Genomic DNA, 44932 nt, shown 5'->3' with positions numbered 1-44932 from the left:
GCTCTCGGTGAAGGTGTCGGCTCCGCGCATGGATGGCTTGTCTTGTGGTCGGGGGCCTTGATTGTCGTGGCTGTGTCTCAGCGGCGGAGGGACTGCGAGAGGTATTTCAGCAGCCTGCTAGTGAAAAAATGGCCTACTTCATAGAGGTCTCACGCAAGGGGGCACGGCTGATCTACAGTCCGATTAGCAAAATCTATGGTCGCACCCTCGTTTTGTTTGGTCTAACATTTCCGAGACATCTTCAAGAACGCCCCCAGGACGCCCAAGTTGCAATGGGAAGACTTCTTCGCACCATAGAAGATGCGTTGCAAGAAAATCTGGAAGCACATTCTCGTTGGCTAGAACTTTGCACCACACCTCATGAGGAGGCTGTGTTGGTTGATGTTATTAGCTCATCAGAAAGAGTGGCGACTACTGCATCAGCGTTGCATGGCGGCGCAGGCGGAGATGGATCTTGGCCTGCTGGCGGTGGAGGTGGAGGCGGAAACGGATTGCTAGGCAGCAGCGGCGGAAATGGCGCAGATGGTGCGGCAGTCTTTTTTCAATACGACGCGGAAGGCCAGCTGATTGATGTGGATGCATTTGTCTTGCCTGGCACCTCTACCTGGACGCCTCCTCCTAGAGTAGCTTCAATAAAAATCATCGCATGTGGTGGCGGTGGCGGCGGTGGCGGCTGCATTCCTTCAGAGATTTTGGCGGGCTAACCCGACCTATCGATACAACAACGCGGGTGTTGTCTCACCCTTGCAAGTTGATCAGTTAGCGATCAATTTGCAATGAAAAAACCAGGAGAAGGAACGCATCAGTCCTTACGGCGTGCCCGAAGCCGTCAACCCCAGCATCCCCCGCGCCTCCTGCGGCGAAGCCACCTCCCGCCCCGCATTGCGCGCGTACTCCGCCAGCTTCTCAATCAAGGGCCCGTTCGAATCCGCCTTCATCCCGTCCGGCAGATAGAACGTGTCCTCCAGCCCCGTGCGCAAATGCCCGCCCAGCTCGGCCACGCGCTGGTGCACGGGCCAGATCTCGCTGCGGCCGATGACGGTAGCTAGCCAGGGGGCGTCCTTGATCTTGAGTTTGAGCAGGATGGGTAGCAGGTCCGGGTCCGCAGGCATGCCGGATTCGACGCCCATCACAAAGTTGCATTCGCGGCGTACACGCCCCCATCCGAGGCCTTTTATCCACGCTCCCCACGCACCAACAACTCCACCAACGGCGCATTGATGAAATACAAGTGTTTGCCTTGGCTGTGCTCCTGCACCAGCCCCGCTTGGGCCAGTTGTCGTAAGTAGCGCGCTGCCGTTTGGCGCGTGATGCCCAGGTCGTTCTGCACGAATTCGATGCGCGTGTAGGGGTGGCGAAACAGGTTGTTGAGCAGGTCCTGCGAATACAGCTTGGGGGTGTCGGTTCGCATGCGGCGCTTGGTTTCGGCCATCAGGTCGCGCATGCCACCCACCAGTTGGACGGCTTGGCGCGCCGTCTGCGCCACGGCATTGAGCATGAAGACCACCCAAGCCTGCCAGCTTGCTGCACTGGCAGCCGGGTCGCCTTCCGCATCGCGCACCTCCTGCAGCAAACGGTAGTAGTCACCCTTGTACTGATTGATGTAGCGAGATAGGTACAGCACGGGCGTGTCCAGCAAGCCGGTGCGCACCAGATACAGCACACACAGAATCCGCCCGATGCGACCGTTGCCATCACTGAAAGGGTGGATGCTTTCGAACTGGTGGTGAATCAGCGCCATCTTGATGATCGGGTCCAGGTCGCTGGCCAGGTCATCGTTGATGAATTGTTCCAGCGCCTGCATGTGAGTTTGCACCTGCGAGCTGTCTTGCGGTGGCACAAAGACGGTTGCGCCGGTTTTCTCATTTTTGAGCACCGTGCCCCCACCGGTACGGAATGTCTCGCTGCTGTTCTTCAGCAACTGGAACAGCGCAATCAGCGTGCCATTGCCCAGGATGCCTTGTTGCTCTCGCATGCGGTCGAATCCGTGCCTCAGCGCCTCCCGGTAGCGCGACACCTCCTTGGCGGCGGGCGACACCCATTCGGCGATGTGCAAATCCGCCTGAAACAACTCGTCCTGCGTGGTGACATAGCTTTCCACTTCCGAACTTGCCTTGGCCTCCTGCAATGCCAAGGTGTTGATCAGAATGGCTTGGTTGGGAATGCTGGCGGCGCAACCCTTGAGTTCCGCCAGGTGGCGATGGGCCGCGACCAATGCCTTGAGCAGTTCTGGCGTCTGAAAATCGACACCCAGCGGCGGAAGCTTGGGGATGGAGTAGCTGGGTTGCAATGTCATGGAGTCATTCTGTTCGTGTCTGGAATCACGCAAAAACCGCACATGAGTGCAATGATGCGTTAAAAAAACACGATTTTCTTAACATGATTGGGTCGTCATGTTAAATAAATGATGTGCCCATGCGCGGTGTTGATCCTTCCAAGAGATGAACGACCGAAGTGAGCGATTGCCCACCAGCCGCAAGCTAGAGCACCTGTAACCCCAACATCCCCCGCGCCTCTTGTGGCGAAGCCACCTCCCGCCCCACGTTGCGCGCGTACTCCGCCAGTTTCTCAATCAGCGGCCCGTTCGAATCTGCCTTCGTCCCATCCGGCAGATAGAACGTGTCCTCCAGCCCCGTGCGCAAATGCCCGCCCAGCTCGGCCACGCGCTGGTGCACGGGCCAGATCTCGCTGCGGCCGATGACGGTGGCCTGCCAGGGGGCGTCCTTGATCTTGAGCTTGAGCAAGATGGGCAGCAGGTCCGGGTCGGCGGGCATGCCAGACTCCACGCCCATCACAAAGTTGTATTCGGGCAGACCCTGGGTGTACATGCCGGTCTGCACGTACATCTCCACGCAGCGCACGATGCCCACGTCAAAGCATTCGAACTCTGGCAGCGTGCCGGTCTCCAGCATCACGTCGATGAAGTCCTTGACCTTGGCGGGCTGGTTGTCGAACAGCATGGGCGGCCAGGCCCAGGTGCCGTTGCTGCGCACCTTCAGGTAGTTGAGCGAGCCGGCGTTGCACGCGGCCATCTCGGGGCGGGTGGCGCGCAGGCAATCCAGCGGGCCTTGGTAATTGGGGCCGACCACGCCGGTGGTCTGGTTGATGATCAAACCCGGGCAGGCCTCGCGCATGGCTTGCACGCAGTCGCGCGCGACCTGCGGGTCCCAGCTGGGCAGGTGGCCCTTGTCGGGCTCTTGGTTACGAAAGTGCACGTGGACGACGGCGGCGCCTGCGTCGTAGGCGCGGCGGGCTTCTTTGGCCAGTTGCTCGGGCGTGACGGGCACGTGGTGCTGGCCGGGGTCCGTCAGCACGCCGGTGATGGCGCAGGTGATGATGGCTTTGTTGCCGTGGTCGGTGCTGTGCATGGTGGCTGTCTCCTTCAAATGCCGAGCTGCTTGGCAGCCAGGTCTTTCATGATTTCTTCCGCACCGCCGCCAATCATCATGACCTTGACCTCGCGGTAGATGCGCTCGCTGACGGTGCCGCGCATGAAGCCCATGCCACCCAGGATCTGCACGGCCTGATCGGCGCAGAACTGCATGGTTTGGGTGGCGTGGTTCTTGAGCAGGCACACCTGCGCGACCCAATCGGGGCCAGTGCGCCCCGCATCGGCCTGCGCGGCCACGGACTCGCACCACGCAGCGGTGGACTGGATGCGCATCTGCATGTCCACCAGCTTGTGGCGGATGACTTGGTGCTCGACCAGCGCGGCGCCAAAGGTTTTACGCTGGCGGGCCCAGGCCAGGGCTTCGTCGTAGCAGGCCTCGGCAAAGCCCAGGGCCGATGCGGCCAGGCCAAAGCGCTCGCCGTTGAAGTTGGCCATGATGATGCGAAAGCCCGCGCCCTCTTCGCCCAGCAGGTAGCGGGCGGGCACGCGCACGTTGTCAAAGCGCAGATGGGCGGTGTCGGAGCAGAGCCAGCCCATCTTGTCGAGCTTGCTGCGCGACAGGCCTGCGCTGTGGCCCGGGATGAGCAGCATGGAGATGCCTGCGCTGCCCTTGCTGCCCGCTTCTCCTGTTCTGACCGCCACGGTGATCCAGTCCGCGCGCATGCCGGAAGTGATGAACACCTTTTCGCCGTTGACGATGTACTCGTCGCCCTCGCGCCGCGCCGTGGTCTTGAGCTGGGCCACGTCGGACCCGCCCCCGGGTTCGGTAATCGCCAGCGCAGCGATTTGCTCGCCCGCCAACACGGGCGGAATGACCTCAGCGCGCACAGCGTCGCTGCCATGCGCCAGCACGGGCGGCAGACCGATGTTGTGCGACAGCAGGCTGGCCAGCACACCGCCGCTGGCACCGTGGCGACTGAGCGCGCGCCACAGCGGCATGCGCAAGGCGTAGCTGGCAGGCGTGCCGCCGTACTGCTCTGGGTAGCCCAGCCCCAGCAGGCCCAGGTCGGCCGCGCGGCGGTACAGGCTGCGGGGGAATTCACCGGCCGCGTCCCACGCGTCCACATGCGGCGCGATCTCGGTGCGGGCAAAGCGGGTGACGATGTCGGTGAGGGCGGTACGGTCTTCGTCGCTCCCAGAACTTGCATCGGACGTGGCGGTCATGCGGGCGCTCCTTGCATGGCGGGTGCAAAGCGGGCCAGCACCTGGCCGGGCGACACCTGCTGGCCGGGCGCTACCAGCAGCTCGGCCACCGTGGCGGCTGCGGGGCTGGCCAGGCTGTGTTCGAGCTTCATGGATTCGATGACCACCACCGTGTCGCCCGCCGCCAGCGCCTGGCCTGCGGCCACAGGCAGTGCGACCACTTTGCCGTTGAAGGGGGCGCGCAGCTCTGCCGCACCGCCCGCCGCACCCGCGCGCGCAGCGGGTTCCCACGATGCGTCTTCCACCCAGCCGTCCACGCCGCCGGTTTGCCAGTGCCAGCGCCGAGGGCCCACCGCCACGCAGTGCACACCGCGCTGGGGCAGTTCCAAAGTCACAGGTTCTGCCCCGGCCTGCTCAATCTGCAGCCGCCCACCGCCCAACTCCCGCACGGCCACTGCATGCACTTGGCCCTCGTGGCGCAGGCGCATCGGGCGGGCGAGCGCACAGGGCAGATCGGACGACATTTTTGAAGAAAAAATGGCCCCTACCGCGCATTGGATAAGCGCTTTAAGCTCTTTTTTTAATAGCAATTCTTGCAAATCTGCGGCATGTGCGGCCAGGAACGGCACCAGCGCCTGCCCGCTGGCAAACACCGGATGCTGCAGGCAGGCCGCCAGAAACGCGCGGTTGGTGGGCAGGCCCAGCACTCGGGTGCCCTGCAGCGCGCGCACCAGGGCGGCAACAGCCTCGGCCCGCGTGGGCGCGTGCACGATGAGCTTGCCCAGCATGGCGTCGTAGTGGGGCGAGACCTCGGCGCCCTCTTCCAGCGCATGGTCAAAGCGCAGCGCGCCCATGGCCGAGCGCTCAAACGCGGTGGCTGGAGGTGCGCTGAACTGCAGCACGCGGCCGGAGTGGGGGCGGAAGTGCGCGTCTTCGGCACACAGGCGCACTTCGATGGCGTGGCCTTTCAGATGCGCCTGATCTTGCGTGAGCGGCAGCGGCTCACCCCGAGCCACTCGGATCTGCCATTCCACCAGGTCCAGCCCCGTGAGCGCTTCGGTCACCGGATGCTCCACCTGCAGGCGGGTGTTCATCTCCATCAAGAAGAATTCAGCCCCATCCAGAAGGAATTCCACCGTGCCCGCACCCACATAGCCAGCGGCCTCTGCCAGCGCCACGGCGCAGGCGCCCATGCGCTCGCGCAGTGCGGCGTCCACGGCGGGGCTGGGCGCCTCTTCAATGATCTTCTGGTGGCGGCGCTGTACGGAGCAATCGCGCTCGCCCAGGTGGATGCACTCACCGTGGGCGTCGGCAAAGACTTGCACCTCCACATGGCGCGGCTGCAGCAGTGCGCGTTCGATGAGCAGGTCGCTACAGCCAAAACCCGCCAGCGCCTCCGACCGTGCGCTGGCCAGTGCGGCGGGCAACTGCGCCAGGTCGGTGACGAGGCGCATACCGCGCCCTCCCCCGCCCGCCACGGCTTTGACCATAAGGGGCGAGCCGATGCGTGCAGCCTCGGCGGCAAAGCGCTCGTCGCTCTGGTCGTCGCCCGCATAGCCGGGCAGGCAGGGCACGCCCTGCGTCTGGGCCAACGCCTTGGCGCCAGCCTTGCTGCCCAGCGCGCGGATGGCGCCGGGCGGCGGGCCGATCCAGGTCAGGCCCGCATCGACCACGGCCTGGGCAAAGTCCGCGTTCTCGCTGAGGAAGCCATAGCCAGGGTGCACGGCATCTGCGCCGGTGGCTCGGGCGGCGGCCAGCAGCTTGTCGGTGCTCAGGTAGGTGTCGGCGCTGGCCGCTCCGCCCAACGCCACCGCCTGGGTGGCTTCGCGCACGTGCAGTGCGTTGGCGTCGGGGTCGGAGTAGACCGCGACTGTTTCGATGCCCATGCGGTGGGCGGTGTGAATCACCCGGCGGGCGATTTCGCCGCGATTGGCGATCAGTATCTTTTTCACAAGCTGTGCCCTCGCGGCTCCATCGCCCGCCTGCACGCTTCGCGTGCGCGGGCAATTTGCTTCGCCATGCCTGCGGCATGAACGCCGCGATTGGCGATCAGTATCTTTTTCATGGCTTCGCACTCCAGGGCGGCGCCTTGCGCGCAGCAAACGCCGCCAGCCCTTGCGGCGCCTCGGGGCCACGCAGCGCCTGCGAAAAGGCAATTGCCGCTTCGTCCAGCAGTGCGGGCAACGGCGTTTCGGCTTGGGCCAGCAACAAACGTTTGGTGGCGGTTACAGCTTGGGGTGCGGCGGCGGCGTGGCGTGCGATGGCAGCCCGTACAGCCGCATCCATGTCGCCCTCCACCACGTCATCGACCAGGCCCAAGCGCTGGGCGACAGCAGCATCCCAGCGCTCCCCTGTCAGCAAACACCGCCGCGCAGCAGACGGGCCAAGGCGCCGCACCACAAACGGTGCGATCTGCGCAGGCACGATGCCCAGCGTTACCTCGGGCGTGGCGAACTGCGCGCTTGTGTGGGCCAGCACATGGTCGGCACAGCACACGAGCCCAAAGCCGCCGCCCATGGCCGCACCCTCCACCGCCACGATGAGCCACTGCGGCAGCGCACACAGGGCCTGCAGCAGCGCGCCAAAGCGGCGGTTCAGTGGCACCAGCGGGTCAGCCTCGCCCACAGCCAGGGGCTGGCCAATGGTCTTGGCAAAGCCGCCCAGGCTGCCACCCGCGCAGAAGTGGCCACCCGCGCCACGCAGCACCACGCCGCGCAGGTCGGCATCAGCCACAGCGCGCTCACACGCAGTCAGCAGGGCATCCACCATGGCCTCCGACAGCGCGTTGCGGCTGGCCGGGTCGTTGAGCGTCCAGGTTTCCACGCAGCCGCTGGCCAGCGGCGCGCGGGTTATCTGTAAAGGCATGTCAGGACTCCACCGTGCTGCGCGCTACGCACGACATACGAAACTGGCGCGGCCCGGTGCCAGGGCAGCCGAGCAAGGGCCGCCCCGCAGCGAGGGCTGCGTCCCCCTGCCCGCATTGCGCAGCAATGCGAGAGCGGGGGGAAGCGACGAAGTCGCTCAGGGGGGTGTTGCTCATCTCTTGGCGATGCCCATGAGCTTGGACAGGATGCCCAGCATCACTTCATCCGCGCCCCCGCCGATGGACGCCAGCCGCCCGTCGCGGTACATGCGCGAGACCTTGTTCTCCAGCGTAAAGCCCATGCCGCCCCAGAACTGCAGACAGGTGTCGGGCACCTCGCGGTTCAGGCGGCCGGCCTTGAGCTTGGCCATGCTGGCCAGCTCCAGCACGTCCTGCCCGTTCACATACAGGTCGCAGGCGCGGTAGGTGAGTGCACGCAGCGCTTCCACCTCGGTCTTGAGCTCGGCCAGCTTGAACTGCACCCACTGCTGGTCGGCCAGCGTGCTGCCAAACAGCTTGCGCTCCTGTGCGTAGTCGATGGTCCACTGGATGCAGTGGTTCAACGATTCGAGCGTGCTGGCGGCGCACCACAGGCGCTCTTCCTGGAACTGCTGCATCTGGTAGATGAAGCCCTGCCCCTCGGCACCGATACGGTAACGCTGCGGCACGCGCACCTCGTCAAAGTAGATCAGCCCGGTGTCGCTGCTGTGCATGCCGATCTTGCGGATCTTCTGCGCCACCTCGATGCCCTTGGTGAGCTTGCCGCCCGGGCCATCCCGCATGGGCACCATCACCAGGCTCTTGTTCTTGTGCACAGGGCCTTCGCCCGTGTTGACCAGCATGCACATCCAGTCGGCCTGCAGGCTGTTGGTGATCCACATCTTCTGGCCGGTGATCACATAGTCGTCGCCGTCCTTGCGCGCCACGCTCTTGATGCCCGACACATCGCTGCCCGCCGCAGGCTCGCTCACGCCGATGCAGCCCACCATGTCGCCCGCAATCGCAGGGGCCAGAAAGTTGCGCTTGAGTTCTTCGCTGCCGTAGCGCGCCAGCGCCGGGGTGCACATGTCGGTCTGCACGCCGATGGCCATGGGGACGCCGCCGCAGTGGATGTGGCCCAGCGCCTCGGCCATGGCCAGGCTGTACGAGTAGTCCAGCCCCTGGCCGCCGTATTCCTCGGGCTTGCACAGGCCCAGCAGGCCCAGGTTGCCCATCTTCTTGAAGACCTCGTGCGCGGGGAAGATCTCGGCCGCTTCCCACTCGTCCACGTGGGGGTTGATCTCCTCGTCGATGAAGCGCTTGAGGGTCTTCTGGATCTCGCGGTGCTCGTGCGTGAACTGCATGGTGCTTGTCTCCTGCTGTTGCGTTTGTGTGTTGGTGTGCCTGCAAACCTCGATCACGAAAGCTGAAACCGCCCCAGCGGCTGGGGCCGCCCGTTGAGCACCAGCTCCACCTGGTGCACGCCGGGGTAGTGGGTGCGTGTGGTCATCTGCTGCAGCGACAGCGTCTTGCCCACCGCTACGGTGGCGCCGGGGGCGATGTCCAGCGTCTGCAGCTTGAACACCTTGGGCGCCGCACCGCCGTGGGCCTTGACGTAGTGCACCTTCAGGTCCGCCAGCACGCGCTGGGGCTGCGGCGTGGGGTTGTGCAGCTCGGCCTCGATGCGCACCTTGTCGCCAATGCGTGCGCGGGCGGGCAGCACGCGCGCGGCCCGCACATCCAGCGCCACGGCATGGCCCACGCCCAGGGCATCGAGCGCGCCAGCGTCACCGCGTTTGATGAGAAAACGCAGGCCGTAGCGCACCAGGGCTTCGCGCGGGGCGGGCGCGCCCTGCAGCCAGGCGCGCGCGGTGCCCACGGCCAGGTCGGGGTGGTCCTTGGCGATGTCGCCCAGGTGGTTGGCCACGGAGCGGCGCACGTAAGACGATGGGTCGTCCTTGAGCGCATCGAGCAGCGGCAGGGCCAGCTGCGGGTTGTTCTGGAATGCAGGCAAACGCGGCGCCCAGGGCAGGCGGGGCCGCGTGCCTTCGCTCACCAGACGGCGCACATGGGCGTTGCCGTCATGCGCCCAGTCGCGCAGCCGCGCGAGCGTGGCGCCCTGGTGGTGCAGCAGGTAGGGGCGGATGCTGAACTCGGCGGTAAAGCGCTGGGTGAGCGCGTGCTGCGCGGCCATGGCCGCCTCGAAATGTGGCAGGCCGTGTGTGCCGATGTAGATGCTGTGGGGCAGGTACAGGAAGGCGCTGTAGGGGCGGTCACCCGCATCGGGCTCACCGGCGGCATCGAGGCCCATGGGTGGGTCCATCGATTCGACCAGCACACCCAGCGCGCGCGGCACGTCTTGCGGCAGGTGTGTCTGCAGGGCCTGCGCAACGCGCTGGCCGCGCGCCATCAGCTCCAGCGATTCGTAGCCAGGCTCTACCTGCTGTAGAAACGCGGTGGTGTCGAACTTGCGCCACGCACGGCGCACCATGGCCGCGATGCGCGGCGGTACGGTGTCGTTCAGCAGGTATTTGAGAGGCTCGGCCATCGGGGAGATTGCGTGCGAAGCGCTTACATCCGTGCCACGCCAAAGCTCAGGGGCCGCAGCATGCGGGCCTGTGCCTCGGCGCAGGTGTCCAGGCAAAACGCCAGCACGGCCCGTGTGTCGCGCGGGTCGATCACGCCGTCGTCCAGCAGCAGACCGCTGGTGTAGAACGCATCGGCCTGGGCCTCGAACATGGCGACGATCTTGTCGAACTGGGCCTGCGATTCGGCCGGGTCGGGCGTGATGCCTTTGCGCGCCAGCGCCGCCTCGGTCACGATCTGCATGGTGCGTGCGGCCTGCTCGCCGCCCATCACCGCCGTCTTGGCACCGGGCCAGCTGAACAGGAAGCGCGGCCCATAACCCCGCCCGCACATGCCGTAGTTGCCCGCGCCAAAGCTGGCGCCGCACTGGATGGTGATCTGCGGCACGGTGGCGTTGGTCACGGCCTGGATCATCTTGCTGCCGTGCTTGATCATGCCGCCCTGCTCGCTGTCTTTGCCCACCATGTAGCCCGTGGTGTTCTGCAGATAGATGATGGGGTGGCCCAGCTGGCACATCCACTGGATGAAGTGCGTGGCCTTGTTGGCGCCCGCCACATCGATGGGGCCGTTGTTGCTGATGAAGCCCACGGCATGCCCGCCGATGTGGCCCTGCGCGCACAGAGTGGCCATGCCGTAGCGGGCCTTGAACTCCAGCAGCTCGGAGCCGTCCACCAGCCGCGCCATCACCTCGCGCATGTCCACGGGCTGGCGCAGGTCGGCGGACATCAGGGCCAGCAGGTCGTCACCAAGCAAGGCGGGCCCGGGTGCGCTGGGCCGCGGCGCTGCGTCCCACCCCAGCTGCGCCACCACATCACGCGCCATGCCAATGGCCTCGCGGTCGTCCTGGGCCAGGTATTCACCCAAGCCGGAGACGGCGGTGTGCATCTCGGCACCGCCCAGCTCTTCCTCCGTCGCAATCTCGCCCGTCGCGGCCCTGAGCAGCGGCGGCCCGGCCAGAAAGGCGCGCGAGCGGCCCTGCACCATGATCACCACATCCGACAAGCCGGGCATGTAAGCGCCGCCTGCGGTGCCCGAGCCGTGCTGTACGGTGATCACCGGAATGCCCGCCGCCGACAGCCGCGCGAGGTTGCGGAACAGCGAGCCGCCGTGCACGAAGGCCTCTACCCGGTAACGCATCAGGTTGGCGCCTGCGCTCTCCACCAGGTGGATGAACGGCAAGCGGTTTTGCAGCGCGATCTCCTGCACGCGCAGGATTTTTTCAAGGCCCATGGGCTGGATGGCGCCCGCCTCGATGCCCGAGTCACTGGCCACCACCATGCAGCGCACGTCGCTGACAAAGCCGATGCCCGCGACCATGCCACCACCGGGCACGGACTTCTCGGGGTCCTTCACATCCTGCAGGTAGCCCGCCAGGGTGCACAGCGGCAGCCAGGGCGCACCCGCATCCAGCAACAGCGCCACCCGCTGGCGCGGCAGCAGCTGGCCGCGTTTTTCAAACTGGGGCAGCGACCGGGCCGAGGCGGCGGCGGCACGCTCTTCCAGCGCACGCAGGGCATGAAGGCGGGCCTGCAGCGCCGCGCGGCGCTGCGTGGCCTCGGCGCTGCCTGGGTTGAATCGGGAAGTGAAGACGGCGGTCATGCGGCCTCGGTCTTGGGGGTGTGGGAAGGTGCAAACACCTGCGGCACCTGCGCGCGGTGAAAGCCGTCAAATGGCCGCACGGCCGGGTGTGCAGCGGCGGTGGCACCAGGCGGGCGCTGCGGCCAGCCCATGCGCACCTGGGGCCGTGCGCCGTCCACCCGCAGCGTGGTGCCACTGATGAAGTTGGCTGCCGGGCTGAGCAAAAAGGTGATGGCCGCCGACACCTCGGCCTCGTTGCCAAAGCGCCCGACCGGCACCGTGCGCGGCATGGCACGCAGCATGTCTGCCGCCTCGGGCGGGTAGTTGTCCATGCCGCTGGAGGCGATGTAACCCGGCGCCACGGCGTTCAAGCGCACACCGCTGTGTGCCCATTCCAGCGCCGCAGTTTCCGTCAAGCTGACCATGCCCGCACGGGCAGCCCCGCTGTGCCCCATGCCCGGCATGGAGCCCCACATGTCGGCCACGATGTTGACGATGGAGCCGCCCTGCTGCGCCATCCACTGCCGGTAGCACTCGCGCGCCATGAGAAAGCCGCCCGTGAGGTTGGTGTGCAACACCGCCTCCCAGCCCTTGGCGCTGATGGATTCGAGCGGCGACATGAACTGCCCGCCCGCGTTGTTGACCAGCGCATCGATGCGGCCCTGCGCAGCAAGGATCTGCTGCACCAGCGCCACCACGCCCTCTTCGGATCGGATGTCGCACACCTGGCACGACACGCGGCCGCCATCGGCGGTGATCTCTTCGGCCACGGCCAGCAGCTTTTCAGGTTTGCGGCCCACCAGCACCACATGCGCGCCCAGGTGCGCCAGCTCATGTGCCGTGCACCGGCCAATGCCGGAGCCGCCGCCGGTGACCACCACCACCTGCCCCTGGAACAGGCCCGGAGCAAACACAGACTGGTAGGCGTTGCGCGCGGTGGGGGCCATGGTGACTCTGCCTTGATGGGGTTGTTTGTTATGAACGGATGAACAAGGCCAGCGCCTCGTCGGTGAGCGCGTCGAGCGACTTGCCCTTCTTGGGCGAGAACCACTGCACCGCCCAGTTGAGCGCCCCAAAGATGAACAACCGCGCCACACCGGGCTCGGCCTGCAGTGCGCCCTGCTGTGCCAGCGCTTCCAGCACGGGCATCCAGGTGGCCTCGTAGCTGTCCTTGATGCGGGCAATGCCCTTGCGCTGCGCGGGCGTGAGCGAACGCCACTCGTACAGCATCACCGGGATGAAGCTGCTGCGCGGGCCGAGCAGGATCTCGAAATGGTGGCGAATGAGTGTGTGCAGCTGTTCGCGTGGTGTGGCCTTGGCGGGCAGTGCATCGAGTGCCTGCTGCTGGCTTTGCGCAGCCATGGTCATGCCCTCGCTCATCACGGCATAGAGCAGCGCGCTTTTGCTTTCGAAGTGGTAGAAGGGCGAGCCGCTGTGCATGCCCGCCGCCGCCGCAATGTCGCGCGTGCTGGTGGCGGCAAAGCCCTGGGTGCGGAAGAGTTTGGCAGCGCCGTCCATGAGTTTGCGACGGCGGTTGCCGTCGTCGAGTTCTTCGGCGGTCTTGCGGGGGCGGCCGCGCGGGCGGCGGGTGGGATCTTCGGAGGAAAGGGTTGCTTTGGGTGCGGAATTGGCGCTGGAGGAGGCTGCGGCCTTGCTGCGGGGGCGGGCCGGGGGTTTCTTGGGAGCGGGGGCGATGGCGCTGGTGCGCGGCACGGGTGAATCCATGCGGGCACGATAGCAAAACTGTATATTTTTAGCAAGCAAGTGCTTTGTAAAAATAGATAGCCTGTCTGATCGTGATCGGTATGGGATGCTATTTGCTTTGAGGCGCTTGTATGTATTGCCTGGTCCGCTACTCATTTGGAAGCTGATGGCGTGCCTGGGCGAAGGGCGGATGCCGGGAGTCGCCCGGCGCGCGAGTAACTTTCTTTCGCGTCGCCGAAAGAAAGTCACCAAAGAAAGGGCGACCCTACTGCGCGCGTCCCTCCACTGCGCTACGGGCAACCTGCGATGCTCGGACAGGGGGTGCGCCGCAGAACTCACTGCGCGCTACGCGCTCCGTTCAAACAACTGCGGCAAGTCAGTGCACGAAGTGCGTATGTCCTTCGGCACACGCACGCACCCCCTGCCCTGCGCTTCTCGGCACGCGCAGAAGGGGACCCGGGGAGCGGACATCGACACGGGCCATTGCTTCGCTACGCTGCGCTCGGCCCAGTCTTGCGGGCGCAAGCGCCACGCGCTGCGAAAGCTGGGCCGAGCAAAGCGATGGCCCGAATGGATGTCCGGCTGTTTGGATGTTCGGCTGCCCACGCCCTGCTGGCTGCGCCTGCGGCGGGGCGGTTGCGGGGTGGCATGGGCGTCGAAGCGCCCATGCTTCGTGCTCTGACTCGCCGTGGTTGTCCGAGCGGCGCGCGCAGCGCAAAGCGAGTTCCACGGCGCACCCCGCAACCGCCCCTCCGCAGGTTTGCCCCTTCGCACAGCGAAGGGGTCGCAGACTGGGGGTAGCCTTTTCTTTGGTGACTTTCTTTGGCGAAGCAAAAGAAAGTTACTCGCACGCCGGGCGACTCCCGGCTCCCGCACTCAACACGGGCATGCAGTAGCCAACGCACAAGAGCCTCGACAGGCCCAACCCGAACGGATGGGACGAGAACAAAACTGTAAAAACAATAGCTGCCAGCGCTTTCTGCGTAAGCGCCCGCAGCCAAAAAACTTCAACACCAGTGACTCAAACCGCGCTGAAATCCGGCTTACGCTTGTAGCGAAACCGACGTCGGCCTGCCACGCAGTCCACGCCGCTGACGCGCCTACCTACCTTCAGACTGCGCTGAAGTCGGGGCGGCGCTTTTACCGAAAGATCATCCAGCCCGCTACGCGGTCTGCACCGCTACCGCGGCGGCCAGATTTCAGCTCTTGCTGAAATCTGGCTTTCTCTTTTCCATAAACGCCGAGAACGCCTCCCGCGCCGCAGGCTCGCGCAGCATGCGCCCAAAGCTCTCACCCTCTTCCGCCATCACCTCCAGCACCTTCGCCTGCTGCCCGCCCTTCATCAACCGCTTGGTTTCGATGAGCGACGACAACGGCTTGGCTGCCAGCTTCTTCGCCTGCGCCTGTGCGACGCCATTGCACTCGGTCGGCGGCACCACGCGGTTGACCAGCCCCACTTCCAACGCGGCTTCGGCCATGAACGGCTCGCCCAACAGCAAGGCTTCCGCAGCGCGGTGGTACCCCAGCATCTGCGGCACCAACAGGCTGGATGCGGCCTCGGGGCACAGGCCCAGGTTGACGAACGGCATGGAGAACGCCGCGTTGTCGCCCGCATAGACCAGGTCGCAATGGAACAGCATGGTTGTGCCAATGCCCACGGCCGGGCCGCAGACCGCTGCGATCACGGGCTTGGGGAAGGTGGCGATGCCGCGCAGAAAACGGAACACGGGCGAGTCCTGCGTGGCAGGCGGCTGCTGCAAAAAGTCGCCAATGTCATTGCCTGCGCTGAAGATCGCCACGTCGCCCTGGAACACCACCACGCGCACGCTGGCATCGGCCTTGGCGGCATCGAGCGCATCGGCCATGGCGGCGTACATGTCGCGCGTGATGGAGTTCTTCTTGTCCACGCGGTTGAAGGTGATGGTGGTCACGCCCGCTTCGGAGTGAACGAGGATGTCTTGGGTAGTGGCTTCGGTCATGGTGGTGGTGGGGAAGGTTTTGGGGTCTGATAAATGGAGGTCTCAAGGAATCTTGAACGGTGCCGAGCAGCAGGCTGCCTTCCTATTCCTTGTAGTAAACGATCTGATGGCTGGTGGCGAGCATGGTGCAAGCCTCATTCCACAGCTGCACGGTCTGGTCAAAGAAACCGTTGCGGAACTCCTGCCCGCGCGCCTGGCCGAGCAAGAAGCCCGTGCCCGTGGCCTGCAGTTGCTCTGCCGTGGCGTGGAAGTACACGGTGATCGACACCGTGCCCGCAGGCACCTGGCGCGCACGGCGCAGCCACACGCGGGGGAAGAACACATCGGCCAATGCAGACAGCGCCACAAAGTCGAGCGGCCGGGGTGGTGTGTCGCGCATCCACAGTTGCGTCAGGCTGTGGTCGCCACCGCCGTCCCAGGTGCGCGGAATAAAGCCAGCGATGGGACGCATCTCATACCGGTTGAGCCACTCGACTGCCCCCGGGGGTGCCACGATGGTTTTGTGCTCTGCCGGGGGAGGCACCTCGGGCATAGGCACATCGCCCACGCTCCAGGTCTCACGGCGCACGGCCGTGACGGCGGTGGCCGTGGTAGCGACCACCTGAGCGCCGTCGGCACCGGCCTGCAGGATCGACAGCGTCCAGTGCTGGGTAGAGCGGTTGGTACGCACGGGCGTCGCCTGCACGGTGAATGCACCCGAGGTCAGCGCGCCCGCGTAGTTCACGGTGAGCGACAGCGGATCGCCCAGCCGGTCGGGGTGCTGCAGGATGGCCTGCAGCAGCGTGGCGGCGGTGATGCCACCGAACGGGCCCACCATGTTCCAGTAACCGGGGTGGGTCTGCCCTTCGTACTGACCCGTCGCGGCGGACGAGGCCGTCAGTTGCAGCGCTTCGTCCAGCGGGTGGATGGATGAAGACGAAGAAGTGGAAGCAGAGGAGGTCATGCTGCGAGTGTGCCGCGAAACGCCCCCTCAGGCCGTCGTGCCGGAGACTTCACTGCTGGGCATTCCACCCCCGCCCAGGGCGGCCAGCGCAGCCGCAGCACGCGGCCACAGGCTCTGCTGGAACTGGTCGCGAAAGAACCCGAAATGGCCGATGCGCCGCACCTGCAGATCAGCCGGCGTGATGCTCTCCACCCTGCGCTCGGTGTTGGCGTACAGGTTCACCAGGTTGTGTGTGCCGCGCAAGGTCATCAGCTCGTCGTCGGCCATCGACAAGGCGAGCACCGGGAATCGCACCGCACCGTAACTCTGTGCCACCGCTGGCCCTTCGGCGCCGACGCTGTAGGCCGGGTCCAGACACCAGCGCCGCCACTGCAGGATCACCCCCGCAGGCAGGTCGCCCACCTTCTTGAGCGTGCGCCCCGGAAAGTACCCGCACAGCCGCGTGGCCAGCGGCACCAACACCCACCAGAAGTAAGGAACGATGCGCTTGAGCTGCGGCGCGTTGTCGCGCCAGTAGCCACTGCCTGCGGCCACGCTGAGCAGGCCCGCCACCTGCTCAGGCTTTTTGAACAAGCCCGGCAACTGCGCGCCCAGGCTGTGGCCCAGCAAATACAGCGGCTGCGACGGCAGCGCGGCCTTGGCAGCAGAGATCACCGCCTCGTAGTCCTGCGCCCAGTCAAACAGGTCCGCCTTCACATCGCGCATGGCGCCCTGCAGTGAGTCGCCATGGCCTCGGTAATCAAACGTGGTGACCCGAAACCCCTGCTGCGCCATCCACAACGCAAAGGCCTCGTAATACGACTGCCGCACCCCCATCGCGCCGCCGATGACAACGCCGGCGCGCGGAGCGCCTTGGGGTTCGTAGACACGCAGTGCCAAAGACACTGCCCCGTTGACCTGCAAGGTTTGCTTGTTCATGTCTGTCTCCTTAGCTCAATGCCGATCTGCGCCAGCTTGAATGGAAAACAAAAACAGGCAGTGCACTTTCCCCCTGCCTTACACCCCACCCTCCAGGGCGTAGCGAGCGGGATCAGCTGCTAGGCGGACGGAGCACAGGAACCGGAACGTACTTCCTGTACGTGAGGATTCCGAGCACCGCCCAACGACGCAGATGACCCGCGCAGTAGCCAGCCCACTACAAAGCTTCGATGATGCCGGCGGCGCCTTGTCCTGTACCTACACACATCGTGACCATGCCGTACTTCAGCTTGTGCCGACGCAGCGCATGCACCACCGTCGCCGCACGAATCGCACCGGTGGCCCCCAATGGGTGCCCCAATGCAATCGCGCCACCCATCGGATTCACTTTCGCAGGATTCAACCCCAGCGTGTTGATCACGGCGAGCGACTGCGCCGCAAACGCCTCGTTCAGCTCATACCAGCCGATGTCATCGCTCTTCAAGCCCGCATAACGCAGCGCCGCAGGAATTGCCTCGATAGGCCCAATCCCCATGATCTCGGGCGGCACGCCGCGCGCTGCGTAGCTCACAAAACGCGCGAGAGGCGTCAGGCCAAACTGCTTCACGGCCTTTTCGCTGGCCACGATCAGCGCGCCCGCGCCATCGCTGGTCTGCGAGCTGTTGCCCGCCGTGACGCTGCCGCGCGCCGCAAACACGGGCTTGAGCTTGGCCAGGCCTTCCAGGGATGTGTCAGGGCGAGGGCCTTCGTCCAGGCTCACGGTGCGGCGCTTTTCCACCACTTCGCCGGTGGCGAGGTTAGGCGAGCGCTCCACAATTTCGATGGGGGTGATTTCGTCGCTGAACTCACCAGCCTTTTGCGCCTTGATGGCGCGCAGGTGGGATTCAAGCGCGAACGCGTCTTGTGCTTCGCGGCTCACCTTCCACTGCTGGGCGACCTTTTCGGCGGTCAGGCCCATGCCGTAGGCGATGCCTACGTTCTCGTCCTTCGCAAAAATCTCGGCGTTGAACGAGGGCTTGTTGCCGCCCATGGGCACCAGGCTCATGGACTCGGCGCCACCGGCGATCAGCACGTCGGCCTCGCCCACGCGGATGCGGTCGGCGGCCATCTGCAGGGCGGTGATGCCGGATGCGCAGAAGCGGTTCACGGTCACGCCGCCCACGGGGTGGTCGAACGCCAGGCCCACGGCGATGCGGGCCATGTTCATGCCCTGCTCGCCTTCAGGGAAAGAGCAGCCAATGATGGCGTCTTCAATCGCCTTAGGGTCCAGCGTGGGCACCTGCAGCATGGCGCTCTTGATGGCGGCGACCAGCAGGTCGTCAGGCCGGGTGTTCTTGAAATAGCCGCGGCCAGAGCGCCCAATGGGCGTGCGCGTGGCGGCGACGATGTAGGCGTCCTGGACTTGTTTTTGAGCCATGGTGAAACTCCTTCAATTCTTGGGGGGGCGGCTGGAAGGAACCCAGGCCCACGTAAATACACATTCGACCGGCTCCACACCGGCTTCGTCGGTCACGGTGACCTTCACCTGCACCTCGCCCTTGTCGCTGGCCCGCATGGCGGCGCGCTGCTCGGCTGTGAGCGTGGCCACGGCCTTGAGGCCGCCCGTGGCGCGCTTCTTGAACGCCATGGAGAGCTCCTTGGCCAGCGGCAGGCAGTCGTCGCGCACGTTCATGCCCACGACCATGCCGGTGGCCGTTTCGGCCAGCAGGTTCATGGCCGAGGCGTGCACACCACCGATGTGGTTTTGCACACGGTGCTCGTTGGCAAGATGCACTTCGACCCGCTCAGGCGTGAGCGATACGAACTTCACCCCGGCCGTGCCGGTAAAGGGCACAGCCCGGCGCAGGATGATGTTCTGCACGAACCCGCGCATGAAGGCGGGGGCCTCGTCCAGGCGCATCAGCGAGCGCTGGAGTTTGTTGGGGGCTTGGCTCGTCATGGTGATGCCGGTCAGTTGCGAACCGGCTTGCCGGTGGACAACATGCCCAGGATGCGCTCATGCGTCTTGGGCTGGGCGATCAGGTGGCAGAACACCTTGCGTTCCAGCGTGAGCAGGTATTCCTCGCTCACCAGGGCGCCGGCATCCACATCGCCGCCACAGACCACCTCGGCGATCATGGCGCCGATCTTGAAGTCATAGGCGCTGATGAAACCGCCGTCGCGCATGTTCACCAGCTGGGCCTTGATGGTGGCCAGGCCGCTGCGGCCCGCCACGGGGAACAGGCGCTTGTGCGGTGCACGCCAGCCGCTCGCAGCCATGGACTTGGCTTCGTTGATGGCGACGAACAGCAGCTCGTCTTTGTGGGGCACGATCACGTCGCTGTCCAGCAGGAAGCCCAGCTTGCGCGATTCGATGGCGCTGGTACCCACCTTGGCCATGGCCGCGGCGGTGAAGCCTTCGGTCAGGAAAGGCAGGATGTCCTTGCTGGTCGAAGCGGCCATGTTCTCGGCCGCGCGGCGGGCGATGTAGGTCAGGCCACCGGCGCCGGGCACCAGGCCCACGCCCACTTCGACCAGGCCGATGTAGCTTTCCATGTGCGCCACGCGCTTGGCCGAATACACGGCCAGCTCGCAGCCACCGCCCAGCGCCATGCCATGAATGGCCGCGACCACGGGCACCTGTGCGTAGCGAATGCGCATCATCAGGTTTTGCAGCTCTTGCTCGATGCTTTCCACCGCATCAGCGCCGCCGACCATGAAGGCGGGCATAGTGGCTTCCAGGTCCGCACCCACGCTGAAGGGGGCGTCGCCGGACCAGATGACCATGCCCTGGTACTCGGCCTCGGCCAGTTCCAGCGCTTCCATCAATGCTTCCATCACTTCGGGGCTGATGGCGTGCATCTTGTTCTTGATGCTGGCAATCAGAACCTGGCCATCAAGCGTCCAGGTGCGTAGGGCTTTCGATTCCGCAATGGTGGTGCCAGCGGTGCGCCAGTCGGGCAGGCTGGTTTCGCCCAGCAGGGCCTCGGGGAAGATCTGGCGCTCGTACACGGGCAGCTGGCGGCGGGGCACAAACTTGTTCTGCGATGCACTCCACGAACCTTGCGCGGTGTGCACGCCACCGGCCTCGGCCACGGGGCCCTTGAACACCCACTCGGGCAGCGGTGCCTTGCACAGCGCTTTGCCAGCGTCGATGTCCTCCTGGATCATCTTCGCGACTTCGAGCCAACCGGCTTCCTGCCACAGCTCGAAGGGGCCCTGCTTCATGCCGAAGCCCCAGCGCATGGCCTGATCCACGTCGCGGGCGTTGTCGGCTATTGTTGAAAGATGCACGGCAGCGTAGTGGAAGCTGTTGCGCAGAATGGCCCACAGGAACTGGCCGGGCGCACCTTCGGCGTTGCGCAGCAGGCGCAGGCGCTCGGCGGCAGGCTTCTTGAGCATGCGCGCGTACACCTCGTCGGCCTTCTGGCCGGCGGGCACGTACTCTTCGCTTTCCAGCTCAAAGCGCATCACATCGCGGCCGACTTTCTTGAAGAAACCAGCCTTGGTCTTCTGGCCCAGGTTGCCCAGTTCCAGCAGCTTCTTGAGCACGGCTGGGGTGCCAAAGCTTTCATAAAAAGGATCGGTCTCTGTGCTCAGGTTGTCCTGCAGCGTCTTGATCACGTGGGCCATGGTGTCCAGGCCCACCACGTCAGCGGTGCGGAAGGTGCCGCTCGATGCGCGGCCGAGCTTCTTGCCCGTGAGGTCGTCCACCACGTCATAGGTCAGGCCGAAGTTCTCGACTTCCTTCATCGTGGCCAGCATGCCGGCGATGCCCACGCGGTTGGCCACGAAGTTGGGCGTGTCGTGCGCACGCACGACGCCCTTGCCCAGGCCGCTGGTGACGAAGGCTTCGAGCTGGTCGAGCACTTCGGGCTGGGTGGTGGGCGTGTTGATCAGCTCCACCAGCGTCATGTAACGCGGAGGGTTGAAGAAGTGGATGCCGCAGAAACGGGGCTTGATGCTCTCGGGCAGCACTTCGCTCAATTTGGTGATCGACAGGCCCGAGGTGTTGGACGCCAGGATGGCGTGCTTGGCCACGTGGGGGGCGATCTTGGTGTACAGGTCGAGCTTCCAGTCCATGCGCTCGGCAATGGCCTCGATCACGAGGTCGCATTCCTTGAGCAGGTGCATGTGTTCTTCGTAGTTGGCCTGCTGGATCAGCGCCGCATCGTCGGCCACGCCCAGGGGCGAGGGCTTGAGCTTCTTGAGGCCTTCGACGGCCTTCGTAACGATGCCGTTCTTGGGGCCTTCCTTGGCAGGCAGGTCGAACAGCACCACGGGCACCTTGACGTTGACGAGGTGGGCGGCAATCTGCGCGCCCATCACGCCTGCGCCGAGCACGGCGACTTTTTTCACTTGGAATCGGGACATGGATTGGGTTCCTGGTTGGGGCGCTGCGCGACACCGCTGGGGTGCGCGCGGCCACGGGAATGGGGTTACTGGACGCGGATCCAGGTTTGCGTGCGGCCGAACGGGCCGACAGAGCCCCGCACTTCGAGCTTCTTGCCGCCCTCGATGGGGGTCAGGCGCAGGGTGTAGTTGCGGCCGTTCTCGGGGTCGAGAATCTTGCCGCCCTCCCACACCTCTTTGCCGTCAGCCTTTTTGGCGCCGCGGATGATCTCCAGCCCGAGGATGGGCTTGCCCTTGCGGTCGTCCGAGCACTCGTCGCAGACCTCATCGGGCTTGGCGTCCTTGAGCAGGCGCTTCTCGATCGCGCCGTTGAGCACGCCGCCGGCGTCGCGGATGCGGATTTCGGCCTTGGCTTCGCCGGTCTTGTCATCAATGTTGCGCCACAGGCCCTCGGGCGTCATCTGCGCCCAGGCCGGCAGCGCACCCGCTACCAAAAAAATAGCTGCTACCGCTTGATGCATAAGCGCTCCGTGCCAAAAACAGGTTGAAATCCGCAGCGTGCACATCAAGCCAGCGCCAGGTCCGTGTCCATCAGCACCTTGCTGCCAGCACGGGCCGTGCGCATCAGCGTGGTGGTTTCGGGGAACAGCTTGGCGAAGTAGAAGCGGGCCGTCTGCAGCTTGGCGCCGTAGAACGGGTCGGTGTTGCCAGCGGCGATCTCGCGCAGGGCCACCTGGGCCATGCGGGCGAACAGGTAGCCGAACACCAGGTGGCCGGCCACGCGCAGGTAGTCCACGGCGGCAGCGCCCACTTCATCGGGGTTTTGCATGCCCTTGAAGCCGATCTCGGTGGTGAACTTGGTCATCTGGTCGCCCAGCATGGCCACGGGGTTGATGAACTCGGCCATCTTCTCGTTCACGCCTTCTTCTTCCACCAGCTTGCCGATCAGCTTGCCCAGCTTCTTGAGCGTGGCGCCCTGGTTGCCCAGCACCTTGCGGCCCAGCAGGTCCAGCGACTGGATGGTGTTGGTGCCTTCATAGATCATGTTGATGCGGTTGTCCCGCACGTACTGTTCCATGCCCCATTCCTTGATGAAGCCATGGCCGCCGAAGACCTGCATGCAGGCGTTGGTGGAGATGTGGCCGTTGTCGGTGATGAAGGCCTTCACGATAGGCGTGAGCAGCGCCACCATCTCTTCGGATTCGGCACGCACCTTTTCATCGGGGTGGCTGTGCACCTTGTCCAGTAGCAGCGTGCAGAATATCTGCAGCGCGCGGCCGCCTTCTGCGTAGGCCTTGGCGGTGAGCAGCATCTTGCGCACGTCGGGGTGCACGATGATGGGGTCGGCGTCCTTGTCCTTGGCCTTCACGCCCGACAGGCTGCGCATCTGGATGCGGTCCTTGGCGTACGCCAGCGCATTTTGGTACGCCACTTCGGTCAGGCCCAGCGACTGGTTGCCCACGCCCAGGCGGGCGGCATTCATCATTACGAACATCGCGGCCAGGCCCTTGTTGGGCTGGCCCACCATGGTGCCGATGGCGCCGTCCAGCGCGATCTGCGCGGTGGCATTGCCGTGGATACCCATCTTGTGCTCCAGGCCTGTGCAGAAGATGGGGTTGCGCTCGCCCAGGCTTCCGTCGGCCTTCACGTTGAACTTGGGTACGACGAACAGGCTGATGCCCTTGCTGCCCTTGGGCGCGTCGGGCAGGCGGGCCAGCACCAGGTGCACGATGTTGGGGGTGAAATCGTGCTCGCCAGCGCTGATGAAAATCTTGTTGCCGGTGAGCTTGTAGGTGCCGTCGGCCTGGGGTTCGGCCTTGGTGCGCAGCAGGCCCAGGTCGGTGCCGCAGTGGGGTTCGGTCAGGCACATGGTGCCGGTCCACTCGCCGCTGGTCAGCTTGGGCAGGTAGATCTTCTTTTGCTCTTCGGTGCCGTGGGCGTGCAGGGCTTCGTACGCGCCGTGCGACAGGCCGGGGTACATGGTCCAGGCCTGGTTGGCCGAGTTCATCATCTCGTAAAGGCACTGGTTCAGCACAAAAGGCAGGCCCTGGCCACCGTAGGCCGGGTCACACGACAGTGCCGCCCAGCCGCCTTCGACGTACTTGGCGTAAGCGTCCTTGAAACCCGCGGGAGTCTTCACCTCGTGCGTGGCTTTGTCGAGCACGCAGCCTTCGGAGTCGCCCGAAATATTGAGCGGGAAGGTCACTTCGGCAGCGAATTTGCCGGCTTCTTCGATCACGGCGTTGATGGTGTCCACATCCACCTCGGCGTGGGGCGGCATGGCCTTGAATTCATCGCTGACCTTGAGCACTTCGTGCATGACGAATTGCATGTCGCGCAGGGGCGGCGTGTACATAGGCATGGGGTTTACTCCTTGGAGGTGGTGGTTTGGTTGGAAACTTTGCGGCGCGATGCGGTCGGCAGCTTGGCTACGGCGACGGGCGCCGTGGCCGGGGCGGCCGATGCGCTGTAGCGCGCAAGAATGTTGTGAAAACCCCGGATGGCGCGATCCAGCGAGCCGGGGTTTTGCAAGAAGCGGGCTTCGTAGTGCAGCGCAAGAATGAGCCCATGGATCTCGAACAGCATCTGCTCGGCATCCACGTCAGGCTGCAGTTCGCCCAGTTCTTTGCACTGCTCGATGGCGCGGCGCATGGCCGTGTGCCAGGTCATGACCGAACTGGCCAGCGCGTCGCGCACGGGGCCGGTGCGGTCGTCAAACTCGACCGCACCGCTGATGTAGATGCAGCCCGAGTCGATTTCGATGGACGTGCGCTTCATCCAGTTGCCATACAGCGCGTGCAAGCGCGCCAGGCCCCGGGGGGCGGCCATGGCGGGGTAGAACACTTCCTGCTCAAAGCGGGTGTGGTATTCACGGATGACGGAGATCTGCAATTCTTCACGCGAGCCGAAGTGGGCGAACACGCCGGACTTGCTCATGCCCGTGACATCGGCCAGGGCACCAATGGACAGCCCTTCCAGGCCAATGTGCGTGGCCAAGCCCAGCGCCGCCTCGACGATGGCGGCCTTGGTCTGCTGGCCTTTTTGCAAGGCACGGCCAGTGCCAGCACTGGCGCGTGGCCTGCGGGTCGGCGGGCGGACATCGGGGGTGGAAGACATGGCTGCAAATAAAAACGAACGTTCGTTCTATTCTGCAGCAAATTCCCTCACAGGCCAAAACCCCCGGAAAAAATAGGGAGGACCACCCAAACCCGCGTTGCGCCGCTGCCACCTGTCCGGGGGTGCGGCGGTGCAGAGAACCCGACTGAGCAGGCTCTTACAGCACCAGCGCCAGACTCGCCTCCAGGTGCTCGGTCGGCATGCGCTTGAAGCCCGAGCGCGCGTAGCGCTGCAGTCGCCCCACGGCAAACGCTGTCAGCACGCTGGCCGCCACTTGCGCGTCCACCGTGGGCGTAGCCGACGCTGCATGGGCCGGGCGCAGGCACTGGCGCAGGGTGGATTCGATACGGTCGAAGAACTGGTTCATGCGCTGCTGCAGCCGTTCGTGCTCGAACACGAGGGCGTCGCCCACCATCACGCGCACCATGCCGGGGTTGCGTTCGCCAAACTGCAGCAGCAGCGCCACGATGCGCGCCGCTTGCCGGGCACCGGCCTCGGCCGACTGCTCGGGGTCGGGCACCCCGCCCGCGGTATCACGGCCCGTGATCTGGGCTACCAAGGTGAACACGGTCTGCTCGATGAAGTCGATCAAACCTTCGAACATCTGCGCCTTGCTGGCGAAGTGGCGGTACAGCGCCGCCTCGCTGACGGACAGGCGCGCGGCCAGCGCAGCGGTGGTGATGCGCTCGGCCCCGGGCTGCTCCAGCATGGCTGCCAGAGCCTGCAAGATCTGAACGCGCCGCTCGCCCGGCTTGGGCCGCTTGCGCACCGCAGGGGTGTCGCTGGCGTCGGCGGGGCTGGCGGGCTCGGGGTTGGGCGAGAGTTCAGACATGCAGGACCGGGACTCGGGTGGGACCGCGTTGTGCGGCCGTTGGCCCCTGCCCCCGTCACCCGCCGGGTGGACGGGCCCCGGGGTGCGGCAGGGCGTAAATCATGTGTGGAAATGATTCTCGCACAGGGTCTGCAGGCGCCGGAATCAAGAGCGCCTGCCCCTTTGCCAAGCCTCGGCTACAGCCGGAACATCACGGTGACGACCAGCCCGTGCCCCGCGGGCCCGGTACCCAGCGTCAGCGATGCGCGGTGCACCCGCGCGATCTCATCGGCAATGGCCAGGCCCAGGCCCGTGCCCTCGCCCACCGTGCCGGGCACACGGTAAAAGCGCTGCATCACCCGCGTGCGCTCAGCCTCGGGCACGCCCGGGCCGTCGTCCTCCACCTCGACGAATACGCGCGGCGGGCCCGCGCGGCCCTGGCGCATGCCGCAACGGATGGTGACGATGCCGCCTGCGGGCGTGTATTTGATCGCGTTGTCCACCAGGTTGGACAGCAACTCGCGCAGCAGCCAGCCGTGGCCGGTGACGTGCACGGGCTGCACGTCCAGCCCCAGGTCCAGGCCCTTGCCGGTGGCGGCGTCCAGAAAGGTTTCGAGCAGGGTCTCGCACAGGTCTTTCAGATCGACCCGCTGCGGAGGCTGGGCATCCAAGCTGCGCGCATCGGCGCGCGACAGCGCCAGCAGCTGGTGGGCCAGCTGCGAGGTGCGGCGCGTGGCGTTGCGCAGCTTCTCGATCTGATCAACTCCTAAAACAATAGCACCTTGCGCACGCCCCTCCTGCGCTAGAGGCACTTGTTTATCAAAATCCGGCAACGGCATGCGCGGCGGTGCCGCCGCCTTGGCCATCATGGCCCAAGCTTCCACCTGGGCCTGCAGGCCCGCCAGCGGCGTGCGCAGCTGGTGCGCTGCGTCGGCCACAAAGCGGCGCTGCCCCTCGGCCTGGGCGTTGACCAGCGCAAACAGGCGGTTGAGCGAATGCACGAGCGGGCGCACCTCGGCTGGCGATGCCGCCTCGTCGATGGGGCTGAGGTCACGCGGCGAGCGGTGCTCCACAGCCTCCGCCAGTTCTACCAGCGGCTTGAACGCCCGCCGCACAGCCCAGTGGATGGCGAGCGCCGCAGCGGCTACCAGCACCAGGTTGGGCAACAGCACGCGCAGCAGCAGCTGCTGTGCCCACTGCTGGCGCGGGTCGGACCCGTCGGCCAGAGCGACCACCATTTCGCCCGCACCGGTGCGGCCCCGCTGCACCGCCACGCGGTAGGTCACGCCGCCAAACTCCACGCTGTGGAATTCGGGCGCCTGGGTGGTGGGTACGGCGCTGTGCACCCAGGCGTCGCCCAACAACAGCTTGCCCTTCACGTCGCGCACGCTGTAGCCGGCAAAACCGGCGTTCTGGCGCAAGAACTCGTCCACGGGTGGCGCCAGCAGCATCAGCGGGGGCTCGTTGTCGCGGATGGGCGGGGCCAGCACCGAGTCAGACAGCGCAGGCAGCAGGCGCAGCAGCCTCTGGTCATGCCGGCTGGCCGCCTCGTCGGCCGAGCGGTAGTCCAGCCACACGCCCACAAACGCCAGCGCGCACAGAGGCAGCACCAGCATCAGCAGCAGCCGGTTGCGCAGGTCTGAGGTCATCGCCCGCAGGCCGGGCCGCAGGCGGGTGGGGGGCCGGGGCTCGGGCTGTGGCTGCATGGGGTGTGGCCGCCTATTGCTGCGTTGCCGTAGGAGATGAAGAGGCGTGCCAGCCTGGCGCAGCAACCCTGGCGCTCAGGCGGCCTGCAGCTCCAGCCGGTAGCCAAACCCACGGATGGAGCGGAGCGCCACACCGTGCGGCTCCAGCTTGCCGCGCAGACGCGACACGTACACCTCGACCGCGTTGGGAGTGATCTCTTTGTCCCAACCAGTCAGGGCCTGCAGCAGCTTGTCTTTGCTGGCGGGCTTGGGCGCGTTGATCAGCAGGTACTCCAGCACCGTCCACTCGCGGGGGCCCAACTCGATCACCTGCTCGGCGTCGCCATTGCGGATGCTGGCACGGCGCCCGGCCGTGTCCAGCTCCAGCGGGCCAAAGCTGAGCACCGCCGTGGTGGCGGCCTGCGATCGGCGCAGCAGGGCCCGCAGGCGCGCCAGCAGCTCGGGCAGCTCAAAGGGCTTGACCATGTAATCGTCCGCGCCCAGGTCCAGCCCCTGCACCCGGTCATGCAGGGCATCGCGCGCGGTCAGGATCAGCACCGGCATCGCGGGGCTTGCCATGTCGGGGCGGCGCAGGCGGCGGGTCAGCTCCAGCCCGTCCATCGCGGGCAGGCCGATGTCAATGATGGCGGCGTCAAAGGATTCGGTGCGCAACACCTCTTCGGCCCGCTCGCCGCTGCCCACCCAATCCACGGCGTAGCCGGCATCGGTGAGCCCCAGCTTGATGCCGCTGGCCACCATCACATCGTCTTCGACCAAAAGCAGGCGCATTTTTCAGTGACCTTGTGCAACGGATACGCCCCACGGAGTCGGCAGCTAGCGCGATCCATAGCGGTGGCAGCCATGCAAGGGCCGCCGAGACACCATGGGGTCGCTGCGCCTCCGTGCGCTGGCTGCGTCCCCCTCCCGCGTAGCGACAGAGGGGGAAGACGCGAAGCGGCTCAGGGGGAGCATTTCAATGACTGCGGATCATCGTGCCGTAGGCCTGGTCCGTCAGAATTTCCAGCAGCATCGCGTGTGGCACGCGGCCGTCGATGATGTGCACCGCATGCACCCCGGCCTTGGCGGCATCCAGTGCACCGGATATCTTGGGCAACATGCCACCGGAGATGGTGCCGTCGGCAAACAGCGCATCGATCTCGCGCGCCGTGAGGTCCGTGAGGAGATTGCCCTGCTTGTCCAGCACACCGGGCGTGTTGGTCAGCAGCATGAGCTTTTCCGCCTGCAGCACGGTGGCGAGCTTGCTGGCCACCACGTCGGCGTTGATGTTGTAGCTTTCGTTGTTTTCGCCAAAGCCAATGGGACTGATAACAGGGATGAAGGCATCGTCCTGCAGCGCCTTGACCACGCTGGGGTCGATGGACACGATGTCGCCCACCTGGCCCACGTCGTGCTCGATGGACGGATCCTTGCTGTCCACCATCTTGAGCTTTTGCGCGCGGATCATGCCGCCGTCGCGGCCGGTCAAGCCCACTGCCTTGCCACCGGCCTGGTTGATCAGGCCCACGATGTCCTGCTGCACCTCGCCGGCCAGCACCCATTCGACGACTTCCATGGTCTCCGCATCGGTCACCCGCATGCCCTGGATGAACTCGCCCTTCTTGCCCAGCCGGTTCAGCGCCGTCTCGATCTGCGGGCCGCCGCCATGCACCACCACCGGGTTCATGCCCACCAGCTTAAGCAGGACCACATCCTCGGCAAAGTCGGCCTGCAGGGCCGGGTCGGTCATGGCGTTACCGCCGTACTTGATGACCATGGTCTTGCCATGGAACTTGCGGATGTAAGGCAGCGCCTGGGCCAGGATTTCAGCCTTGTCGCGCGGGGCAATCGAAAGAAGGTCGGTCATGGGGGCGGGCCATCCGGTGTAGAAAACTGTGAGGCGCAAATTGTGCCGCATTCAGGGCAGGTGTTAATGCGCCGCCCCCAGTCCACGCTCAGTGGCGCAGCCAGTGCGGCACCTTGAACCGCACAATCGCAAAGTACGCCATCACATAGGTGATCACAAAAAGCGCGCAAAACGCCATTAACAGCGGCGTGTTGCTCCAGAAGAGCACGGCGGGCACCACTGTGAGCAGGGTGAAGCCCCACAAGTACGGCGAGGTGCGGTTGTTGCGCATCAGCACCCGGCGCGACTCGTCGTCATGAAACACCCCACGCACGATGCGGCGATAGATCAGTTGGTGAAAATGCAGAGCGTCCGCCACACCCGGCGACACCCCCCGCACCGCCTTGCGGTAGATGGAAAACATGGTCTCCCACACCGGGTAAATCAGCAACAACATGGGAAACCAAGGCGACACGTCCGAATTGCGCTGCACCAGCGAGATGCTGGCCAGCGCAATCACCACGCCCCATACATACGCCCCGCCGTCCCCGGCAAACAGCATGCCGCGAGGGTAGTTCCATACCAAAAACCCCCCCGTAGCCGCTGCCGTGGACACCAGCAGGGCCGCCAAGGCGCGGTCGCCCACCTGCAGCGCCACATGGGCCAGAGCCAGGCACACGATGAGCGCCACCATGCCGGCCAGGCCGTTGTATCCGTCGATGATGTTGAAGGCGTGGGGGAGGCCCGCGACGGCCAGCACCACGATCGCAATGCCAAGCCAGGGCACCGCGCTCATGACGGCGTCTGCGCTGGGCCAGCCCAAGCGGGGAAGCGTGAGATCAAGCAACGTGACCGCGAGCACACCGGAGGCGCCGGTCAAAATAAGACGGTACCGCACTGACAGGCGCTGGGTCATGTCTTCCGCAATGCCACCCAAGGCGGCCGGCAGCAAGGCCAGGAGCCATCCTCCCGCCCAAAGCCCCAGCCGAAGCGAGCCTGGGTCGCCCCATTGGAGCGTCTGCAGCATGCCCAACCCCCACGCAATGCTCATGCCCAGCAGCAGCGCCGCGCCTCCCAACCGAGGAATGTCGCCCAGATGGAACCGCTGGGGCATGGTGTCACCATAGACCGCTGCATGCTCCCGCCCCCATCGCACAATGAGCCCTGCAGCCAACGCCGCCATCAAGAAACCAACCACAGACAACCAGATCATGGGGTGCCGATGGTACTGCTCCCGGCTGACGCCGACGTTAGCAACTGTTGCGCCTGACGGTACACCGGCGACCGCCAAAGCCTGAAAATACTGCGCACATGCCACGCTAGGTGGATGGCCCTGCGCCCGCTGGCCCGCTGGCCAGCGTGGACGATGCGCGCCTTGGCACGCACCAAACGCAGCCCGCGGAGGCGTAACCGCAAGCAAAAATCCACATCCTCGCAGTACATGAAATATCTCTCATCAAAACCACCCAAGGCATTCCAAATCCTGCGTGGCACCAGCAAACACGCGGCATTCACCCATTCCGCCCGGGTTTCACGACGGCCCAGCAAGCGCCTCTGCAACAAGCGCAGCGGTGTGGGCACCTCGCGCTCACTGTCTTGCACTTGGCCCTCCTCGTCCAATTGCACGGGATAGGCACATCCCACCCCCGAGGGAGTAGCCGCAGCGACCAGGGCGTCAAAAGGATCCAATCCGTCGTCCAGCAAGATGACATCCGGGTTGAGTACGCATACAAAATGCTCAGAGCCACCCGACAGGGCACGGTTGTGGTTGGCTCCAAAACCCATGGGCGCTTGATTCCAGCGGACTTCCAGCTCAAATGGCCAGCCTGCGCTGGGCGGCAGGATCAGCTCCTCTGGCACGTTATGGGTTAACACCACTCTCCGCACCGAATCCGCACAACGCCGGGCCAGCTGTTCCAGCAGGCGTTGAACGAGCGCGCCGTGCCCGTGACTGACGATAGATACGACCAGGCTTGGTCTCGACTGCAGGGCAGTTTGCGAAAGATTCATGGGCATGTATTGTCTGCTGTCCCCCGGGGCGCTCGGGCAACAGGGGCTGTGCAGCGGGGCACAACCCGCCCGGCATAATTCGCCAATGACGAATTCCATTGACGATCTGCACGTCTATTTGCGTTCTATTGCAGAAGGAGAGCGTACGTCCCTGTCGGTGTTGGCGAACTTGGTTCACGAAGGCGCTACCGTCCTCGACCTGGGTTGTGGCAGCGGGGCCTTGGGACAATATCTGAAAGAAACACGCCGTTGCACAACCGACGGCGTGACTTTGAGCCAGGCAGAAGCCGACCATGCCGCGCCACACTACCGCCGCGTGGACGTTGCCGATCTGGAAACTGCCAACCTGCGAGAAATGTTTTCGGGGCAGCAGTACGACTACATCGTGTGCGCTGATGTTCTGGAGCACCTGCGACGTCCCGAACTGGTGCTGGCGGCCTGTCGCGACCTGCTGGTACCGGATGGACGTTTGCTGATGTCGGTTCCGAACGCCGGATACATCGGACTGGTTGCCGAGTTGCTACAAGGCGAGTTTCTGTACCGAGACGAGGGCCTGTTAGACCGCACCCATTTGCGTTTTTTCACCCGACGCTCGTTGTTGCGCTTTCTTGCAGAACAGCGCTGGGCACTGGACATTGTTGACTCGGTGTCCCGCCCGCTGCCCGATTCAGAGTTCCATGTCGCGTTCGATCAACTGCCCCCCTCCGTTGCGCGACACCTTCTTTCTACCGCAGACGCCCTGACTTACCAGTTCATCTGCGCGGCGCATCCTGTGAAACAGGTGCCAGCCGAACAACAGGATGCTCTAGGGCTGCAAACTGGCACCGACCGAGCACAGGCGCTCTTTACGGCGCAGCTCTATTTAGGTCATGGGGGCAAATACAGAGAGGACAACAAACTCACGGCAACAGGCGTCATCGGCCAACTGCGCCAGACCCTGGTGTTTGAACTAGCTGTACAAAATGAGCCTTTGACTCAACTGCGGCTCGACCCTGCGGACCGCCCCGGCTTTGTGCATCTTCACAGCCTGCATCTGCGTACCACCGCAGGTGAAACCTTATGGCGCTGGGTGGCAGAAAGCGACGGCGCATCTTTGCTTGCAGAAACATCCCATCAGCAAATAGTTTGGCAGACGCCTTTTGCAGCGTCTGCGGGTTTGACGCTGTTGCTGACGGGTGACGAGCCGTGGTTCCAATTACCTATTGCGCCAGAGCTCTTGGCCCGCAGTCCATGCGAGGGTCTTCGCTTGGACGTGGAATTGGGTTGGCCCATGTCGGCTGACTACGCGGCGCTGGCCGCCACCGTGTCACCACTGCTTGAAGAGCAACAGTTCTTGCGAAACCAAGTTGCGCGCATTCCACACCTTTTACAAGAGCACGAAAAATTGGCGCTGGAGCACACGCAACTGCATCATTTGCATGCAGAGCTGCACCGCCAGTTGGCCGCTGAGCAGCGAGAGCGGCACCACCTCTTCGCAGAGCGTGACAAGGCCCAACAAGAAATCACCCAGCTCCACGGTCAGTTACGCGGCATGGCTGCCCACGTTGAGAACCTGAGCAACCTGCGTTCCGTGCGCTACACCCGTGCACTGAGCCGTTGGCTGCGCCCCTTCCCCATTGAATCCGTGCACGGTACACCCACCCCATCCTCCTCTGCATCAAACACTACCGTACTCGCCCCTCTGCAGGACGATGCGCCCGTGTCCGCACCAATCAGCGACACCGTGGACATCATTGTTCCCGTGTACCGTGGTCTGGCAGATACACAGCTCTGCGTGGAATCGACGCTGGCCAGCCCGGTCGCGGCAGGCTACCGTCTCATCATCATCAACGATGCCAGCCCCGAGCCCGCAGTCACCCAGTGGTTGCGCGAAAAAGCGGCCCAGGAGCCGCGCATCACGCTGCTGGAGAACGAGCACAACCTCGGCTTCGTGGGCACCGTCAACCGTGGGATGAAGCATTCGAAGCACAACGACGTGGTGCTTCTCAATAGCGACACCGAAGTCGCCAACGATTGGCTGGACCGTCTGCGCCGCGCTGCGTATGCGTCGGTCAAAGTGGGCACGGTGACGCCTTTTTCTAGCAATGCCACCATTTGCAGCTACCCGGTGTTCTGTGCCGCCAACCCGCTGCCCGATGGCGAAACCACCGCCAGTTTGGACCAGCTGTTTGCCACGGCCAACGCGGGTCATAGCATTGACGTGCCCACCGGCGTCGGCTTTTGCATGTACATCCGGCGCGACTGCTTGAACGAAGTCGGCTGGTTTGACGAAGAGCACTTCGGCAAAGGCTACGGCGAGGAGAACGATTTTTGCCAGCGGGCTCTCAAGCTCGGTTGGCGCAACCTGCACGCGCTCGACACGTATGTGCTGCATACCGGAGGCGTGAGCTTTGGCGAGAGCAAGAGCCCGCGAGAACAGGCCGCCATGGCCACATTGCGAGGCCTGCACCCCACTTACGAGCGGCAGGTGATGGCGTTTGTTCAGCAAGACCCCGCCCGGCCCGCCCGACTGGCGGTTGATTGGCTGCGTGCCACCCGCAGCGGCTCAAAGCCCGTGGTGTTGGCAGTACAGCACGCCCGTGGCGGTGGCACTGAGAGACATGTGCTGGAACTGGCACAAACCCTCGCAGACGCGGTGACCTTTCTTTCAATTCGGCCTTATGGCGCTCACCATGTCGTGCTGCAGCTGGTGGAAACCTGGCGATCCTCGGCCGCAGATCAAGCCATTCGCCCCCCCATCGCGGCGCTGTCTGAAACCTGGCGCGCAGTCTTCGACCTCAACCACGAGCAACCGCAATTGCTGGAACTGCTGCGCACCATCGGCGTGGCACACGTGCACTTTCACCACATGCTCGGGCACCATCAGTTCAGTTGGCAGCTTCCTGGCGCACTTGGCGTGGGCTATGACTTCACCAGCCATGACTTTTACAGCTTCTGCACCAACATCACCCTAACAGGCAAAAACAACCGGTATCAAGTTGACGCCCATGGCGAGTGCTGCGGTGGCGAACACCCGCCATCCATGCCCCCAGTTGCGGACCAAATCACCGACTGGCGCATCCGCAACCGCATTTTTCTAGAGGGCGCCCGCTTCGTTCTATCGCCCAGCCTCGACACCGCCCAGCGCATGCTCACGGCGTTCCCGTCAGCGCGTGTGCGGTGGGCGCCTCACACTGACTTGGAGATTGGCGCATTGGCCAGCCCCCGGCCGCGCCCGTTGTATCCCCAGCAACGCCTGCGGGTGGTGGTGATTGGTGCACTCAGCATCATCAAGGGCGCAGAGGTGCTGGAAGCCACCGCCCGCGCGGCCCAGAAGAACGGCATACCGGTGGAGTTCCATCTCATCGGATACGGTTATCGCCATCTTCAGACCAATGGCACGGCGCTTACGGTACATGGTGAGTACGACGACGCAGCGCTTCCTGCGCTGCTGCAGCGCCTCGCGCCAGATGTCGCGTGGTTCCCCGCGCTTTGGCCAGAGACCTACAGCTACACCCTCAGCGCGGCTCTTGACGCCGCCCTGCCCGTTGTGGTGTCCAACCTGGGCGCGCTGGCGGAGCGCGTGGCCAATCGCCCTTGGACCTGGGTACAGGACTGGACCAGTACGCCGGAGCAATGGGCGGAGCTGTTTGGCCGCATTCGCGAAGCTTTTCTTGAGAACAAGGCCGCAACAGATGCGACACCGGTTGCCCCAGCACTATCCCAAGCACTGACAGACCTGCAGGAAAAGCTGGGCACCTGGAGCTACGAGGCGGATTACCTTGCGTTTGCGCCCGCGTCCTCAGCGGCCAACGCTAAACAGGGTGAAACTGCACCGGCACCGTATGCCAGCAAAGCGCAGCAAATTGCCTTTCAGTTCGTCACCGGCCGCACCCTCCCGGCAGCACCGCGGCACTCCGGCGGCCTGCTGTACCGCAGCGCACTGCGGCTTCAGCGCATGCCTCTTCTGGGCCCTGCGATGCGCGCCGTGCCGCAAAGCTGGCGCTACCGCGTCAAGCGGTTGCTTAGCCGCTGACATGCGCAAACTAACCTGACAGGCCGTGAAGAACCCCTGCGTTGTGGCCGTGGTGGCGGTCTACTTTCCGGACGGGGCAGCGTTGGCGAGGCTACTGCATCGGCTGGCGCTGCAAGTGCAGCACGTTGTGATAGTGGACAACACCGAAGGTACGCCTTCAACATCATTGCAGAGCACTGCCTCCACCTCCCAAACGTGGCTTTTGCTGGGCCGCAACACTGGCATCGCCCACGCGCAAAATTTGGGAGTCGAACTGGCCCGAGAGCGGGGGGCAACACACATACTGTTCATGGACCAGGACAGCCTACCGCCCGCCGACATGGTGCCCCGTCTGCTTCACACGCTGGCCAGTGCTGCACCAGATCGCCATGTAGCGGCCGTGGGTCCACTGTGCCGGGACGTGAAGACGGGCCGCATCATCCCGCTGATCCAAAGGCGTGGATGGCGGATTCAACGCACAGTGCCGGAAGGGCCTGAACCCATCGGTGTGGAGTACATCCCCGCGTCTGGCACGTTAGCGCCCATAGCTGCCCTGGAACGTGTGGGTCCTTTGCGCGCCGAGTACTTCATCGATAGGGTCGATGTGGAATGGTGCCTGCGGGCGCGTCACCTGGGAATGGACATTCTGGTGGAGCCCCAATGCGTCATGCAGCATGACCAGGCCACACGCACAGTGCGATTGCTGGGCCGCACGCTTTACATTGGGCGCGACTTTCGCGCCTACTTTCATGTGCGCAATTCGGTGGCCATGGCAACAAAAGCGGCGATATCGCCCTTCTGGCGGTTGGATCAGGGGATAAAAATCGTCCCCTACATATTGCTGCACATCTTGACCGCGCAACACGGCCGGACGCGAATGGCTGGCGTGCTTTTGACTGCGGTGCGGGATGGATTGCTGGGCCGCATGGACAGAGGGCACTACGCGCAGCGACTACTCCGCTAAGCCCGCACACGGCGCGTAGGAGCCCGCCCCTTCAAAAAGGATAGCTGCCAGCGCATACCAGACAACCGCCCCACACTCAAAACGTCCTGAAAGCGCCGAGAAAAAGCGCAACAAGCTATGCTTTTAGGAGCATCTCCGCTTCAAATCAGGTCGTCCGATCGCGCACTACGTTTTTTGCAGCAGCAAAAAAATCTCGTTGGTTAGCAGAACTTCGTCGGCAAACTGGCTCTTCAGCGCCGCGGGAATGGGCATGTCCACATGCCGCCGTTCTTGCCGCGCTACCGCAAAACCCGCGTTCTGAGCAAACTCCACCAGCTCGTCTGCGGTCAGCCGGTTCAACGCCTGGTATTCCTTGAACACAAAACGCTTGTAGCCTTCCACGCCAAAGTCCGCAAATCCAAAATCTACCTCGGCAGCGTCGATGGGCCCGTGATGGTTTTGGATAATCGACCACAGCTCATCCTCACTGGCTAGCAGGTGATGCCAGGGCACATCGTCGTAACGGCGCAGGTGGGAGCCGAACGGCGAGAAGAAAAGCGGCTCAATCTGGATGAAAAAGTAGCCGCCCGGTCGCAAACAACTGTGAAGGTCAGCCAAGATGGGCGCGAGTTGGTCGCGCTGGACGTGTTCGAACGTGGACCAGCTCATGATGCCATCCACCAACGCGCGTTTGCCCGCTAACGGCGCACCGGGCGTGATGGTTTCAAACGTCAGGGCAGACGGTATGCGCCGCATTCCCAGTTGCTCCCGGGCTATGCGCGGCAGCTTGGTGTACTCGCGGCGAATGTCCACTCCGTGGATCGATGTGGCACCGTAGCGCAGCACCAAGGACAAGTCTGTAATGCCATCGCCGCAGCCAAAGTTCAAGAACCGCGCCGTGCGCACATCCAGCACGCTGCCTATCCATTGGTTCACTACGTCGGCTGCGTATTCAAAGTGGGCGCGAAACCACTCATCGCTGATAAGGCTAGCGTCCCACGGGGCCAGTCCCCACATGCGCTCTTGCAAGGCCAGCAGCCAGTTGCTTTTCATCTCAGCAGCTCCCATTCGTTGCGCACCGGTGTACTGGCATGCTCACAAGCTTTTGCGCAACACATAGGCATCCTGGTGGTTCCAGAAGTGCACCGGCGCCTTGTGTACCAGCGCATCGAGTCCCACGGTTTCGGCAATCCTTGCCAGCACAAAGGCCTCTGACGTGAAGGTCGTGCCGTACTCCTGCTCGTCGATGGCAGTCGATTCACTGGACGCCGCAAAGAAGTACCCCTCCTCGTCCAGTTGCACATGGTCAAAATCGGCCGCCTTGACGCCATGCGTGCTGAACACCAGCAAACCGCCGGGCGCTACAGCGTCGTACAAAACCTTGAGCCAACGCGACCACGTGGAGCGCGGCAGGTGGCTGAAGAGGGACAGCACGAACACCAGCTCATAGCGCGCCGGCCATTGCACGGCCTCCGGTGTACTGGCAGATAGAAACCCCTCAACGCCGAAAGTGCGGCGTGAAAACTCCACCGCACTGGGCACCACATCAGACACCACCACGCGCGAAGGTGCAAGCGCCTTCACCAGATGCCGTGTAAATCGCCCATGTCCGGCGGCAAACTCCAATACGCGCGGCGTTTTCAGCAAGGGCTGGTCCACAGCCTCCAGCAACACCATCAGTTCGGACAACGTGCGCCATCCATCAGCCAGATAGTCCCGCAGCGGGTTGCGGCTCGAATGGTGTCCGCGAAAGAATCCAAAGATGTCGTCGTGCTCGGAGATGGTGCAATCCAGCCCCATGACATTGTTGTAGGAGCCCACAAGCTTGTGCTCTTCGATGAGGGCATGCGCGGCCAACACCACATCGCGCTCATCGCGCGCGCGGGCGAGCACCTGGGCCGCACCGGTACGGTCACCACGCGCCAACAAGTCTTGCCCTTCTTGCAGGAGCAGCTGACCGGGCGATGGTGGGTTGTGAGGGGTTGCTGTCATTGTCGTGTGTTTGTCAGGCGAAGGGCTGATTATCGGGGGGGCGCATTGGCCCACTGCTTCATCCCCAGCGCGTCAACGTTTCGATATGCAGCGCCCGTCACCGCCGTGGAGACAGACGCAGCCCAACATGCAGGGCGATTTGGGGCCCGGCTTTAGCTCCAGCTGTGGGGAAGGCGCACCAGCCCAGGCAAGGGCTTGGGGAAAATAAACCGAAAATGCATGAACTGAAACCATTCGTCATACACAGCCAAGCCCGTCTCATCGAACAAAAACGCACTGATGACATAGTCGCCACTATGGAGCGGCAAGTCCGGGAACGTGAGAACCGATTGCCATGTGCCGTCCGCCAGCTGAACAGGCGCGGCGCCGTCCTCGTGCGTTGCAAGCGAAGTAATCCCGACACCTTTGGACTGTTCGATCATGAAACCAATGTGGGGCCGCTCTTCGCCCCGCCCGCGTGCGCGGATGGTCACCACCAAGTCCTGGCCCTGCAGCACGGGCGGATGGCCTTGCTGAGCCTCGGCCAAATGGGCCACATCTACCGACAAGATGCATGCGCTCCCGGCGGCAGCTCTGGCGTCACCGGGAGGTCCTTTTGACTCGACGGTCTTCTCAGCCTCGGCCTTGGCTGGCTCTGCGCCGGTAGGCGTCGCGCTGGCTGCAATGTCCGGCTCCACCTGTTCGGAGAGTGCCCCACCATTCTTTTCGAGATCTCGCTCGCGCGTGTGTACGTCGTACGCGGCCAGCACGGCTTCGGTGTTGCCAAACTGTTCCACCCGGCCACCTTTGAGCCACAGCGCACGGTCGCACAAGTGGCGAATGTGGTAAGGACTGTGCGAGCAAAACAAGATGGTGCAGCCGTTGTTGCGAAACGCGGTGATGCGCTCCACACACTTCTTCTGGAAATTCTGGTCGCCCACGGCGAGGGCTTCATCCACAATGAGCACGTCCGGCTGCACCGCGGTGACGAGTGCGAATGCCAGTCGCACGGTCATGCCGGACGAGTATGTTTTCACGGGCCTGTCCAGCGCCTCGCCCAGTTCGCAAAACTCAATGATCTCGGGCTCCAGCCGCGCCATTTCGTCGCGATGGATGCCAATGAGGCTGCCTGCAAAGTACAGATTGTCTCGGCCGCTGAAATCGGGGTGGAAGCCCGCCCCCAGTTCCAGAATTGCGGTGACCCGCCCTACCCGGTCGATACGGCCATGGCTGGGCTGCAAGGTGCCCGCCAGCAGCTTGAGCAAAGTGCTCTTGCCCGCGCCGTTGTCACCAATCACGCCAATGCACTCGCCGCGCTGCAGTTCAAACGACACGTCGTTCAGTGCCCAGTGGCTGCGGTGCGTGGCCTTGCCTGTGACAAGCGCCCTGAGCCGCGCGCGCGGTGTGGGGTATAGCTTGTACTCCTTGCCTACGTTTTGTACGCGCAGTACTGTATGCGCGGCCGCCGCATTGACAAGCCCTTGGTTAGAGTGGGAGCCCGGCGTGGCGCTTTGCACGTAGTCAGGGACCCCGTTCATAGCCAATCCACCAGTTGATCACGGCTGCGCTTCACGGCCACATTTAACAAAACCGCCGTCACAGCCAGCCAAGCCAAGGTCACGTACCACACACTGGCGGGTGGCCACGCGCCCTGGAGCAGGATCTGCTGGTAGCCCTGCACAAGCGCCGTCATGGGGTTGAGCCAAAGCACCCACCGCCAGTTTTCTGGAAATAGGCTGAGCGGAAACAAGATGGGCGACAAGTAGATGCCTACTGACAACAGAAAGTTGACCAGTTGTACCGTGTCCCGCAGGGCCGCCGCCAGCACCGCCAGCAAGTAGCCCAGCAGCAGGCACAACAGCAGTTGCAACAGCAGCAGCGCGCCCAAACCCAACAGCGCAGTGTTGAAACTGTGCAGGGGCGCATAGACCAGCGCCACAAGCAGCAGCAGGGGTCCATAGATGAGCGCGCTGGCCAAAACCGCCCTTGCGGTGAACAACACCGGCGGAAGCGGATTCTTCTGCAGCAGTCCTCCAGCCTCAATCAGGCTGTTCATGCCGCGTGCAACCGCGTCGCAGAAGGCCATCCAGGGCAGGGCGCCCACCACCAGAAAGGTGCCCACCGCCCGTGCGGGAGCACCCTCGCCCAGGCGCATCGCGAATACGATGTCGAACACCAGGTAGTAGGCAGCCACGGTCAACAGTGGCTGCAAATAGGGCCACAAGACTCCGGCTGCGGTGCCGGTGTGCCGCGCGGCCAACTCACGCCGGGTGAGCACCCAAACCAGCGCGCGCGCGCGCCAGAGGGCATTGGCTTCTTGAGAAAGGGTCACCATTGGGATCGTATTGGGGTGTTCAGCTCGGTGCGAAAGCCCCATCGGCATGACCGTTGCGTAGTCACCGCTTGCAAATCAAACGCTGCAGGTCCGCCGGGAGTTGATAGATATAGGTTGCAGGTGCAGCATCAGTAGCGATGCGCCCGCCAGAATTGCGGGCGCATCGCAGAGTGTCTCGCGTCAAATCAGCGTTCAGGCCCCTCACTAAGGTGGCCACCTATCGAGCCTCAACCCCGCTTCACTTTCCGGCAGATCCCGCCTGCTTGTAGCTTTCAGCAAATGCATTCACTGCATCCTGATTGACTTTGGCACTCTGCTGAATTTTCTCGGCTTCCGCGGCTCGGGCGTCCTGCGCGGCTTTGGTCCGTACTTCCTTGACGAGTTCGTCTTTTACCTCGTCAAAGCTGCGCAAACGTGGCGCACGCTTGTCGTTGAGCTTCAGAACGTGAAAACCGAACTGCGTCTGAACCAGGTCGCTCAAATCACCGGGCTTTTGTAGCGCAAAGGCCGCCGTTTCAAACGGGGGCACCATGCGACCTTTTCCGAAGAAACCCAAATCTCCGCCTTTGGCAGCACTGCCCGTATCGGCGGACCGTTCTTTGGCCAGCACTGCAAAGTCAGCGCCCTTCTTCAACTCGTCCAGCACCTGCTGGGCTTTGGCGCGCGACTCGGGGCTGTCGCCGCTGATCATGATGTGGCTCACGCTGACTTCTTCGCCAGCTTTGAACCGGTCCGGGTTCGCCCGGTAAATGTTGCGCGCCAGTCCTTCCAGCGCTGCATCGTCGGGCACGCTCTTTTTGTCAATGTATTCCAACATCGCGTCCGACAGGATCTTGTCGCGGGCCACTTTCAAGATGGCCTGGACCTGCGGGTCCTTGTCCAGCCCTTCCACCAAGGCCTTCTCTGCAAAAACCCGGCGCGCGTACAAATTGGAAGCGACCTGCAGCACAGTTTCGGGCTTTTGCAGCACCACTGAGCGCATTTCCGGCGGCATGCGCACGGAGTCGGCCTGCATGTCTTGCACCGTGATGGCGACAGACTGCCCTTCGATGAGGGCTTGTGATTTTGCAGGAGTCTGCTGGGCAGACGCACTGCTGGTTTGCGCATGCCCCCACCCCAAGGTGAACAGCGACGCAAAGATTGCTACGGCCACAGCGCGCATGGGTCGTGCAGCAACTTGGGTTTGCTTAACGGCGCAAGCAACTGCAGCGGCGTCAACGGGACGGCTTGAATAACGCATGGTGAAGGAGTTCATCGGTGATCAAGTGGTCTCAACAAATAAAAAAAGGCGGGGAAGCCCCCGCCTTTTTGGATCGCATTACTGCGATGAAGTGCCCACGAATTACTTCGTGAAGCGGTGCGGCCAGGTGATACCGTAGGTGCCCACGGTGCCAGCAGCAGCTTGGGGGTTCGTCAGCTTGATGAACGAAGCACCCAGGATTGGCAGACCAGCTTGCGAGGCGTAGCTCACAGCGTTGGCCGTGGCGCTAGTACCGGTCAAAGCATTGTCCGAACCCAGAGTGGTGTTAAACGAGTTGCCAACGCTCACCACGCTCCAACCGTTGGTGAAAGGACCAGCGTTTGTGCCAGCAGCCACGTTTTGACGTGCCACCGAAGCGCCCAGAACGGACATACCGGTGTCAGCAAAGCTCAGCACGCTGGTTTCGCCGCAGAAGCGGGTTTGTGTAGCGGTGCCTGGCGAGAACACTGCGCCGGACGTGCGCGACTGCTCTTCACGATCCCAGAAAGCTTGACCCGTGGAGTTCACGCAGATCAGGCCGCCTTCGACAGCGGTGTTCTGGGGAGCAAACCACACTTTGTAGCTAGCTGCCACTGCGGGGTTCACGCCAGGGAAGTTGGCGTTATCCGTCAGAGTGGTGTACAGGCGATAGCCTGCATCTGCTGTCGTGGTAGCAGCATAGTTTGCAGCCACGCTGTAACGGCGGGTGGGCATGGAAAACACCCAGTCCGTCTTGGCCGAGATCGAAGGATCGTTAGCGTACTGGTTCGTGATGGAGGTCACAGCCAGAGCCTTCGTCAGATTGAAAGCTTGCACGCGAGTATCGACCACAGCGGTAGCTGCAGCGTTCAGCGTGTAAGGCGTAGACATGTCAGGCAGGTCGTAGTTAGCGGCCTGGATGGCAGCGGTCGTAACGGCAGCATTAGCGTTGTTACGTGTGAACGCCACGCGGAACAGCGGATCAGACGAGTTGGCTTCGATCGAGGGAGCAGGCGAAGCGTTCTGCGGGAAATGCACGAAGTTACCGCGACCAGCGTCGGTACCACCAACGGTTTGCACAGCCGTCAGAGCGGTAGCAGCACCAGCGAACGTGGTCGATTGGGCCACATTGATGATGTACCAATCACCCATCAGACCAGTGGTAGGAGTATCCAGACCGTAGGCACGGGCTGCAGTTTCCGTGGTGATGTTGGCCAGCGAGGCGTTCAGAACAGAAGCCGTGCAAGGAGCGGTACCGTTCACGTGCTTGATAGCCGTGTACAGAGCCGACTTGGCGATACGGCCCGTGCCGTACATCGACAGACCATCGATGTCCGCCATGTTGAAGATTTCAACATAGCCTTCACGCGTTTGGTTAGGGATGTCACCAACCTTGGTGCTCAGACGATCAGTCACGAACGACTGGGCCACACCCTTGGTCAGCGCAGGCAACGTGCAGGTGCCGTCAGCGGTGGTCAGTTGAGCCACGCCATCAGCACCAGCCGTCACAGCAGCCGTCCACACGTCGCCGGGCGACATGAACACCTGGAAGTCCAGAATATCGTCAGAGTTGGCGGCGGAGCGGAAACGCACCTTGGCCAGCTTGCCGTGCACCGTGTCGGTGTTCACCACGTGCAGAACGGTCATATTGCCGTTTTGCGCGTTGAAGTAAGGAATCACCAGAGAGTGACCCGTACCACCTTGCGTTACCGACAGATCGACGGTGTTGGTAGGAGACAGCGACAGTTGAGCGTCAGTGTTTGGACCACCAGCTGCAGACCACTTACCGCCCACCAAGGTGTTCGTGGCATCGGGAGCGCCAGCAACACCTTGGCCTCGAACCACATCAGCAGAAGCGATGCCTGCAAAGCCCAGGCCACCAATCATGGCAGCAATGCTCAGGGCCAGAACATTTTTCTTCATATCAAGAACTCCAGTTAAAAAAGTTGGTAAGCGCAACTACCACGATTGATTACGCTAAGGGATGGTAGCACAGCGTTTCTGGGGGTTCCATAACGCTGCCACCGTAAAAAACCCGTTTGTTGAAGAAATGCAACACTGTTTGGTCTGTGGCGCAACTCCCTCCCTCAAGGGGTCATGGAGCACCATCTGTCAAAGGTCCTGATGGTGCCACCACTGGCCGTCCTCGAGCAGCCAGATCTCGTCAAGATACGTATCCACATTGCCCATCTTAAGGCCGGCGAGGGCAGGTGTAACGCTCAATTTGAGGCGCGCGACACACTTTTCTGGCTCGCATGTGACTTTGGTCACTTCCACGCCCTTCACGGCTGCAGCCGTACCAAACTGCAGACGGAACTGCTCCAGAGTGCGCACCTTGCGGTATGAGGGTGGCGTCAGTGCATACACCTTGTCGGTCTGCCCGGCCTGGCGGGCCTGCCAGTAGGCGGTGGCGCGCTTTTCTACGGCAGCTTCCGGAGTGGCAGGCGCCATGGTGGCGCATCCGGCCATCAGCAGTGCAGACATTGCCAAAGCGCCAGCACCCAGGCCGCGAGTTAGTGTTGTAGTAGGCATGTGATTCAAAGTTTCTCTGTATCTATATAGAAGAGCAATAGGAATATGCGCCTGAGCGCGGGTCACCCCAGCGCCCATGCGCACAGCGTTGCAGGTTGCTATTGCCACACACCCGCCCTTCCTTTCGGATGGGACGGCATTATGCTGGATGGCTCTCACCACTGACCCGCAGGGTTGCCCAACCCGACAACTGCACAGCACAGGGCAACACGGCGGGAGTGCAGAGGGTTACTGTAGCGCGGCAGGCACAACCTGGTGCGATGGAGACTCGGAGCCGGGTGTGTTGGTTCCGGTCCGTGGGTTGCCACTGTGCAGGCCCTTCAGGCCCTTGAGCCGGTCGCGCAGGTCTTCGCTGACTTCGCGGATGTCGATGTCTGTGCGTACTACGCGGGGTGTCAGGACCACCAGCAGTTCGGTGCGGGAGTTCTCTGACCGGTTAGTGCCAAAGAGTTTGCCAACCAGCGGCACATCTTGCAGCAAAGGTACCCCGGTTTTGCCCGTGGTGGTGTTGTCACGAATCAGGCCGCCCAGAACAATGGAATCACCCGAGCGCACCGCCACCTTGCTGCTGATCTGGCGCTGCAGAAAGGCGGGCTGGTTGTTAGCGCTTCCGCGGTTGTCACCTTTTTGGGTGACTGTTTGATCCACCTGCATTGTCACCAAATTGCCGGAATTCACCGAGGGGGTCACGGTGAGCCCAACACCTGTGTCCTTGTACTGGATGGTGTTAGTAGTGGTGTTGTTGGCGTTGTCGCTGGTGATCGTTGCCGTGGCGATGGGCTCCTGATCGCCAACAGCGATGGCAGCAGTGTGATTGTCCAGCACCATTAGCGATGGGCTCGAAATGACCTTGAGCTGGGACTTGTCCGCCAAGGCTTGAAGTACCGCTCGGGGACTGCCCCCCTTACTCAGTATGTAGGAGAAGCCCTGAGTGATACCTCCTAAAGAGCCCCCCTCCAATGCGCTAATTCTTCCACTGCCAGAAAAGCTGCTGCCCTCAGGTCCATCCTTAAAGAACCACTGGACACCATAGTTCAGGGTGTCGCCCAGCGTCAC

At 63.6% G+C, this 44932-nt stretch carries 36 protein-coding genes and 1 pseudogene (1 of these 37 only partly in view); 3 read left to right on the top strand and 34 right to left on the bottom strand.

Features of this window, described 5'->3' with window-relative positions; genetic code table 11:
• The first annotated feature begins 128 nt into the window (after positions 1 to 128).
• On the top strand, positions 129 to 704 hold the full coding sequence (locus ACK4HJ_RS16805; RefSeq protein WP_409833688.1) for a hypothetical protein: 576 nt from the start codon (positions 129 to 131) through the stop codon (positions 702 to 704).
• Between the two features lie 105 nt (positions 705 to 809).
• Here ACK4HJ_RS16805 and ACK4HJ_RS16800 read toward each other — a convergent pair.
• The 26 genes and pseudogenes from ACK4HJ_RS16800 to ACK4HJ_RS16675 form a co-directional block, all read right to left on the bottom strand.
• Positions 810 to 1148 (bottom strand): annotated as a pseudogene (locus ACK4HJ_RS16800) (3-keto-5-aminohexanoate cleavage protein); the annotation flags it as partial.
• Positions 1149 to 1174: 26 nt separating this feature from the next.
• Positions 1175 to 2296 carry a Fic family protein gene (locus tag ACK4HJ_RS16795; protein WP_409833686.1) on the bottom strand — a complete coding sequence of 374 codons (1122 nt, stop codon included), beginning with the start codon at positions 2294 to 2296 and terminating at the stop codon, positions 1175 to 1177.
• 184 nt (positions 2297 to 2480) lie between these two features.
• Entirely contained in the window at positions 2481 to 3368 is an 888-nt protein-coding gene (locus tag ACK4HJ_RS16790) for a 3-keto-5-aminohexanoate cleavage protein (protein ID WP_409833684.1), read from the bottom strand.
• Positions 3369 to 3382: 14 nt separating this feature from the next.
• Complete coding sequence (locus ACK4HJ_RS16785) at positions 3383 to 4555, bottom strand: acyl-CoA dehydrogenase family protein (protein WP_409833681.1); 1173 nt, start codon at positions 4553 to 4555, stop codon at positions 3383 to 3385.
• Complete coding sequence (locus tag ACK4HJ_RS16780; protein WP_409833680.1) at positions 4552 to 6486, bottom strand: acetyl/propionyl/methylcrotonyl-CoA carboxylase subunit alpha; 1935 nt, start codon at positions 6484 to 6486, stop codon at positions 4552 to 4554. Before ACK4HJ_RS16780 ends, ACK4HJ_RS16785 begins: the two co-directional genes overlap by 4 nt.
• A 109-nt stretch (positions 6487 to 6595) precedes the next feature.
• Positions 6596 to 7399 (bottom strand): enoyl-CoA hydratase/isomerase family protein, encoded by an 804-nt coding sequence (locus ACK4HJ_RS16775; RefSeq protein WP_409833678.1) that lies wholly within the window; start codon positions 7397 to 7399, stop codon positions 6596 to 6598.
• 171 nt (positions 7400 to 7570) lie between these two features.
• Positions 7571 to 8740 (bottom strand): acyl-CoA dehydrogenase family protein, encoded by a 1170-nt coding sequence (locus ACK4HJ_RS16770; RefSeq protein WP_409833676.1) that lies wholly within the window; start codon positions 8738 to 8740, stop codon positions 7571 to 7573.
• Positions 8741 to 8793: 53 nt separating this feature from the next.
• Positions 8794 to 9924 carry a DNA alkylation repair protein gene (locus ACK4HJ_RS16765; protein ID WP_409833674.1) on the bottom strand — a complete coding sequence of 377 codons (1131 nt, stop codon included), beginning with the start codon at positions 9922 to 9924 and terminating at the stop codon, positions 8794 to 8796.
• Positions 9925 to 9947: 23 nt separating this feature from the next.
• Positions 9948 to 11561 (bottom strand): acyl-CoA carboxylase subunit beta, encoded by a 1614-nt coding sequence (locus ACK4HJ_RS16760; protein ID WP_409833672.1) that lies wholly within the window; start codon positions 11559 to 11561, stop codon positions 9948 to 9950.
• Entirely contained in the window at positions 11558 to 12487 is a 930-nt protein-coding gene (locus ACK4HJ_RS16755; RefSeq protein ID WP_409833670.1) for an SDR family oxidoreductase, read from the bottom strand. The genes ACK4HJ_RS16760 and ACK4HJ_RS16755 overlap by 4 nt, the downstream gene beginning before the upstream one ends.
• 28 nt (positions 12488 to 12515) lie before the next feature.
• On the bottom strand, positions 12516 to 13265 hold the full coding sequence (locus ACK4HJ_RS16750; protein WP_094288829.1) for a TetR/AcrR family transcriptional regulator: 750 nt from the start codon (positions 13263 to 13265) through the stop codon (positions 12516 to 12518).
• A gap of 1178 nt (positions 13266 to 14443) precedes the next feature.
• Positions 14444 to 15223 (bottom strand): enoyl-CoA hydratase, encoded by a 780-nt coding sequence (locus ACK4HJ_RS16745; protein ID WP_409833668.1) that lies wholly within the window; start codon positions 15221 to 15223, stop codon positions 14444 to 14446.
• Between the two features lie 82 nt (positions 15224 to 15305).
• On the bottom strand, positions 15306 to 16166 hold the full coding sequence (locus ACK4HJ_RS16740; RefSeq protein WP_409833666.1) for an acyl-CoA thioesterase: 861 nt from the start codon (positions 16164 to 16166) through the stop codon (positions 15306 to 15308).
• A gap of 27 nt (positions 16167 to 16193) precedes the next feature.
• Positions 16194 to 17084 (bottom strand): alpha/beta fold hydrolase, encoded by an 891-nt coding sequence (locus tag ACK4HJ_RS16735; RefSeq protein WP_409833664.1) that lies wholly within the window; start codon positions 17082 to 17084, stop codon positions 16194 to 16196.
• A gap of 217 nt (positions 17085 to 17301) precedes the next feature.
• Positions 17302 to 18501 carry an acetyl-CoA C-acyltransferase gene (locus tag ACK4HJ_RS16730; protein WP_409833662.1) on the bottom strand — a complete coding sequence of 400 codons (1200 nt, stop codon included), beginning with the start codon at positions 18499 to 18501 and terminating at the stop codon, positions 17302 to 17304.
• A gap of 12 nt (positions 18502 to 18513) precedes the next feature.
• Positions 18514 to 19023 carry a DUF4442 domain-containing protein gene (locus ACK4HJ_RS16725; protein WP_409833660.1) on the bottom strand — a complete coding sequence of 170 codons (510 nt, stop codon included), beginning with the start codon at positions 19021 to 19023 and terminating at the stop codon, positions 18514 to 18516.
• 11 nt (positions 19024 to 19034) lie between these two features.
• The gene (locus ACK4HJ_RS16720; RefSeq protein ID WP_409833658.1) at positions 19035 to 21437 is read right to left on the bottom strand and encodes a 3-hydroxyacyl-CoA dehydrogenase NAD-binding domain-containing protein; all 2403 of its coding nucleotides are present in this window, start codon (positions 21435 to 21437) and stop codon (positions 19035 to 19037) included.
• A 65-nt stretch (positions 21438 to 21502) separates the two neighbouring features.
• Positions 21503 to 21937 (bottom strand): DUF2147 domain-containing protein, encoded by a 435-nt coding sequence (locus ACK4HJ_RS16715; protein ID WP_409833656.1) that lies wholly within the window; start codon positions 21935 to 21937, stop codon positions 21503 to 21505.
• A gap of 44 nt (positions 21938 to 21981) precedes the next feature.
• Positions 21982 to 23778, bottom strand: a complete 1797-nt coding sequence (locus ACK4HJ_RS16710) for an acyl-CoA dehydrogenase C-terminal domain-containing protein (RefSeq protein WP_409833654.1) — start codon at positions 23776 to 23778, stop codon at positions 21982 to 21984.
• Positions 23779 to 23783: 5 nt separating this feature from the next.
• A complete protein-coding gene (locus tag ACK4HJ_RS16705) occupies positions 23784 to 24533 on the bottom strand; it encodes a TetR/AcrR family transcriptional regulator (protein WP_409833652.1) in 750 nt (249 codons plus the stop codon).
• 157 nt (positions 24534 to 24690) lie between these two features.
• Complete coding sequence (slmA, locus tag ACK4HJ_RS16700; RefSeq protein ID WP_409833650.1) at positions 24691 to 25365, bottom strand: nucleoid occlusion factor SlmA; 675 nt, start codon at positions 25363 to 25365, stop codon at positions 24691 to 24693.
• A 176-nt stretch (positions 25366 to 25541) separates the two neighbouring features.
• A complete protein-coding gene (locus ACK4HJ_RS16695) occupies positions 25542 to 26993 on the bottom strand; it encodes an ATP-binding protein (protein WP_409833692.1) in 1452 nt (483 codons plus the stop codon).
• 132 nt (positions 26994 to 27125) lie between these two features.
• Positions 27126 to 27818 (bottom strand): response regulator transcription factor, encoded by a 693-nt coding sequence (locus ACK4HJ_RS16690; RefSeq protein ID WP_409833649.1) that lies wholly within the window; start codon positions 27816 to 27818, stop codon positions 27126 to 27128.
• Positions 27819 to 28002: 184 nt separating this feature from the next.
• Complete coding sequence (argB, locus tag ACK4HJ_RS16685) at positions 28003 to 28893, bottom strand: acetylglutamate kinase (RefSeq protein ID WP_409833648.1); 891 nt, start codon at positions 28891 to 28893, stop codon at positions 28003 to 28005.
• 88 nt (positions 28894 to 28981) lie between these two features.
• Positions 28982 to 30085, bottom strand: coding sequence for an MraY family glycosyltransferase (locus tag ACK4HJ_RS16680; RefSeq protein ID WP_409833646.1), 1104 nt, complete (start codon positions 30083 to 30085; stop codon positions 28982 to 28984).
• Positions 30082 to 30882 (bottom strand): glycosyl transferase, encoded by an 801-nt coding sequence (locus ACK4HJ_RS16675; protein WP_409833644.1) that lies wholly within the window; start codon positions 30880 to 30882, stop codon positions 30082 to 30084. Before ACK4HJ_RS16675 ends, ACK4HJ_RS16680 begins: the two co-directional genes overlap by 4 nt.
• An 85-nt stretch (positions 30883 to 30967) precedes the next feature.
• On the opposite strand from ACK4HJ_RS16675, the gene ACK4HJ_RS16670 reads away from it, so the two are divergent.
• A complete protein-coding gene (locus tag ACK4HJ_RS16670) occupies positions 30968 to 34897 on the top strand; it encodes a methyltransferase domain-containing protein (protein ID WP_409833642.1) in 3930 nt (1309 codons plus the stop codon).
• A 25-nt stretch (positions 34898 to 34922) separates the two neighbouring features.
• Positions 34923 to 35840 (top strand): glycosyltransferase family 2 protein, encoded by a 918-nt coding sequence (locus ACK4HJ_RS16665; protein ID WP_409833641.1) that lies wholly within the window; start codon positions 34923 to 34925, stop codon positions 35838 to 35840.
• Between the two features lie 165 nt (positions 35841 to 36005).
• Here the strand turns inward: ACK4HJ_RS16665 and ACK4HJ_RS16660 are convergent, their stop codons facing one another.
• The 8 genes from ACK4HJ_RS16660 to gspD all read right to left on the bottom strand — a co-directional run.
• A complete protein-coding gene (locus ACK4HJ_RS16660) occupies positions 36006 to 36872 on the bottom strand; it encodes an SAM-dependent methyltransferase (protein ID WP_409833639.1) in 867 nt (288 codons plus the stop codon).
• Between the two features lie 42 nt (positions 36873 to 36914).
• Complete coding sequence (locus tag ACK4HJ_RS16655; RefSeq protein WP_409833637.1) at positions 36915 to 37811, bottom strand: class I SAM-dependent methyltransferase; 897 nt, start codon at positions 37809 to 37811, stop codon at positions 36915 to 36917.
• A 152-nt stretch (positions 37812 to 37963) separates the two neighbouring features.
• The gene (locus ACK4HJ_RS16650; RefSeq protein ID WP_409833635.1) at positions 37964 to 39328 is read right to left on the bottom strand and encodes an ABC transporter ATP-binding protein; all 1365 of its coding nucleotides are present in this window, start codon (positions 39326 to 39328) and stop codon (positions 37964 to 37966) included.
• Positions 39325 to 40125 (bottom strand): ABC transporter permease, encoded by an 801-nt coding sequence (locus tag ACK4HJ_RS16645; protein ID WP_409833633.1) that lies wholly within the window; start codon positions 40123 to 40125, stop codon positions 39325 to 39327. The genes ACK4HJ_RS16650 and ACK4HJ_RS16645 overlap by 4 nt, the downstream gene beginning before the upstream one ends.
• Before the next feature lie 238 nt (positions 40126 to 40363).
• Entirely contained in the window at positions 40364 to 41140 is a 777-nt protein-coding gene (locus ACK4HJ_RS16640) for a peptidylprolyl isomerase (protein WP_409833631.1), read from the bottom strand.
• Positions 41141 to 41467: 327 nt separating this feature from the next.
• A complete protein-coding gene (locus tag ACK4HJ_RS16635; RefSeq protein WP_409833629.1) occupies positions 41468 to 43267 on the bottom strand; it encodes a cell surface protein in 1800 nt (599 codons plus the stop codon).
• Between the two features lie 189 nt (positions 43268 to 43456).
• Positions 43457 to 43828: a hypothetical protein gene (locus ACK4HJ_RS16630; protein WP_409833627.1), complete on the bottom strand. Its 372-nt coding sequence runs from the start codon at positions 43826 to 43828 to the stop codon at positions 43457 to 43459.
• 276 nt (positions 43829 to 44104) lie between these two features.
• Positions 44105 to 44932, bottom strand: the final stretch of a protein-coding gene (gene gspD, locus ACK4HJ_RS16625) for a type II secretion system secretin GspD (protein ID WP_409833626.1). 1575 nt of this gene lie beyond the right edge of the window; 828 of the gene's 2403 nt are visible here — the last part of the coding sequence; its start codon lies off the right edge, out of view; it ends in the stop codon at positions 44105 to 44107.

Origin of the sequence: Acidovorax sp. (genome assembly GCF_046294525.1) — a bacterium.
Classification (GTDB): Bacteria; Pseudomonadota; Gammaproteobacteria; order Burkholderiales; family Burkholderiaceae_C; genus Acidovorax.
Note: the sequence above shows the minus strand (reverse complement) of the source record. Positions and strands in the feature narration are given on the sequence as shown.

What these genes read in the sequence shown, in the direction of transcription:
- ACK4HJ_RS16805 (WP_409833688.1), top strand. Translation starts at nt 129, where the DNA reads ATGGCCTACTTCATAGAGGTCTCACGCAAGGGGGCACGGCTGATCTAC.
- ACK4HJ_RS16795 (WP_409833686.1), bottom strand. Translation starts at nt 2,296, where the DNA reads ATGACATTGCAACCCAGCTACTCCATCCCCAAGCTTCCGCCGCTGGGT.
- ACK4HJ_RS16790 (WP_409833684.1), bottom strand. Translation starts at nt 3,368, where the DNA reads ATGCACAGCACCGACCACGGCAACAAAGCCATCATCACCTGCGCCATC.
- ACK4HJ_RS16785 (WP_409833681.1), bottom strand. Translation starts at nt 4,555, where the DNA reads ATGACCGCCACGTCCGATGCAAGTTCTGGGAGCGACGAAGACCGTACC.
- ACK4HJ_RS16775 (WP_409833678.1), bottom strand. Translation starts at nt 7,399, where the DNA reads ATGCCTTTACAGATAACCCGCGCGCCGCTGGCCAGCGGCTGCGTGGAA.
- ACK4HJ_RS16770 (WP_409833676.1), bottom strand. Translation starts at nt 8,740, where the DNA reads ATGCAGTTCACGCACGAGCACCGCGAGATCCAGAAGACCCTCAAGCGC.
- ACK4HJ_RS16765 (WP_409833674.1), bottom strand. Translation starts at nt 9,924, where the DNA reads ATGGCCGAGCCTCTCAAATACCTGCTGAACGACACCGTACCGCCGCGC.
- ACK4HJ_RS16760 (WP_409833672.1), bottom strand. Translation starts at nt 11,561, where the DNA reads ATGACCGCCGTCTTCACTTCCCGATTCAACCCAGGCAGCGCCGAGGCC.
- ACK4HJ_RS16755 (WP_409833670.1), bottom strand. Translation starts at nt 12,487, where the DNA reads ATGGCCCCCACCGCGCGCAACGCCTACCAGTCTGTGTTTGCTCCGGGC.
- ACK4HJ_RS16750 (WP_094288829.1), bottom strand. Translation starts at nt 13,265, where the DNA reads ATGGATTCACCCGTGCCGCGCACCAGCGCCATCGCCCCCGCTCCCAAG.
- ACK4HJ_RS16745 (WP_409833668.1), bottom strand. Translation starts at nt 15,223, where the DNA reads ATGACCGAAGCCACTACCCAAGACATCCTCGTTCACTCCGAAGCGGGC.
- ACK4HJ_RS16740 (WP_409833666.1), bottom strand. Translation starts at nt 16,166, where the DNA reads ATGACCTCCTCTGCTTCCACTTCTTCGTCTTCATCCATCCACCCGCTG.
- ACK4HJ_RS16735 (WP_409833664.1), bottom strand. Translation starts at nt 17,084, where the DNA reads ATGAACAAGCAAACCTTGCAGGTCAACGGGGCAGTGTCTTTGGCACTG.
- ACK4HJ_RS16730 (WP_409833662.1), bottom strand. Translation starts at nt 18,501, where the DNA reads ATGGCTCAAAAACAAGTCCAGGACGCCTACATCGTCGCCGCCACGCGC.
- ACK4HJ_RS16725 (WP_409833660.1), bottom strand. Translation starts at nt 19,023, where the DNA reads ATGACGAGCCAAGCCCCCAACAAACTCCAGCGCTCGCTGATGCGCCTG.
- ACK4HJ_RS16720 (WP_409833658.1), bottom strand. Translation starts at nt 21,437, where the DNA reads ATGTCCCGATTCCAAGTGAAAAAAGTCGCCGTGCTCGGCGCAGGCGTG.
- ACK4HJ_RS16715 (WP_409833656.1), bottom strand. Translation starts at nt 21,937, where the DNA reads ATGCATCAAGCGGTAGCAGCTATTTTTTTGGTAGCGGGTGCGCTGCCG.
- ACK4HJ_RS16710 (WP_409833654.1), bottom strand. Translation starts at nt 23,778, where the DNA reads ATGCCTATGTACACGCCGCCCCTGCGCGACATGCAATTCGTCATGCAC.
- ACK4HJ_RS16705 (WP_409833652.1), bottom strand. Translation starts at nt 24,533, where the DNA reads ATGTCTTCCACCCCCGATGTCCGCCCGCCGACCCGCAGGCCACGCGCC.
- slmA (WP_409833650.1), bottom strand. Translation starts at nt 25,365, where the DNA reads ATGTCTGAACTCTCGCCCAACCCCGAGCCCGCCAGCCCCGCCGACGCC.
- ACK4HJ_RS16695 (WP_409833692.1), bottom strand. Translation starts at nt 26,993, where the DNA reads ATGACCTCAGACCTGCGCAACCGGCTGCTGCTGATGCTGGTGCTGCCT.
- ACK4HJ_RS16690 (WP_409833649.1), bottom strand. Translation starts at nt 27,818, where the DNA reads ATGCGCCTGCTTTTGGTCGAAGACGATGTGATGGTGGCCAGCGGCATC.
- argB (WP_409833648.1), bottom strand. Translation starts at nt 28,893, where the DNA reads ATGACCGACCTTCTTTCGATTGCCCCGCGCGACAAGGCTGAAATCCTG.
- ACK4HJ_RS16680 (WP_409833646.1), bottom strand. Translation starts at nt 30,085, where the DNA reads ATGATCTGGTTGTCTGTGGTTGGTTTCTTGATGGCGGCGTTGGCTGCA.
- ACK4HJ_RS16675 (WP_409833644.1), bottom strand. Translation starts at nt 30,882, where the DNA reads ATGAATCTTTCGCAAACTGCCCTGCAGTCGAGACCAAGCCTGGTCGTA.
- ACK4HJ_RS16670 (WP_409833642.1), top strand. Translation starts at nt 30,968, where the DNA reads ATGACGAATTCCATTGACGATCTGCACGTCTATTTGCGTTCTATTGCA.
- ACK4HJ_RS16660 (WP_409833639.1), bottom strand. Translation starts at nt 36,872, where the DNA reads ATGAAAAGCAACTGGCTGCTGGCCTTGCAAGAGCGCATGTGGGGACTG.
- ACK4HJ_RS16655 (WP_409833637.1), bottom strand. Translation starts at nt 37,811, where the DNA reads ATGACAGCAACCCCTCACAACCCACCATCGCCCGGTCAGCTGCTCCTG.
- ACK4HJ_RS16650 (WP_409833635.1), bottom strand. Translation starts at nt 39,328, where the DNA reads ATGAACGGGGTCCCTGACTACGTGCAAAGCGCCACGCCGGGCTCCCAC.
- ACK4HJ_RS16645 (WP_409833633.1), bottom strand. Translation starts at nt 40,125, where the DNA reads ATGGTGACCCTTTCTCAAGAAGCCAATGCCCTCTGGCGCGCGCGCGCG.
- ACK4HJ_RS16640 (WP_409833631.1), bottom strand. Translation starts at nt 41,140, where the DNA reads ATGCAGGCCGACTCCGTGCGCATGCCGCCGGAAATGCGCTCAGTGGTG.
- ACK4HJ_RS16635 (WP_409833629.1), bottom strand. Translation starts at nt 43,267, where the DNA reads ATGAAGAAAAATGTTCTGGCCCTGAGCATTGCTGCCATGATTGGTGGC.
- ACK4HJ_RS16630 (WP_409833627.1), bottom strand. Translation starts at nt 43,828, where the DNA reads ATGTCTGCACTGCTGATGGCCGGATGCGCCACCATGGCGCCTGCCACT.